Source organism: Vibrio sp. 10N.237.312.B06 (genome assembly GCF_041464685.1).
In the GTDB taxonomy this organism is placed as follows: Bacteria; Pseudomonadota; Gammaproteobacteria; order Enterobacterales; family Vibrionaceae; genus Vibrio; species Vibrio tasmaniensis_A.
Genome location: NZ_JBFSPI010000018.1, coordinates 1 through 57671, shown reverse-complemented (window position 1 = coordinate 57671; position 57671 = coordinate 1). Strand labels below are relative to the sequence as shown.

51 protein-coding genes (1 of these 51 running past the window's edge) are annotated in these 57671 nt (G+C 43.7%); 25 read left to right on the top strand and 26 right to left on the bottom strand.

The features are described from left to right. A protein-coding gene (locus AB6C75_RS07170; RefSeq protein ID WP_372107474.1) for a methyl-accepting chemotaxis protein crosses the window boundary here: on the top strand, positions 1 to 1541 show its 3' portion. 505 nt of this gene lie to the left of the window's left edge; the window shows 1541 of its 2046 coding nt (coding positions 506-2046); its start codon lies off the left edge, out of view; it ends in the stop codon at positions 1539 to 1541. 240 nt (positions 1542 to 1781) lie between these two features. Here the strand turns inward: AB6C75_RS07170 and AB6C75_RS07165 are convergent, their stop codons facing one another. Continuing rightward, positions 1782 to 2585 (bottom strand): sterol desaturase family protein, encoded by an 804-nt coding sequence (locus AB6C75_RS07165; RefSeq protein WP_372107473.1) that lies wholly within the window; start codon positions 2583 to 2585, stop codon positions 1782 to 1784. 68 nt (positions 2586 to 2653) lie between these two features. Between AB6C75_RS07165 and AB6C75_RS07160 the strand changes: the two genes are divergently transcribed. Next, positions 2654 to 3400, top strand: coding sequence for a tRNA-uridine aminocarboxypropyltransferase (locus AB6C75_RS07160; RefSeq protein WP_372107472.1), 747 nt, complete (start codon positions 2654 to 2656; stop codon positions 3398 to 3400). 163 nt (positions 3401 to 3563) lie between these two features. Beyond that, positions 3564 to 4472 (top strand): N-acetylglucosamine kinase, encoded by a 909-nt coding sequence (nagK, locus tag AB6C75_RS07155; protein ID WP_012603950.1) that lies wholly within the window; start codon positions 3564 to 3566, stop codon positions 4470 to 4472. A gap of 179 nt (positions 4473 to 4651) precedes the next feature. Here the strand turns inward: nagK and AB6C75_RS07150 are convergent, their stop codons facing one another. Beyond that, positions 4652 to 4918 carry a DUF2960 family protein gene (locus AB6C75_RS07150; RefSeq protein ID WP_004733780.1) on the bottom strand — a complete coding sequence of 89 codons (267 nt, stop codon included), beginning with the start codon at positions 4916 to 4918 and terminating at the stop codon, positions 4652 to 4654. Positions 4919 to 5089: 171 nt separating this feature from the next. Here AB6C75_RS07150 and AB6C75_RS07145 point away from each other — a divergent pair, with 171 nt between their 5' ends. Further along, a complete protein-coding gene (locus AB6C75_RS07145) occupies positions 5090 to 7237 on the top strand; it encodes a diguanylate cyclase (protein WP_372107471.1) in 2148 nt (715 codons plus the stop codon). A 122-nt stretch (positions 7238 to 7359) separates the two neighbouring features. Here the strand turns inward: AB6C75_RS07145 and AB6C75_RS07140 are convergent, their stop codons facing one another. The 5 genes from AB6C75_RS07140 to AB6C75_RS07120 all read right to left on the bottom strand — a co-directional run bounded on the left by AB6C75_RS07140 (position 7360) and on the right by AB6C75_RS07120 (position 12251). Further along, positions 7360 to 9177: a bifunctional molybdopterin-guanine dinucleotide biosynthesis adaptor protein MobB/molybdopterin molybdotransferase MoeA gene (locus AB6C75_RS07140; protein ID WP_372107470.1), complete on the bottom strand. Its 1818-nt coding sequence runs from the start codon at positions 9175 to 9177 to the stop codon at positions 7360 to 7362. Continuing rightward, a complete protein-coding gene (gene mobA, locus AB6C75_RS07135) occupies positions 9177 to 9761 on the bottom strand; it encodes a molybdenum cofactor guanylyltransferase MobA (RefSeq protein WP_004733776.1) in 585 nt (194 codons plus the stop codon). The genes AB6C75_RS07140 and mobA overlap by 1 nt, the downstream gene beginning before the upstream one ends. Beyond that, on the bottom strand, positions 9739 to 10458 hold the full coding sequence (locus AB6C75_RS07130; RefSeq protein WP_122047283.1) for an energy-coupling factor ABC transporter ATP-binding protein: 720 nt from the start codon (positions 10456 to 10458) through the stop codon (positions 9739 to 9741). The genes mobA and AB6C75_RS07130 overlap by 23 nt, the downstream gene beginning before the upstream one ends. Before the next feature lie 10 nt (positions 10459 to 10468). Continuing rightward, a complete protein-coding gene (locus tag AB6C75_RS07125; RefSeq protein WP_009846742.1) occupies positions 10469 to 11167 on the bottom strand; it encodes an ABC transporter permease in 699 nt (232 codons plus the stop codon). A 277-nt stretch (positions 11168 to 11444) separates the two neighbouring features. Continuing rightward, on the bottom strand, positions 11445 to 12251 hold the full coding sequence (locus AB6C75_RS07120) for a substrate-binding domain-containing protein (protein WP_009846741.1): 807 nt from the start codon (positions 12249 to 12251) through the stop codon (positions 11445 to 11447). Positions 12252 to 12554: 303 nt separating this feature from the next. On the opposite strand from AB6C75_RS07120, the gene AB6C75_RS07115 reads away from it, so the two are divergent. Together AB6C75_RS07115 and AB6C75_RS07110 are read left to right on the top strand one after the other, a co-directional pair. Further along, on the top strand, positions 12555 to 14018 hold the full coding sequence (locus tag AB6C75_RS07115; RefSeq protein WP_009846740.1) for a sigma-54 dependent transcriptional regulator: 1464 nt from the start codon (positions 12555 to 12557) through the stop codon (positions 14016 to 14018). Beyond that, the gene (locus AB6C75_RS07110; RefSeq protein ID WP_372107469.1) at positions 14008 to 16035 is read left to right on the top strand and encodes a cache domain-containing protein; all 2028 of its coding nucleotides are present in this window, start codon (positions 14008 to 14010) and stop codon (positions 16033 to 16035) included. The genes AB6C75_RS07115 and AB6C75_RS07110 overlap by 11 nt, the downstream gene beginning before the upstream one ends. Positions 16036 to 16179: 144 nt before the next feature. Here AB6C75_RS07110 and AB6C75_RS07105 read toward each other — a convergent pair whose 3' ends face one another. Both AB6C75_RS07105 and AB6C75_RS07100 read right to left on the bottom strand, forming a co-directional pair. Beyond that, on the bottom strand, positions 16180 to 17067 hold the full coding sequence (locus AB6C75_RS07105; RefSeq protein WP_009846738.1) for a mechanosensitive ion channel family protein: 888 nt from the start codon (positions 17065 to 17067) through the stop codon (positions 16180 to 16182). A 1-nt stretch (position 17068) separates the two neighbouring features. Continuing rightward, entirely contained in the window at positions 17069 to 19414 is a 2346-nt protein-coding gene (locus AB6C75_RS07100) for an ATP-binding protein (protein ID WP_372107468.1), read from the bottom strand. Between the two features lie 451 nt (positions 19415 to 19865). Between AB6C75_RS07100 and AB6C75_RS07095 the strand changes: the two genes are divergently transcribed. Beyond that, positions 19866 to 21449: an ABC-F family ATPase gene (locus tag AB6C75_RS07095; protein ID WP_009846736.1), complete on the top strand. Its 1584-nt coding sequence runs from the start codon at positions 19866 to 19868 to the stop codon at positions 21447 to 21449. Positions 21450 to 21692: 243 nt separating this feature from the next. Here AB6C75_RS07095 and fdhD read toward each other — a convergent pair whose 3' ends face one another. After that, on the bottom strand, positions 21693 to 22514 hold the full coding sequence (gene fdhD, locus AB6C75_RS07090; protein ID WP_009846735.1) for a formate dehydrogenase accessory sulfurtransferase FdhD: 822 nt from the start codon (positions 22512 to 22514) through the stop codon (positions 21693 to 21695). A 372-nt stretch (positions 22515 to 22886) separates the two neighbouring features. Between fdhD and AB6C75_RS07085 the strand changes: the two genes are divergently transcribed. The 11 genes from AB6C75_RS07085 to cobB all read left to right on the top strand — a co-directional run bounded on the left by AB6C75_RS07085 (position 22887) and on the right by cobB (position 34490). Continuing rightward, positions 22887 to 23351: a DUF3305 domain-containing protein gene (locus AB6C75_RS07085; RefSeq protein ID WP_009846734.1), complete on the top strand. Its 465-nt coding sequence runs from the start codon at positions 22887 to 22889 to the stop codon at positions 23349 to 23351. Beyond that, positions 23341 to 24027, top strand: coding sequence for a DUF3306 domain-containing protein (locus AB6C75_RS07080; RefSeq protein WP_372107467.1), 687 nt, complete (start codon positions 23341 to 23343; stop codon positions 24025 to 24027). Before AB6C75_RS07085 ends, AB6C75_RS07080 begins: the two co-directional genes overlap by 11 nt. A gap of 302 nt (positions 24028 to 24329) precedes the next feature. Continuing rightward, a complete protein-coding gene (locus AB6C75_RS07075) occupies positions 24330 to 25991 on the top strand; it encodes a 4Fe-4S dicluster domain-containing protein (protein WP_009846732.1) in 1662 nt (553 codons plus the stop codon). A gap of 9 nt (positions 25992 to 26000) precedes the next feature. Then, positions 26001 to 26669, top strand: a complete 669-nt coding sequence (locus AB6C75_RS07070) for a molecular chaperone (protein ID WP_372107466.1) — start codon at positions 26001 to 26003, stop codon at positions 26667 to 26669. A gap of 76 nt (positions 26670 to 26745) precedes the next feature. Beyond that, positions 26746 to 26946, top strand: a complete 201-nt coding sequence (locus tag AB6C75_RS07065; RefSeq protein WP_029222953.1) for a twin-arginine translocation signal domain-containing protein — start codon at positions 26746 to 26748, stop codon at positions 26944 to 26946. 10 nt (positions 26947 to 26956) lie between these two features. Then, on the top strand, positions 26957 to 29812 hold the full coding sequence (locus tag AB6C75_RS07060) for a formate dehydrogenase subunit alpha (RefSeq protein WP_009846730.1): 2856 nt from the start codon (positions 26957 to 26959) through the stop codon (positions 29810 to 29812). Between the two features lie 11 nt (positions 29813 to 29823). Then, positions 29824 to 30432: a formate dehydrogenase FDH3 subunit beta gene (gene fdh3B / locus AB6C75_RS07055; protein WP_010440854.1), complete on the top strand. Its 609-nt coding sequence runs from the start codon at positions 29824 to 29826 to the stop codon at positions 30430 to 30432. A gap of 13 nt (positions 30433 to 30445) precedes the next feature. Next, positions 30446 to 31519: a formate dehydrogenase subunit gamma gene (locus AB6C75_RS07050; protein ID WP_372107465.1), complete on the top strand. Its 1074-nt coding sequence runs from the start codon at positions 30446 to 30448 to the stop codon at positions 31517 to 31519. Next, complete coding sequence (locus AB6C75_RS07045; RefSeq protein WP_009846728.1) at positions 31503 to 31919, top strand: hypothetical protein; 417 nt, start codon at positions 31503 to 31505, stop codon at positions 31917 to 31919. The genes AB6C75_RS07050 and AB6C75_RS07045 overlap by 17 nt, the downstream gene beginning before the upstream one ends. A 411-nt stretch (positions 31920 to 32330) precedes the next feature. Further along, positions 32331 to 33551, top strand: a complete 1221-nt coding sequence (locus AB6C75_RS07040) for an ammonium transporter (RefSeq protein ID WP_372107464.1) — start codon at positions 32331 to 32333, stop codon at positions 33549 to 33551. 204 nt (positions 33552 to 33755) lie between these two features. Further along, positions 33756 to 34490: a Sir2 family NAD+-dependent deacetylase gene (gene cobB / locus AB6C75_RS07035; RefSeq protein ID WP_017100630.1), complete on the top strand. Its 735-nt coding sequence runs from the start codon at positions 33756 to 33758 to the stop codon at positions 34488 to 34490. Positions 34491 to 34606: 116 nt separating this feature from the next. On the opposite strand, the gene AB6C75_RS07030 is transcribed toward cobB, so the two are convergent. From AB6C75_RS07030 to potA, 6 genes are all read right to left on the bottom strand, one after another. Then, entirely contained in the window at positions 34607 to 35473 is an 867-nt protein-coding gene (locus AB6C75_RS07030; protein ID WP_017097858.1) for a GGDEF domain-containing protein, read from the bottom strand. A 102-nt stretch (positions 35474 to 35575) separates the two neighbouring features. After that, positions 35576 to 36613, bottom strand: coding sequence for an extracellular solute-binding protein (locus tag AB6C75_RS07025; protein WP_372107463.1), 1038 nt, complete (start codon positions 36611 to 36613; stop codon positions 35576 to 35578). 227 nt (positions 36614 to 36840) lie between these two features. After that, positions 36841 to 37875: an extracellular solute-binding protein gene (locus tag AB6C75_RS07020; RefSeq protein WP_372107462.1), complete on the bottom strand. Its 1035-nt coding sequence runs from the start codon at positions 37873 to 37875 to the stop codon at positions 36841 to 36843. Positions 37876 to 38012: 137 nt separating this feature from the next. Next, positions 38013 to 38783, bottom strand: a complete 771-nt coding sequence (potC, locus tag AB6C75_RS07015; protein ID WP_004733706.1) for a spermidine/putrescine ABC transporter permease PotC — start codon at positions 38781 to 38783, stop codon at positions 38013 to 38015. Next, entirely contained in the window at positions 38783 to 39640 is an 858-nt protein-coding gene (potB, locus tag AB6C75_RS07010; protein WP_012603924.1) for a spermidine/putrescine ABC transporter permease PotB, read from the bottom strand. Before potB ends, potC begins: the two co-directional genes overlap by 1 nt. After that, a complete protein-coding gene (gene potA, locus AB6C75_RS07005) occupies positions 39624 to 40739 on the bottom strand; it encodes a spermidine/putrescine ABC transporter ATP-binding protein PotA (RefSeq protein ID WP_372107461.1) in 1116 nt (371 codons plus the stop codon). Before potA ends, potB begins: the two co-directional genes overlap by 17 nt. Before the next feature lie 329 nt (positions 40740 to 41068). Between potA and AB6C75_RS07000 the strand changes: the two genes are divergently transcribed. The 4 genes from AB6C75_RS07000 to ttcA all read left to right on the top strand — a co-directional run bounded on the left by AB6C75_RS07000 (position 41069) and on the right by ttcA (position 44715). Continuing rightward, positions 41069 to 41917, top strand: a complete 849-nt coding sequence (locus tag AB6C75_RS07000) for a hypothetical protein (protein ID WP_372107460.1) — start codon at positions 41069 to 41071, stop codon at positions 41915 to 41917. Then, positions 41910 to 42758 (top strand): glucosaminidase domain-containing protein, encoded by an 849-nt coding sequence (locus AB6C75_RS06995; protein ID WP_372107459.1) that lies wholly within the window; start codon positions 41910 to 41912, stop codon positions 42756 to 42758. The genes AB6C75_RS07000 and AB6C75_RS06995 overlap by 8 nt, the downstream gene beginning before the upstream one ends. A gap of 123 nt (positions 42759 to 42881) precedes the next feature. Continuing rightward, on the top strand, positions 42882 to 43532 hold the full coding sequence (locus tag AB6C75_RS06990; RefSeq protein ID WP_017103169.1) for a DUF2987 domain-containing protein: 651 nt from the start codon (positions 42882 to 42884) through the stop codon (positions 43530 to 43532). A gap of 289 nt (positions 43533 to 43821) precedes the next feature. Then, positions 43822 to 44715, top strand: coding sequence for a tRNA 2-thiocytidine(32) synthetase TtcA (gene ttcA, locus AB6C75_RS06985; RefSeq protein WP_029222956.1), 894 nt, complete (start codon positions 43822 to 43824; stop codon positions 44713 to 44715). A gap of 109 nt (positions 44716 to 44824) precedes the next feature. Here ttcA and uspE read toward each other — a convergent pair whose 3' ends face one another. From uspE to ccoN, 10 genes are all read right to left on the bottom strand, one after another. Continuing rightward, a complete protein-coding gene (gene uspE / locus AB6C75_RS06980) occupies positions 44825 to 45775 on the bottom strand; it encodes a universal stress protein UspE (protein ID WP_017097864.1) in 951 nt (316 codons plus the stop codon). A 132-nt stretch (positions 45776 to 45907) separates the two neighbouring features. Beyond that, positions 45908 to 46654 (bottom strand): FNR family transcription factor, encoded by a 747-nt coding sequence (locus AB6C75_RS06975; RefSeq protein WP_009846714.1) that lies wholly within the window; start codon positions 46652 to 46654, stop codon positions 45908 to 45910. Between the two features lie 86 nt (positions 46655 to 46740). Then, a complete protein-coding gene (locus AB6C75_RS06970; RefSeq protein ID WP_009846713.1) occupies positions 46741 to 47415 on the bottom strand; it encodes a sulfite exporter TauE/SafE family protein in 675 nt (224 codons plus the stop codon). Further along, positions 47405 to 47641, bottom strand: coding sequence for a cbb3-type cytochrome oxidase assembly protein CcoS (gene ccoS / locus AB6C75_RS06965; protein ID WP_009846712.1), 237 nt, complete (start codon positions 47639 to 47641; stop codon positions 47405 to 47407). The genes AB6C75_RS06970 and ccoS overlap by 11 nt, the downstream gene beginning before the upstream one ends. Next, the gene (locus AB6C75_RS06960) at positions 47641 to 50013 is read right to left on the bottom strand and encodes a heavy metal translocating P-type ATPase (protein WP_372107458.1); all 2373 of its coding nucleotides are present in this window, start codon (positions 50011 to 50013) and stop codon (positions 47641 to 47643) included. The genes ccoS and AB6C75_RS06960 overlap by 1 nt, the downstream gene beginning before the upstream one ends. Positions 50014 to 50018: 5 nt before the next feature. Beyond that, positions 50019 to 50498, bottom strand: a complete 480-nt coding sequence (locus tag AB6C75_RS06955; RefSeq protein WP_009846710.1) for a FixH family protein — start codon at positions 50496 to 50498, stop codon at positions 50019 to 50021. Positions 50499 to 50583: 85 nt separating this feature from the next. Further along, complete coding sequence (ccoP, locus tag AB6C75_RS06950) at positions 50584 to 51558, bottom strand: cytochrome-c oxidase, cbb3-type subunit III (protein WP_009846709.1); 975 nt, start codon at positions 51556 to 51558, stop codon at positions 50584 to 50586. Then, entirely contained in the window at positions 51558 to 51734 is a 177-nt protein-coding gene (locus tag AB6C75_RS06945; protein WP_009846708.1) for a CcoQ/FixQ family Cbb3-type cytochrome c oxidase assembly chaperone, read from the bottom strand. Before AB6C75_RS06945 ends, ccoP begins: the two co-directional genes overlap by 1 nt. Before the next feature lie 9 nt (positions 51735 to 51743). After that, positions 51744 to 52364, bottom strand: coding sequence for a cytochrome-c oxidase, cbb3-type subunit II (ccoO, locus tag AB6C75_RS06940; RefSeq protein WP_004742292.1), 621 nt, complete (start codon positions 52362 to 52364; stop codon positions 51744 to 51746). 11 nt (positions 52365 to 52375) lie between these two features. Further along, positions 52376 to 53809, bottom strand: coding sequence for a cytochrome-c oxidase, cbb3-type subunit I (ccoN, locus tag AB6C75_RS06935; RefSeq protein ID WP_009846707.1), 1434 nt, complete (start codon positions 53807 to 53809; stop codon positions 52376 to 52378). A gap of 252 nt (positions 53810 to 54061) precedes the next feature. Between ccoN and AB6C75_RS06930 the strand changes: the two genes are divergently transcribed. The 3 genes from AB6C75_RS06930 (at position 54062) to AB6C75_RS06920 (ending at position 57451) form a co-directional block, all read left to right on the top strand. Next, positions 54062 to 54427 (top strand): hypothetical protein, encoded by a 366-nt coding sequence (locus AB6C75_RS06930; RefSeq protein ID WP_009846706.1) that lies wholly within the window; start codon positions 54062 to 54064, stop codon positions 54425 to 54427. Positions 54428 to 54542: 115 nt separating this feature from the next. Next, on the top strand, positions 54543 to 55727 hold the full coding sequence (locus tag AB6C75_RS06925; RefSeq protein WP_372107457.1) for an FIST signal transduction protein: 1185 nt from the start codon (positions 54543 to 54545) through the stop codon (positions 55725 to 55727). Further along, positions 55727 to 57451 carry an ATP-binding protein gene (locus tag AB6C75_RS06920; protein ID WP_372107456.1) on the top strand — a complete coding sequence of 575 codons (1725 nt, stop codon included), beginning with the start codon at positions 55727 to 55729 and terminating at the stop codon, positions 57449 to 57451. Before AB6C75_RS06925 ends, AB6C75_RS06920 begins: the two co-directional genes overlap by 1 nt. The last annotated feature ends 220 nt before the right edge of the window (positions 57452 to 57671 follow it).

Below are 57671 nucleotides of genomic sequence, written 5' to 3'. Positions count from 1 at the left end.
TGAGTTCCATCGGACCTGAAATGAACCGTATCAGTTCTTTCCTTGTTCAGAACAACCCAGAGGCTTCCGATGCGGCTAACCGATTCACAGCGAGTGCTTCTGCAATGGCGAACACCTTCCTAATGTTGATGATGCAATCAGACTTAGAAAAAGCGCAAGACGAATACAGAGAGCTTCGAAATCGAATTGCAGGCATTAACCTCGCGTATGATGACTTTTCTGAATGGCATCCAGACATCGTAGAGTTCGCAAGCTTAACAGCGCCTTATGAGATGGTTAAATCTGGCTTTGCAGATAACGGTGTATTAAGACAAATCCTGCAAAAGCTAGAACTTGTTGAGCAACAAGAAGCCGACTTAGCAAAAGTCATCCATCTGGCCAACACCGTGATAGGGACCTTAAATCAACTATCGAACACCGCTTCCATTTTTATTTATGAAAGCGAGTTTGTGGTCAATCAGACAATTGCGACGATAGACAAAGTACTATTTATTAGCGGATTAGTGATAACGGCCATCATTTCTATTTCATGGTTCGTATTGCGTCACTGGGTGAACAAAGGACTCAGGAACATTACTCAACAAATGAGCTTACTCGCGGAACACGATTTTTCAAAACAGAGTCAATTAGTTGGCCCATTGGAATTGCAAGTTATCGCATCAAAACTTAATTCTGTTGTCGACTCAACCGCTGATTCGGTTCGTTTGGTAACGCGCAACTGTGAGACGCTTTATCAAACGGCTGAAGTAAGCCATGACGCTGCAGAGCAAACCAATTCGAGCTTGAACGAGCAGAACGAATCACTTCAGAATATGATCACCACCATTACTGAACTAGAAGCATCGATTGGTGAGATAGCTCGTATCTCTAATGCATCGAACGACGATGCACAAATAGCAGAAGATGAGTCAGTGAATGGCAGCCAAGTTGTTGGACTTAACCAGCAGCGACTGCATGCACTAGAACACTCGTTAAGCATGAATGAAGAATCGATGGCCGACTTAGACGGGCGTGTTAAACAGATTCGCGAAATGGTCGACATGATCAGCGGCATTGCTGACAACACTAACTTACTCGCATTAAATGCAGCAATAGAAGCAGCTCGAGCAGGAGATCAAGGCCGAGGCTTTGCAGTGGTCGCCGATGAAGTAAGAAAACTAGCCAGCGGCACATCCCAGCAAACCACTAATATTCGAAATATGATGAATGAATTGGTAGCAGCAGCTGATCGCTCACGGGCTTCTGTAACAGAGTCGAGAAACGAAATGGCGAATGCACTTGAAACCAGTGGAGATGTGAAACAAGCGTTTGAAAAAATCGAGGTGGCGGTTAGCCAGATTAAAGGACGTGTTGAACAAATCATGGTGGCGACTGAGCAACAGGCACGCGCAACGGTGGATGTGACACATTCGATCACTCGTGTTTCTGAACAAGGCGAGAATACTAAGTTACAGCTTGAATCCATGATTGAGAGTTCAGAGCAAGTCGGAGAGATAGCTGGGCACCAACAAGCCATGCTTCATAAGTACGTACTGAAATAAACAAGCGTCCTCAAATAAACGAGCTTGCTGAGTTAAGCCTGACAGCATAATAGTTGAAGCACTAGCTACGCTTAAATTCCTATTGATACAGAAACGCCCTTAAGTTTTCACAAGAATCTAAGGGCGTTTTGCTTTGGTATTAAGCTTGGTTTGTTATGGAGACGAGTTTGTTATAGAAACAGGTTTGTTATTAAGATAGGTTTGGTCTCAACATAAACTGAGACTCAACTGAATTCGAACCTAGTCTTTCGTTGTCGGGAATCGTGCAAATGGCTGACGTAGCATTAAGTCTAACCGTTGCTCTTTACCATCTTGAATCTCTGGAACGCCAATCTGAACGTTATCATGGCCAAGCTTAGGTTGAGCGCGATAGGTTTTGAACCAAATGTCCCACACCGATAAGAAAAAACCAAAGTTTGAGTGCGTTTCCTTAGCAATGACCGAGTGATGAACGCGGTGCATGTCTGGTGTCACAATCACTTTTCTCAATCGCTTATCAATCCACAGTGGCAGACGCGCATTGCTGTGGTTAAACATCGCACTGGCGTTAAGAACAATTTCAAAGATGACAATAGCGATGACAGGTACACCAAGCGCGATCACTAAACTCACTTTAATCAGCATTGAAATAATCATCTCAATTGGATGAAAACGAGTTCCGGTTGTGACATCAATATCTAGATCCGCATGATGAACTCGGTGTAACTTCCATAGCCATGAAACACGGTGAAACACCAAGTGCTGCAGGTAAATAGCGCAATCTAACAGTAAAACACAGATGAGAATGGTGAGTTCTTTAGGAAGTGACAGGGTATTGAATAGACCCCATTGGCTTTCTTGTGCGATAACCGCCGCTTGAAATGCTGCGATTGGAATTAGAGTGGCTAATAGAAAGCTGTTCAAAGCAACCAACGCAAAGTTATTACCCCAACGAAACCATTTGCTTTGAGTCAGTGTTTTCCGAGGAAAGCGGTACTCCCAAAGCGCACACAATCCAAAAACGACGATAAAGCAAACAAGGCGAAGCAGGGATGGGTCTTGCATGGGAATTCCTTCTATCATTCTAGGGTCACTGTAAGTACAATCGTGCCACTTTTCTAGATTTATCGTTATTGTCCATGAGAATCCACGCTTTTCACCGTTTATATCAACATCGTTTATCCATTGCTACTAAGCCGTTTAATGCGCGCGGGTGTAAAGTAGTGCGATGTGAATTCTGTAAAATAAAACAAGACAGCTGTATCTGTGAACATCAACCAGACGTAAATACGAACGTTGCGACCATGTTGATCTTGTCAGATAACGAAATATTGAAACCAAGTAATACAGGTCGATTGATTATCGATACAGTAAAAGACAGTTACGCTTACTTATGGCATCGCACAGAGCCGAATCAGGAAATGTTGGATGTCTTAAAAGATGACAACTATCAACCTGTCGTAGTGTTCCCCGAAGACTATACAGATGACAAATCGCGCGTGGTTCAAAACCTGCCACAAATGCGTGACCCAAACAAAACACTATTGCTGATCTTTATTGATGGTAGCTGGCGCGAGGCACGTCGAATTTTTCGTCGCTCAGAATATCTGCAAGATTTACCTGTGTTATCGATTGAGCCTGAATCGGTTTCTCAATACATGATGCGCAAGTCAGACAATGAACAACATCTTTCGACAGCAGAAGTGGCGAGCTTGGTTTTGAAACAGGCTGGTGAAGAGCAGGGTGCCAAGACTTTACAGCTATGGTTTGAGACATTTCGGGAAAGTTATATGTTAAGTAAGACACGTTATAAGTCGGATCCAACCAAACCGAGCCTGAATGCTTTCATAGAGCATACTAAAAGTGAGAAGTCACTCTAACCTTTAACCGCTTTGTGCTGACTTGTTGTTCAAACAAACTCAAACACGGGATAAGTTTGTCATCTATCACGGTTTGTAGGGGGAGTGTTATGGATAATGCTCTTTAGTTGTTTATTTAGAAAAAATTATTTGCCCTAATTTAGGGAAAAATTGGAGAGATTTCATGTATTACGGCTTCGATGTTGGCGGCACAAAGATTGAGTTTGGTGCGTTCAATGAAAAACTTGAGCGAGTAGCGACAGAACGCGTACCAACGCCCACTGAAGATTATCAACTGCTACTTGATACAATTGCCGGTTTGGTAAAGAAGTACGACAACGAATTTTCTTGCGAAGGCAAAATTGGTCTTGGTCTTCCTGGAATGGAAGATGCTGACGACGGCACAATGCTGGTTGTTAACGTACCAGCTTCAACGGGGAAACCACTACGCAAAGACCTAGAAGCGCTTATTGGTCGTAGTGTGAAAATTGAAAATGATGCAAACTGTTTTGCGCTTTCAGAAGCGTGGGATGATGAACTTAAAGACGAACCATCAGTAGCAGGCCTAATTCTAGGTACTGGCTTCGGTGGCGGTTTAGTTTATGAAGGTAAAGTGTTCTCTGGTCGTAATCACGTTGCTGGTGAATTAGGTCACATGCGCCTTCCTCTAGATGCATGGTTCCACCTTGGCGACAACGCACCTCTACTGGGTTGTGGTTGTGGCAAGAAAGGTTGTTTAGACAGTTACTTATCGGGTCGCGGCTTCGAACTGATTTACGAGCACTACTTCGGTGAGAAGAAGAAAGCGATCGAGATCATTCAAGCATACAACGAAGGCGAATCAAAAGCCGCTGAGCACGTAGATCGCTTTATGGAGCTATTGGCTATCTGTTTTGCAAACCTGTTTACGGGTCTTGACCCACACGTTGTTGCACTGGGTGGCGGACTTTCAAACTTCGAACTTATCTACGAAGAGATGCCAAAGCGTATCCCTAAATACCTACTGTCTGTAGCGAAGTGTCCGAAAATCATCAAAGCGAAACACGGTGATTCAGGCGGTGTTCGTGGCGCTGCATTCCTTAACATTAAGTAATCGTTACTTACCGTTAAGCTAGCTAAGGTTAGATAGTTAAAAAGAACAAATAAAAATGCCGCAATCTCGAAAGAGGTTGCGGCATTTTTTATTGTTCAGTGTTTTCGTTTCTTCAGCTCTTAGCTCTAATTACAAACGAAAAGCTAGAAGCTACATATCAAGAAAAAGAGCCAGAGGGCTTACTTCTTCTTTTTACCAACACCAAGGTTGTCTTTTTGCTTCAATGTAAGCTTAGTAAAACCAAGCTTACGGAAATAGTTGTCTTGGTAGTTACGAACCGCTTTAGTATCAGAAATGAACTCAAGCTGCTGCTCAGTTTTTAGATACTCAGTGATGTCGATACCTTCAGCTGCTGCAACAGCTTCTTGGATCGTGCGGTGTTCTTGTTTCGAAAACAATAACTCTTTGTCTTCATCTTTATAAGTGTACAGAATGGTACGAGCCATGGTGCTCTCCAATATAATTATTACTTTGCGCGCACTCTACATAAAAACAGTACGCCACTCAAGTTAATGATAGGAAATTACCACTTATTAGCCTCATGAATGGAATGTGTAATAAGCATTTTGTGGTATACTATTCGTTATTTTTTAATCTGGCTGACTTAAACGGAACTTATGAGCAATACGCTTTACCCAAAGATCATGGGAATTATAACGCGAATCCAGAACTACCCTGGAATCAAAGGATTAAAAGAAGTCGAAGACAGAATAACGAGTCTATGCGAAGCTAATAATCAACCGATCCCGGATTCAATCGCGCTTTTCCTTAAAGGTTTCACAAGCTATCGCCACGATAACCTTTCTGACGCTGCTGAGCATTATAAAGCCTGCCTAAACGTCATTGCTCCTGAAGAAATTCAACTATATGTATTTGTCATCGGGTTACTTGCGTCTACCCATAACATTCGTGGTGATTATCAATCAGCGTATGCTTGTTACTCAGAGACACTAGAAAACTTACACCTAGTTGATGACAATTTTAAGTCACTTATATTCTGTAATCTAAGTGACTTGCACTTAAGCTTAGAAAAATACGAACAAGCGAAGCAATATGCTCGTAAAGCCATTATTTCATCTCAAAATGCGAATCGCCTGTTAGATTGTGCTGTCAGCCATTTAAACCTAGCCTATAGCTGTGCACATACAAATGAGTTTGAGCAAGCGGTTAGCGCCATTATGGAAGCGAAAAGAATAGGCACCTCGCTTTCTAGTCACAGGACGATAGCTCTTTGTCATAGTTACCTAGGGCAAACCATGCTCTTGTGGGGAGGCTTCGATGATAGTGATGTATTAGATGCATTTTATCAGGCAGAAGAGCACTTCAAAAAATCGAGAGATGAGCATAATCGAAAAGAAAATTTGGTTTACTGGTTTCAATTCTTAGAAGGCATTGGAGAGCGAGAACAAGCAAAAGTAGGGTGCGCTTTTCTCGAACAGAATTTTGATCTAAAGAGTAGTTACCGTTCTTATGCTATCTATGCCCAAACTAAGGCGAAGCTCTTTCGAGATGAAGAGGATTGGTCTGGTTTAGCGGCACTTCAAACTCAGCATGTGGATCTTTTAGAAAAACACATGAGAAGTTATGAGCGCGAACAGAACGAACGTATTCTAGAAGGGGTAGGTACCATTCAGAGTAAGAAGAAAAATGACGTTCTGACTCAAATGCAAAAATATATGGGTGCGCTCACTGATATTGGTCAATTCATAGCAACCGCTGCAGATTTAGAAAGCGTACTGCCTGAGATACTCCATAAGATAAATATGATTCTACCAACATCTGAGTTTGGGATTGCTATGTATGACGATAAATCAGACATACTCGACTACCGCTATTTTGTTGATACTCAAGGATTAATACCGAACCTAAAAGTAGTTTGCCAAGAGAACCAAACCATTGGTACGTATGTGATTCGCAAGCGAGCTACCGTTCATTTTAATAGCGCGACAGATGCGGCTCTAGAACCCTATATCGGTAAAACCACACAAGACGATAATTTCGTTACGTTTCGTGGCGAGCTTGATACTAACTCAATGATTCTAACGCCAATCATTCTTAATGAAAAATTAATCGGCTTTCTGTCAGTTCAGCATCATCTACCAAACCAATATCAGGAACACCACTGTCAGCTTATAGAACATTTAGCTAGCTTTATTGCCGTGTCGCTAGAAAATCAAAAGCAACGACAGCGTTTAGAAAGTGCGAATCAAACACTCGAAATCTTGAGTACTACTGACCCACTAACAGGTCTAGCTAATAGATATCAATTAGATAACATCACGCCAGTCTTAATACATAACGCTTACTACCAAAAACAATCTCTAGCGGTCCTTATGATCGATGTTGACGAGTATAAAGCTTATAACGATTTTCATGGGCATTTAGAGGGCGACGAAGCGCTTCGTATTATCAGTCGCTTACTTAAAAAAACATTCACAACCAAGAATGACTACCTTTTCAGATATGGCGGTGATGAGTTCATGGCGATTTGCTTCGGACAGAGTAGTAGTGATATTGAAAATAAGGTTGTCACTCTGCGAAAGATGTTAAATGAAGTCAAATTAGCAAACCCTAAAGCTCTCTATGCGGAACAATTAACACTCTCTATTGGTGGGGTTAACGTCGACTTAGCCAGTGACAATGTGGATCGAAACTTTAAAATGATTTGTGATATTGCAGACAAACAGCTCTATCAAATCAAAGAAAATGGCCGTAACAACTATAATTTGGTCGATTGCAGATTACTTAAAGTCGAGCTTGTTTAGTTCAACTCTGTATACAACCCCCCATAAAAAGAAAGCCCCTGATATCCAATATCAGGGACTTCATCTATTTAGAGTATGTATTACTCTGAATTCGCTAGCTTAAAGCTAACAATCTTGTTTATTTACACACGACCTTGCAAAGGAATGATCGTCACCGTTTCACCGGCTTTTACAGTGTCTACCGCTGGTGAAATCTCGATTAGACAGTTTGCTTCGCTCATTGAACGTAGAATACCTGAACCTTGCTTACCGGTTGTTTTTACTTCAAGCACGCCTGATTCGTTCATTGAAAACACACCACGACTGAATTCAGTACGGCCTTGGCGTGAGCGCAGTTGTTCTGTCGCTACCGCATTCGCTTTAACAGGTGTCCAGTTGGTTTGGCCTTGTAGCTTGCGGATTGCAGGTTCTACAAAGTTAATGAACGACACCATCACGGCTACTGGGTTGCCAGGTAAACCGAAGAAAGGTTTGTCTTCAATTTTGCCGTAAGCAAGAGGGCGACCTGGACGCATGTTGATACGCCAGAAGTTAATCTCACCCAACTTATCTAACGCGAGTTTGATGTAATCAGCATCACCAACAGACACGCCACCTGAAGTCAGAACCATATCGGTCTCTAACGACGCAGCATGAAGTACATCCATCATCTTTTGTTCGTCATCTTCGATAATGCCGTAATCAACGATGTCGCAACCTAGCTTTTGAAGCATGCCGATGATAGTGAAACGGTTCGAGTCGTAGATAGAGTTTGGCTTTTGCTCAACGCCCGGTGCCTGAACTTCATCACCCGTTGAGAACACACCCACCTTCACTTTACGCAGAACAGGGCAGGTACCGAAACCTAACGACGCCATCATACCCATTTCTGGTGCTTCGATGCGTGTGCCACATGTAAAGACAGGTTGGCCAATTTCTAAATCTTCACCGGCCATACGGACATTTTGTCCAACTGAGATTTTCGCATCTGGGAAGCTAACTTTATCGCCACCTTGCACGGCTTGCTCACGCATCACAACAACATCAACGCCATCTGGCATTGGTGCACCCGTCATGATCTTAACAGCTTCACCTTGTTGAACGGTTTTGTCGTAGCTGTGACCAGCCATAACTTCAGCAACAATGTTGTAGCTATCCAATTCAAGATCTTCACTACGAATCGCGTAGCCATCCATTGCAGAATTAGTATTCTGTGGGACGTTGATTGGCGAGATCACATCTTCAGCCAACACACGACCGTAGCCTTGCAGTAATTCAACACTCTCTGTGAGATCAAGCGCGTCAATGCTATCAACAATCTTTTGTTGGCCCTGAGTTACGGTTAAACCTGCTGGAGAGAACGAATCACAACACACCGCGGGCGCTGCGTCTTTTGAAGATGAGCATGACGCTGCTTTGCCTGTTGTAGAGGAAAGGTCAAAGGACTGCGCGTAATCGATGATGAAATCACGAATCGCTTCTAAGTCGCTGATCGCCATTTGTGGAAGGTCAGATTCAACGTGGCTGTCTGCAGCAATCGCAATAATGTTGTTATCGTTTGGATACAACCAAGGTTTGCCCACTTCATCTCGGTGCAGCTCGATTTTAGGGAAAGCAATGTTCTTACAGCCTTCAACCAAAATCAGATCAAGTGTGTTGGTATCAAAGCGAGTCAACAGGTAATCAAAATCGGCTTCCGCTTCTGGAGTCTCAGTCATCATCACGTGACGGTTTCGAGAAGCTATCAGCATTTGATTTGCGCCCGCTTTGCGTAAACGGTAGCTGTCTTTACCCGGCTTATCGACATCGAAATCGTGGTGGGCGTGCTTAAGAACACCGACTTTTAAACCCGCATTAGTCAGCAGAGGCAGCAACGCTTCAAGTACGGTTGTTTTGCCTGTGCCACTGTAAGCAGCAAAGCCCAATAGAGGAAGGTTAGGGCGTTGTTTCGAATCTTTCATTATTGAAGCGTTCCAAATTGGGTGAGTTCTTCTGGCGTATTGAGATTAACAAAGCAGTTAGGAGAATCGCTAAAATCGACATATTCCGTGACACACTCTTTGTACAGCAAGATAATTTTACGATCACCACGTTCCAAAAACGCTTCTAGCTTTGGCAGAACACGTTTGTGGAATAGGGTGAATACTGGTTGCTTAAATTCGCCATCATGCGCGACAAGAATGTCGCTGTCTTCTTTTACCGCAGAACAAAAACGTTCAACAAGGTCGTCACTGATCTGTGGGCTGTCGCAAGGGACAAAGCCGACCCAATCTGTGCTCGCGTTTTTAAGGCCAGCATGAATGCCGCCCAATGGGCCTGGATAGTCAGGGAAAGAATCGGAAACAACCGGTGCAAATGCTTGGTAACTGTCTAAGTTACGGTTAGCATTGATAGTGATGCTGACATCTTGTTGTGACAGCTTGTTTATAACGTATTGAATAAGCGGAGAACCGTTGAGTTCAACGAGTCCTTTATCTTTTCCGCCCATGCGGCTGGCTTGTCCGCCAGCCAAAATAACCCAACTAGTTTGCGTTGGAAGCAGCATAAATATTCTCTTGTGCTTTGTTCTTTTTAATAACTTGCAGAAGCGGTGATTCGCTCAAAGTGTTGTCCTTGATCCACCACTGCTTCTTACACAAATCGGTTAACGCGTTAGTTTGGTGACTTGTAATGACTAAACTCGCGCCTCTCTGAAGAAGATCTTCGGCCATAATCACCAATCTTTCAATAGATTCTTTGTCTAAAGAAGCACTTGGTTCATCCATAAGCAAGATTGAAGGCTTAAGAATCCAAGCACGGGCCATTGCTACGCGTTGGCGCTCACCACCAGACAACACAGAAATGTGCTCATCTGCCAAGGTTTCTAAACCTACCATTCTTAATGCATTAATTATTTGAGCTCGCTTATCTTTTTGACTCTCTTTATTAAAGCGAATGCCATAAGCGACATTTTGGTACACCGAGCCATCAAAAAGGTAAGGGGTTTGGTGGAGATAGATGATGTCTTTAAATTTTAACCGAGGAAACAGGCTATGTTGCCAGCTTTGTGTCGGAGACTGAATACGGCCAGAGCTCGGCTTGATCAATCCTGATAAGATTTTAAGTAGGGTCGTTTTGCCAACGCCATTGTCCCCTTTGAGATAAATGGCATCGTTGGGGCCGATCGACAATTCGGGGATGTGGAACAAAACACGCTCTTTGTAGCGCATTGAAATTTGCTGCGTTGTTATTTTTATACTCATGACAGCGTTCCTAAGTTCTTAAATAGCCTTTTCCTCTCACACTGGAAAGGAAAAAGTTAAGGGCTAATGCCAATGCTAATAACACCATACCGAGGGCGACGCCTTGAGCGAATGCGCCTTTGTGGCTTTCCATGGCGATAGCTGTTGGGATGTTTCTTGTCATCCCCATAATGTTGCCACCGACCATCATTGAACAACCTACTTCTGTGACGATACGAGAGAAGGCAGCAATGGTTGCAGCCAATAGAGGGAAACGAGTTTCCCAAATCAAGGTACACGCGACTCGTGTTGTTGATACGCCAAGAGTGCGCGCTGTTTCTACTGCTCGGCGGTCACTGGCCTGCAGAGCGCCATGCATCATCGCAACTAGGATAGGGAAACAGATCAGCATCTGACCTAAAATCATCGCCTTTTGCGTGAACAGTAATTGCCAATCACCTAAAGGACCAGAACGAGAGAGCATCATGTACATCAACAAGCCAATTACCACAGTCGGTATCGCTTGTAAGGTGTTGATCACCGAAAGCAGCGCCCATTTACCGGGGAATTCGGTGTAAGCCAATAAGAAAGCCATAAGGATTGCAGGAACAATCACTAATGAGATGGCGGACAAAGATACACTGAAGGATACCGCGACGATTTGCCACAATTCGTGGTCAAAACTCACCAGTAGATTCATTGCATCAATCGTTGTTTGCCATAGGGTCATGAAGTATCTCGTTTGAATCGATAATAGGCTTTTATCGGTAGTGTCTGATGTTAATCATAGCTGACACAAACTATTTGAGCCTGTATTGGTCAGCTATTGTTTCTAAGCGTGAATGCCTTTAAAGCAAGACGGTTTTTAAACGTGATTGTTTAGGTGGTCTCGTTGACTGTTTAGTTAAGCGTAGCGCTAGTTGGTTAGGGTTAAACCTTCAACGCTACGCTTTACTCACAACCCACGACTCATTTCTTACAACAAGCTATTCTGCGCTTGCAACAAACTATTCTGCGTTTGCAACAAACAGCTGTTTGCCGTGCAGTTTAAAGTCGTTGATCAGTTTCTGGCCTTTAGGGTTAACCAACCAATCACTGAATACTTTCGCTGCTTGGTAATTGATGCTTGGGTAGCGTTCTGGGTTAACAAGAATCACTTGGTAAGGGTTAAATAGGTTCTTGTCGCCTTGGAACAACACTTTAAGGTCAAGTTTGTTTTGGTAAGCCAACCAAGTACCACGGTCTGTCATGGTGTAGCCTTGCATTTCAGACGCCATGTTCAGAGTAGGACCCATTCCTTGACCAACGCTGCGATAGCCGCCAAAGTTTGGCTCCATCTTAGTTTGTGCCCAAATACCCATCTCTTTCTTATGAGTACCAGAGTCGTCCCCACGAGAAACAAACGTCACGTTGTTGTTCGCGATTGCTTTGAACACATCAGCTACTGCTTTTTGAGATTCAATCTTCGCAGGGTCGCTTTGTGGGCCAACGATAACAAAATCGTTGTACATCAGCTTACGAGGTAAAACGCCGTAACCTTTTTCAACGAAGTTCGCTTCAGCTTTTGGTGCGTGAGTCATTACCAAATCAACATCACCGTTTTCACCCATGCGAAGTGATTTACCCGTACCCGCAGCGAGAACATCAACCTTAATACCAGAATCCTTTTCGAACTCAGGCAATAAGTAGTCCAGTAAGCCTGAGTGGTAGGTACTTGTGGTTGTCGCCAATTTGATATGAGTGGTGTCTTCCGCGCTGCTAGCCGTGTAACTGACGATAGATAGAGCTGCAATAGTTAGGGGAATTGCTTTCATTATTATTATGTCCATTCTGTTATAAATGAATGACATGCCTCTATTTTTAAAGGGCTCAAAGAAGGGCATGTGCATAAGACGCTAATTGTTGTAATTAGGAATCTACACCTAATAAGCAAGCTTAATGCCAATAAATAGTGCATCAAATTTCATTAAATTGCTGTTATATCGAACAAAACTGCGTCATTTAGGCTAACAAAATGCATTAAAATATGAGCTAGGACAAAATGTCGCACATTGTCCCTGTCGCACAAAAGGTTAATTGGTACACTCTGTCCCAACTTTCCCCATCGGCTAATCATTATGTCTTTACCTAGTTCACCTGCATCGAACCTCAACCCAAACACATTGACTCAATATCAAGCGTTTTCCGTCTTGGTCGTGGACGATGAAGTAGGGATGCAGGCTATTCTAAAGAAGGCTCTGGGTAAGTTCTTTGGCAAGGTATCGAGTGCAGGATCCGTTGAAGAAGCTGAAATACTGCGTTCGAGCGAACATTTTGATCTCATTGTTCTTGATATCAACCTGCCAGGACGCTCTGGTATTGAGTGGGAAGAAGCGTTTAACGACAACGACAAACGTGCTGATGTTATTTTCATGACTGGCTATGCTGATCTAGAGATGACCATATCCGCGCTTAAGCTTGGCGCTTCAGACTTCATTCTTAAACCTTTCAATTTGGAACAAATGATACAAGCTGTACTACGTTGTATGGATAAGCGCCTTGATCAAAGAATGCAATACGCATTGAAGCGTGATGTTAGCCGTCATATCAAGACCGAGTTAATCGGTAACTCAGATAAAACCAAACAGCTTAAATTGCTGATCAGTCAATTTGCACCCTCTCGAGCATCCGTTCTTATAGAAGGTGAGTCAGGTACAGGTAAAGAGCTAGTTGCACGTGGTGTACATGAAGCGAGTAAACGCACAGGCCCATTTGTGCCAATCAACTGTGGCGCAATCGCCCCAGAACTTCTTGAAAGTGAACTATTCGGGCATACCTCTGGCGCATTTACCGGCGCGAAGAAAAACCGTGAAGGTCTATTCAGAGTCGCAAGTGGTGGCACCTTGTTCCTCGACGAAATTGGGGAAATGCCACTACCAATGCAAGCAGCGTTGTTGCGTGTGTTAGAGCAACGCACTATTCGTCCAGTCGGTAGCGAGAAAGAAATTGCCGTTGACGTACGAGTAGTGGCGGCGACTAACCGAAACCTTCAACAAGAGGTCGAAAAAGGGCACTTCCGTCGCGATCTATTCTACCGACTCAATGTCCTTAAAATCGATGTTGTGCCATTGAGAGAGCGTCCATCCGATCTAATAGAGCTTGTTCCGTATTTCACTCGTCTTTTAGCAAGTGAACTTAGTGTACCGGTTCCAAACTGGGCGCATGAAGACATCTTGGCGATGAATGAATACGAATGGCCGGGAAATATTCGCGAACTCAAGAACCTAGTCGAAAGGTGCATTCTTTTAGACAAGCCACCAGCGCACTATTGGCGCGAAATTAATGGCGATCCTGCGCCCACCAGTATTTCAGTGACGGTGTCACATGGAGCGGAAATACCAAACTTGAATAACGTAGACGCTGCAGAAGGTTACCCCAACACTTGGACACTCAAAGAAGTAGAGAAATCTCATATCGAGCAACTGGTGAGTTTTCATGATGGTAATAAATCCGCAGCTGCAAGAGACCTCGGCGTTGCACGGAAAACGCTAGAGCGTAAATATAAAGATTGGAACACAGAAGGCTCTGAATATGCCGATTAGACGTCATTGGTGGTCAAAGTGGACGTTCCGGTTCAAAACCATGGTGCGTTATCGTCTGTTATTTTTGACGTCAGCGCCGATCATTTTAACTTTATGCGCTTTGGTTGCGATCACTTTGTATTGGTCTGTTCACTATACGTGGCAGGGGGCTTTGATCGATGTTGATGAGCGTTTGGATGTTGCCGACAACAGTATCCATCTAATTCAAAATCAACAGGCCTATAACGTTCAAGCATTCGCTGAGTCTTATAACTTTCGAATCAAACTTACGAGTGATATTTCAAAGGAAGAGCTCACTCGTTGGGTTTCTGAAAACAAATCTCGCTATGAGCTCGACTTTTTGCGTTGGAGAAGTGTTGAGAGCATGGGGAAAAAGCGTGAATACCTCGATCTGACACGCAAAGAATCGTTCTTTAGTGTATTGAGCCAAAATGAACTCAACGAGTTAGACCAAAACCTTGCAAGGCAAGCCGAAGTCCCAATGCTCAATAGTCAAAATGTTGAAACTCGGGGTTTAGTTAGCCGTACCGTTGTGTCGATTCGTGACAAGAATGATCACGTGATTGGTTTTCTTGATGGCGGGATCCTACTTAATAACAGCACACAGTTGGTTGATCAGATCAGCAATCTCATTTATCCGCAACGCGAGGGCTTTAACCGCCGCATAGGTACCGTCACTGTGTTTCTTGATGACCTACGTGTCAGCACTAATGTGCCATTAAGCAGTGAAGACAGCGCAGGGCGCGCAATTGGTACTCGCGTTTCTCATGAGGTTCATTCAAAAGTATTGAATCAAGGGCAAAAGTGGTTAGACCGAGCATATGTTTACGACGCTTGGTACATCACCGCTTATCAACCAATCCACGACCAGTTTGATAACGTTATTGGCATGCTTTATACCGGCTATCTAATCTGGCCACTCGTAGAGACGTATCTGACTAACCTTGGTGAAATCAGCATCACCATCATATTACTGCTGTTAGCTTCAGGTTTGATCGTACACCGTGGTGCACGCGATCTTTTCAACCCAATTGAACGCATCCATAAAGTTGTAAAACTCGTCCAAATGGGGCAAGACAAGCGAATCGGTACGTTGGGTTTGGATGATCAACACGAACTTACGTTGCTTGCGAAACAGTTCGACAAAATGTTAGATCTGCTCCACGAGCGTAATCAAGAGATTCAACAAGCTGCGTCTGAACTCGAATGTAAGGTTCATTCTCGTACCGCCAGTTTGAAAGAGAAAACGGAAGAACTCGAACTGCATATCCAGCTTCTCAACCAAGCTAGAGATAAGCTGGTGGTCAACGAGAAATTAGCCGCATTAGGTGAGTTAACCGCAGGTATTGCCCATGAGATTAATAACCCAACGGCGGTGATTCTTGGCAATGTTGAACTAATGAAGTTTGAACTTGGCGATGAAGTGGGCCGTGTAGACGAAGAAGTCCACGCGATCATGGAGCAGATCGACCGAATCCGAAACATCACACGAAGCTTACTTCAATACAGCCGACACGGTGGTGTACAAGACGAAATCACTTGGCAACATATCAATCCAATTGTCGATGAAAGTATTACGCTCGTAAAAACAGGCGCAAAAAAGAAAGGTATTGTGTATGTCTCGCAATTGAATGCTAAAACCTCAGTCGAAGTGAACCGAAACCAATTGCTGCAAATTCTAGTGAACCTGCAAATGAACGCGATTCACGCGATGGACGGACAGGGCACGTTGACCATCTCAAGTGAAGACTGGGTTGAAAATGGTGTGTCTCATGGTGCGATTGTTCATGTTGAAGATGAGGGCTGTGGTATTAAGGAAGAACAACTGAAACGTATTTTCTCTCCTTTCTATACCACCAAAAGAGACGGCACAGGCTTAGGTTTGTCCGTTTCTCAAAGTATTTTGAGCCAAACGGGCGGCGAAATACGAGTTGAATCCGAAGTAGGTAAAGGAAGTCGCTTTAGTATCTATCTTCAGCAAAAAGCCACACCGCAGTTGTTGGTGTCTAACCTTTAATCAAAGTTTGAACCACAAAGACATAAAAAACACCTCCGCACTTAAGGCAAGTTCGGAGGTGTTTTTATTTATGGCTAATCATTTGAAATGAATACAAGCCATTTCAAACGGTTAGGAGAGTCCAAAACATGAAAAGCGTTAAGCCTAATGCGCTGCCACTGAAATTTTCGGTGGGTTGATGTTGTGCTTCTTAAACTCTTTCATCACACGCAGGGTAATGTCGGTTTCAAACAACTTCTCATACGCCGTGTCGACGACATAAGCCTTACACGTCAACTGTATCGCTAGGTAGTTGTCGGTAATCGTCTGTTTAACCAGAACCGTAACAGGCTTCGGCAAGTGGATGTAACGACTTGAAGACGCCGCTTCTTGAATCAAGTCTCGGGCTAGGGTGATGTCTTCATTCATACCGACATAAAATGGAATCACCACCTGCATATCCAGCGCGCCATAGTTACCACTGGTCGTTACTTCGTTTAAGAACTTGTTGTTCGGGATCGTGATGATGTCATCGTTCAGGGTTCTCATTCGAACAGAACGCAAACCAATGGTAATGATGTCGCCATAGTTACCTTCGAACGTGACGCGGTCACCAACCTGAAAGGGTCTGTCAATCATCACAGTGATGCCGGCGATAAACGATGCTGCCAAGTCTTTAAGCGCAAAGCCGACCGACACGGCGAGCGTACCACCAATCAAAGCTAAGATTTGGTCGTTGATTCTAAAGCTCATCATGAACACGATAAGACCGGTGCTCACGTAGATAAAGAACTGAGTAAACGATTGCAGTTTTTGTAGCAGCATTCGATATTGCACGAACTGACTACCAAAACTGGTCACTAACGAATTGATGAACTTAAGCAACAACCACATTGCGGCAATAACGATCATGGAGAAGAACACGCCGCTCCATCGCACCAAGCTCGCTATCTTAGAGATGTTTTCTACGTTGGCTAACTCTTCCGTCGCAAAGGTCGGGAAACTGACAGCACTTGCCAAGCCAACAAATAGTAGGATAAATAACTTCTTCATTTTACTTCACCAGTAGATGTTGACGATCAAGAACGTTAGTAATGTGGCGGAACCAGTGCTCGGAAATTCGAGCCTTTTCTTCATGCCAACCAATATAACCACGGCTTTCAAAGTAACGCAGAATCCCCGTTATCTCTGCCGTGCTCAGCTGTGTACATTCAGACAACACTTCCGGCGAAGCGATTTCCAGTTGCACGATAGAACGAAGTACAGCCAACATAGGTTTCGGCATATTCTCTAGTTCCTGCGCTTCAGGGACATGGAATAAACGTACTACCGCTTGATCGGTCTCTTTATTTCGGTTCAAAGAGAGTCGGAAGAAACGCAGCGCAACGGTAGGGTTGCCATCAGAGTAGTGCCACAAAATTCGATAGAAACCTTGGCGTGCACGTTCTTCTTCACTCATATCATCTTGGTCCCATTGCTTAGGGACCACTAAGCCATCAAAAGACAGCGGCTTCTCAAGCTCCGTATTGATACGGCTATTTAGAAGTTCACCCACTTGTTTCTCTGTCCAACGCGGAAGGAAGCACACCAAATCAAACAGCAGACGCTCACCACGCGCTCTATCCACAAATCGCCAACTTGATTTGGCGATCGATATCACGACACGGTGGTTCTTTTTAGAACGACGCAGAAGGTTGGTCAAACGAATCAAATCAGACAGACCGCCAACCATTGGTTTCACCAGTCGTTGAGCGTTATCTATCGCGATAAGGTAAGTGGTATTGCTCTTACGAAGGTGCGCTAATATTTGAATTTCAGTTGCTTCTTCTTCCAAGCCAATGCTCACGGCTAAATGCGCTAAGAGCTCTTGGTAACCCGCGTAAGGGCAGCTTACATATACGGGCTCAGCGTTAGATACTTTGTGCAGCAAGGTATAAAGCAGCGTTGTCGCGCCCACACCACGCTCACCTGAAACAATACAGATAGCCGGGCTGTCTGACATCAAGTAGCGAGACAGTTGCTTAACCTCGTCACCGGCATAGTCAATTAACGTGCTGTCTATATTACCTGGCAGAATGTATTCATAGGTTTGATCGCCTTTGATTCGAACCAAGTTTTGCTGATTCTTATCGAGATCTGACTGCTTAGCCACTTCGATTCTAAAGAGATACGCCAAAGCTTGGCTAAACAGCGTGTAGTTAGACAGAAGGGCCATAATTCGGTGTTGGAAGTTGTAAACGCTCAGCCACACGATACCAATGGCTGTCGCCAATATATTAAGTAACAACGTATCCTTACGGTTTACTGCCCAATTCACCCAAACCGGACGATCAGAGATGTGTTGAAGTGTATCGAAGACCTTCGCTCTCCATAATCGGAGTACTGAAACCGTAACCAATACAAACCAGAAAAACAGAGCACTATATATCCAACTATAAATCGTGCCTTTGCCTAGCGTAATACTTGATATTTGCAGAATCACACCCGCCACGATGAAGCTCCACACGTAACGGCGGATAGTCGATAGGCGCAGCGCGATCACTTCTTGATTGGATGTACGACCCAAACGGTAGGCAAATTCCAAAATAAAGCTGATGGCAATCGAACCACCTAGAATCCACCACGTGAAGATCTCCAGGAAAATCAAATGTTGCAGACTAGGGATACTAGAAAGCACTCTCAATGACAATGTGATGGCAATTAGCCAAGCAATCGCACTTTCAGCGCGGCTGATGTACCAAATGACACGAATCAGAAAAGGAGGGGTCGTTTTCGCTTCAAGAAAGTTAATTCGAAACAACTCAATTAAGCGAGTGCTGTTAGCAAGCCACCACACTAAACCGAAATAGATGAACAACACTTTTAACGACGCACCAATCACAGGCACGGGCGAAATAAAGATATCGTTAACTAACGCCTTGAAGCTTCGGATTTGGAAGTATGCAAGATACTCAATATTGAGCTTAGTTAATTCCCATTCTTGCTTAAACTGGGTAACACCATAAGGGCCAAAACCGGTTAAGCGCTCTTTGTTCGCAGAGTTCGTCTGTTCTAGAAGATGTTGTTTACTGACGTTTAAGCTATTCAAAGTGACGTAACTGGTTTGAACCTCAAACCATTGAATGACGTCGTTGTTATCTCTATAAGCTTTTATCTGTTGCTCGAAGATTTTGATTTCCTGCTTTTGAACTCGCAGAACTTCAGCTAACAAGATATTGACTTGGCGTCGGTCCGACGACTCCATAAAGAGGGGATCGGGTAACGAATCAATTCGAGCATCGAGGTCAACAGCAGAATCGGATACCTGCGGCTGAGATTGTAAGTCATATTCCAAGTTGGCATGACTAGGCCATGAGAGAATGGCTAAAGTGAGGAGTAAGAAGCGCGATAGTGAACGCATAAAAGTCTCTTAGAATTATGAGGTTAGGATTACTATAGTTAGATAATCTTACTTTGTGAAATCCAACCCCGTATCGGGGGCGAGTACTTTATTCCTGTTTCGATCGATTTTGTCATGAAATTGTCAGGGATTAGGCTAGTCTTGGCTATGTCTGTGCCTGCTTTGATCGGGTTGGTTTTACTGTAACTAATCAGCATACGATATATCCAATGGTCGGCATGATTTGGGACGTTATATCTCTCCCATTTTAGGGCGCCGTTTGATATTTTGTTTTCCCTGAAAATCAGCGGCTTTTCGTCGATAAATAGAAAATCAAAAGTGTGAGTCAGCTCAAACTATGATTTGGTTGGGTTATCACTCACTTAATAGCGGGTAATTGCAATCAAGACTTGCAGTTAAAGCCCCGAACAAGTAACGTTGCGGCGTTTTTCACATTAAAAAGGTAACGGCATTGATCTCCACAGCAAATATCACCCAACAATTCGGCGCTAAGCCACTTTTCGAAAATATTTCAGTTAAGTTCGGCGAAGGCAACCGCTACGGTTTAATCGGCGCGAATGGCTGTGGTAAATCGACGTTCATGAAGATCCTATCTGGTGAACTTGAGCCAAGTGCTGGTAACGTAAGCTATGATCCAAACGAGCGCGTAGCTAAACTAAACCAAGACCAATTTGCTTACGAAGAATTCACGGTAATCGACACGGTTATCATGGGTCACAAAGAGCTTTGGGCTATTAAGCAAGAGCGTGACCGCATTTACTCTTTGCCTGAAATGAGCGAAGAAGACGGCATGAAGGTAGCTGATCTTGAAGTTCAGTTCGCTGAAATGGACGGTTACATGGCAGAAGCGAAAGCGGGTGAGCTTCTTCTTGCGGTAGGTATTGAAGAATCTATGCACTTCGGTCTAATGAGCGAAGTAGCACCAGGTTGGAAACTTCGTGTTCTATTGTCTCAAGTACTGTTTGCAGACCCGCATATCATGCTTCTTGACGAACCAACGAACAACCTGGACATGGACACCATCAAGTGGTTGGAAGATACGCTAAACCAACGTAACTGCACAATGATCATCATTTCGCACGACCGTCACTTCCTAAACTCTGTTTGTACACACATGGCTGACCTTGATTACGGCGAACTTCGTCTATTCCCTGGTAACTACGATGAGTACATGACAGCTGCGACACAAGCTCGTGAGCGTCTACTGTCTGACAACGCTAAGAAGAAAGCACAAATTGCTGAACTTCAAACGTTCGTATCTCGTTTCTCTGCTAACGCATCTAAAGCGAAGCAAGCAACGTCTCGTGCTAAGCAGATCGATAAGATTCAACTAGACGAAGTTAAAGCATCTAGCCGTCAAAACCCATTCATCCGTTTTGAACAGTCTAAAGAGCTATTCCGTAACGCACTTGTGGTTGAAAACCTATCTCAAGGTTTTGAAGAAGACCTATACAACAAGTTCGACGGTATTTTCGAAGTAGGTGAGCGTGTTGCTATCATCGGTGAGAACGGTGTGGGTAAAACAACGCTACTTAACACACTAGCTGGCGCTCTTGAGCCACGTACTGGTGAGTACAAGTGGTCTGAAAACTCAAACATCGGTTACTACGCTCAAGATCACGCACACGATTTCGAAACAGACATGAACTTGTTTGATTGGATGAGCCAATGGCGCCAAGAAGGCGAAGACGAGCAGGTTGTTCGTGGTTTTCTAGGTCGTATGTTGTTTGGTCAAGACGACATTAAGAAATCTGTAAAGGTTATCTCTGGTGGTGAACAAGGTCGTATGCTTCTTGGTAAGATCATGATGCACAAGCCAAACATCCTGCTTATGGATGAACCAACGAACCACATGGATATGGAATCTATCGAAGCGCTTAACTTGGCTCTTGAGAACTACAAAGGCACATTGTTCTTCGTATCTCACGACCGTGTGTTCGTAGACTCGCTTGCAACTCGTATCCTTGAAATCAAAGATGGCAAGATCAACGATTTCCGCGGTACTTACGCTGAGTTCTTGAAAGCACGCGGCTAAGCTTTAAGTTAGCCTTAGTTTTCAACTCAATGCGTTGGAAACTAAGGCATAAGCTATAAACCGAAAATTAAAAATTAAAAACGCCGTCATACTGAAAAGCATGACGGCGTTTTTGTATCTTGTATCTAGCTAAGTTTCTATGTATCTATCCTTGAAGGGTCACTAACTCTTTACATCAGAACTTTACAATTAGAAGCGGTTAGTGAATCTCCAATCGAACCTACGCTTTTTTCCGACTGCTGATTATTCACCTTTCACATCAAATTCAATCTTCTCTGCGCCAGTGAACACTTGGAAACGCAGGCCTTTAGCGCGAGCAATGGTTGTGATACCAAATTGCTGAGCCAAATCTAAACCCATTTGCGTTACGCCTGAACGTGATAACAGAACAGGAATACCCATCTGCGCCACTTTGATGACCATTTCAGAAGTCAGGCGGCCAGTAGTGTAAAAAATCTTATCTTCACCAGACTCTTTGTTAAGCCACATCTCACCAGCCAACGTATCTACCGCATTGTGACGGCCAACATCTTCAACAAACGATAGAACCTTGTCGTCTTTGCAAACTGCGCAACCATGTACCGCGCCAGCTTTCTTGTAGGTGTCGTTGTAATGAGTCAGTGCTTCTAGAGCGGTGTAAATTTCAGATTGCTTAATCTTGGTCTGAGGCACTTGGTAATCTTCCAACTGCTTCATCACGTTACCAAACATGGTGCCCTGACCACAGCCAGAGGTCACCGTCTTCTTCTTAAGCGCTTGCTCAAGCTGGCTCGTATCTTCATTGGTAATGACCGCTGCAGAGCTGGTTTCCCAATCGATGATGATAGATTCAACCGCTTCAGGGTCAGAAAGGAAGCTTTGGTTCTTCAAATACCCCAAGACTAAGGATTCAGGGCGTGAGCCGAGCGTCATCAGGGTTACGATCTCTTTCCAGTTCAACATGACGGTAAGAGGGCGTTCGCAAGCGATCTGTTTGGTTAGCTTCTCACCATATTCATCAAACACTTCAACTTCGATTGTTTGAAGTGGGTTTTCACTAGTTTTTATTATGTTTGGTTTTACCACAGTCACGTCCTACTTAATGAGATAGCGATTTTAAGAGATAAGAAGTTAACAAGAGGGTCTAACGCCGATCTTGTTCATCGATTCTTTAACTCATACTTAAAGCAAATCTTATTCCAAAATAACGGGGATTGATGGAAACATGAAGCATTAGATTAAAATAGCGCAAAATATGAGAGTTCACCGAGTGGAGTTGTCTGAATTTACGTGTATCGACTACCGTTATAGATACGACTCAATAACGAAAGTCATCATGTAAGATGGTAAAAGTTAACGTGTATTGGCGTGTTTATTGCTTTATAGCGCTTATAGGATTGAGCTAAGTACAAAATGTCCTAAGCACATTCAGGCCAAAGAAAATCAATTGGGTGAAGTATGTCTGAGATAAAAGAATTCAAAGAACAATATGAAAAAACAGAAGCAGCTTGGCCAATAGGTGTCCAAAGAATAGAGAAAGAGATCAAAACAGGTATCTGGGTAACCACTCAATGGGAATTGAAGGGGTTTGAATTGTCACCAGAAGATGACGCCCCAGACGTTTGTTTACTTCAATTACATAAAGATGAACGTACAGACTATCGATTCAACCTAAGCTCTCAGCAACCTAAGCTTTTCTTAGTAATGGATAATGTCGATTCTGATGTTAAGCCCGTCATTCAGTTACTTACTGCCTCACAAACCGTTGCAGGGCAATACATGGACGGTGACAACCAAGTACTTTCCTACGACATTCCTTTGCCCGTACAGGCTTGGATGGAAGCGTTCATCGGTCGTCATGGCGAGTTATTAGAAACAAGACGTAAGAAACGCAAAGGCGCGGGAAGATCAAATGGCAACTAACTTCTTTAGCCGTTGGTCTCAACGAAAGCTTGATGAATCCACTGACGAACCTTTGGAAGTAGAGCAAACATTGGAAGTACCAGCACTCACTCCCTCTGATTCTTCAACTTCTGAGATTTCGCCTGCTGATCTTTCGTTTGAAATGGAAGCAGCAGCGCCTCAGTCTTTAGAAAGTGAAGCTTCAGAAACCAATGAAGACGTTCATGTTGCTGACGTTCAAGATCCCGCACCAGAAGCCACTGAAGACTTGTCTGTTGCTCAATTATTGGTATCAGAAGCTTCAGAAAGCGTAAAAAAAGCCGCATTGCGTAAACTATTCCTCTCAGAAGAGTTCAACGTTCGTGATGGTTTAGATGATTACGACGACGATTACAGCAATTTGAAGTCTCTGTCTGAAGGAGTTGCAGAAACTCTTCGCGATTGGGTAAAAGACAAGACAGAAGAAGACACAGTAAACGAACCTGAACAAGCCGCTGATAATGAAGAAGAAACTTTGATTGATGAGGTTGATGACTCTATTAATGAAGCCGAAGAGACCGAGTCAGAATTCAGTGAAAGTGACGAAATTGCGGGGGAAGAAAAAGGACTGTATAAAAACACAGCGTTAGATAATGACGCTACAATGTCAGACGAAGCTGACCTGACAGAGATGGGACAAAATATACCACACAAATAATAGGTACATTTTGACTAAACACTCAATGAACCGCTTGCGACAAAATGTCCCAAGCGGTTTTTTTATACGTACAATAAACGCCACAAAGCATTAAAGCACTGATATATAAGAATTATTAAATTGGCATGGCATTTGCTAAATAACGTTCATTATCAACTTTTTTGTAGATAGACGAGTTCAGGGTCTAACGAATGGCACACTAGCTAAAGAGTTAGTTGTTAACGGATTACTCAGCAAGTTCTCTATCGCTTACTACAATGAAGGTTGAACAGATTATCCATGTCCATAGATGGAACTGAGCAATGCTTAAACAATTATTAGAACAAGCAACTTCAAATAACGCTAAAGCAAGACTGTATGCATTTGAAAATACAGTAGAGTTAACAAATCTGATTCCACCTACTGTTAGCTACGAAAGCGGCGGTAATACACTTGTTATTGGTCCAACTGCGATCATTGAAAGTGCTGCGGCGCAATTACCTCAATTAACGAGCTTAACCTTGTTGTCAACAGACGGCGAAAAGGGCACAAACCCAGAACTGTACTTCGCGAATTCGGTTCAAGTATCGGGTTTCCTCGGCACGTTTGAAGTCGTGATTGAGAGTAAAGGCACATCAAGCAACTTGGCAAAAGTGGCTATTAATCACGATTGTTTCGATGTGGTTTTAGACCTTTGTCTGAATAGTTGCATGACTGAAGAAGTACCTGTTCCTGGGTATTACCCAGTAGGGCGCGGTTATCCAAAACTGGCTGAAGCACTGGAAGAGATTCCAACGCTAATGGGCACGTTCGATAAGCCTAAGTTCTTCCGTCTAGACACTGACCTTTGTGCACACAGTTCTCGTGGCGTAAAAGGCTGTGAGCGTTGTGTTGATGCTTGTCCTGCTGGCGCACTATCAAGTGAAGGCTCAGATAAGACAGGTCACAAGATCGAGATTAACCCTTACCTATGCCAGGGCGTTGGGACTTGTGCAACAAGCTGTCCTACAGAAGCGATTACCTATGCGCTTCCAAATCCTGACGATACGCAAAAGTTCATTGAACGTACGCTAGCCAACTATGAACATGCGGGCGGTCTGGATCCAATCGTACTTATCTGTAGCTCTCGTCATGAGACCTACAATGTGATGGCGTTAAAAGCATTGCCAGATAACGTGATTCCAATCGTAGTTGAAGAGCTGCCTTCTATTGGTATTGATACTTGGTTTGCAGCGCTAGTGAATGGCGCAACTCAAGTTCTGTTTGCTGCTTCTCGTTTTATGCCAGAAACCATCATTCGTGTTCTGAATAACGAAGTCGGGATTGCTCAAGAGTTGCTCGACCAAATCGGTGTTCCAAAAGAAACCATCGATATCCTGTATTTAGAATCTCTACGTGAAGGGCCTCCAACACTGTGTGTTGATTCGTTCGATCTTGCACTTGGCGATCTTCAAGGCAATAAACGCCAACGCCTATTCACAGCACTTGACGCGATGTCTTCATCTCGTATTCCTGTTGAAAACATTGTTGAGCTCCCTTCGAATGCGCCATACGGCACGGTTTCGTGTGAAAGCAAAGATTGTACTTTGTGTATGAGCTGTGTGGCTGTGTGTCCAACACGTGCGCTGCATACCGATGGTGCCTCTCCATCACTTAAGTTTGTAGAGCAAGACTGTATTCAATGTGGTCTGTGTGAAAAGGCATGTCCTGAGAATGTTCTTACTCTGACTCCTCGTATGAATTGGGTGAAAGAAGAACGTCAGAAGGCTGTTGTGATTCATGAAGAGAAAGCAGCGGAATGTTTACGTTGTCATAAACCATTCGCACCGCAGTCTATGATTGACATGTTACAGAACAAGTTACGCGGTCACTCTCATTTTTCAGATGAAACTGCGATTAATCGTATTGCGATGTGTGAAGACTGTCGTGTGGTGGACATGTTCGATTCAATGGCTCAAGACCCATTGAAACAATTGAAATACTAGGAGTTGGCCTTGGATACTAATTTGGATCAGGCACAAGAGCCTGAGCTCGTAAAAGAATTAAAGCAAGAACAGACACTAAGAACTGAAATCTATCTGGTTCTTTCTGCATTGTTTCGTAGCGCACCTTCTGAAGAGGTGATCAACTTTCTCAAGACGCTAGACATTGAAGCGTCTGAGAGTGCGATGCAAAAGGCTTGGATTGCGATTCAACAAGCCGCAACCGAATCAAACCGCGAAGCACTAGAAGATGAGTATCAGAATCTTTTCATTGGCATTGGCCGCGGAGAGATTGTTCCATTTGGCTCTTGGCATAGAACTGGCGCCATGATGGAAAAACCATTAGCAGAGATTCGTCATGACCTAGAACTTTTAGGCATTGAACGTGATGATCAAGTGAAAGAACCAGAAGATCATATTGCTGCATTGTGTGAAGTAATGGCGATGCTAACCGGCGAAGAAGAAGCGCTTCAACAAGCCGTTTTCAATAAGCACCTTGGTCCTTGGTTTAACTCTTTTACGCGTCAGCTTGAAAGTGCAGAAAGTACGAACTTCTACAAATCAGCAGCACAGCTATGTGAAGCATTCTTAACGTTGGAGCAGGTTCGTTTCAGCGTGAATACAAAAAGCAGTAAACACAAATTAAAGATTGATGTGAAAAACGTCACTGATTACGAGTAATCGAGCAGTACGCGATTATATCGATAGAGGGGCATGAAGCCTCCAAAAAGATCTACCGCAAGGTAAGGAAGCAATGATGAAAGATAACAAAGAAATAGATACAAGCCGTAGAGACTTACTCAAAGGTTTAACGACTGCAGCCGTTGCTGGTGCCGTTGTCGCTGGTACAACGAAAGTGGCAACTGCTTCAGAAACGGTTGAAATGCCGAAAGAAGATGTGAAGAAGACGGGCTATCGTGAAACGCAACATATTCGCGATTACTACGACACACTTTAGGAGATAACGGATGAAACTTGTCAAACGCTCCGATAGTGTGAGCAAAGAAACCAATCAGCTAGGCGTGTCTAGACGTGCCTTCATGAAAAATACTTCATTGGCTGCTGGTGGCGCAGTAGTAGGCGCAAGTCTATTCGCACCGGGCATGATGAAGAAAGCACAGGCTAAATCTGTCGATCCAGAAGCGAAAACAGAAGTGAAACGTACTATCTGTTCTCACTGTTCTGTGGGTTGTGGTATCTACGCTGAAGTTCAAAATGGCGTATGGACAGGTCAAGAACCTGCATTCGATCACCCATTTAATGCTGGTGGACACTGTGCGAAAGGTGCAGCACTGCGTGAGCATGGCCACGGTGAACGTCGTCTTAAGTACCCAATGAAATTGGAAGGCGGTAAGTGGAAGAAGCTTTCTTGGGAACAAGCGATTGAAGAGATCGGTAACAAGGCGCTAGAACTTCGTAAGGAATCTGGCCCTGATTCAGTTTACTTCCTAGGTAGTGCAAAACACAGTAACGAGCAAGCTTACGCATTCCGTAAAATGGCGTCGCTTTGGGGCACGAACAACGTTGACCACCAAGCGCGCATTTGTCACTCAACCACAGTAGCCGGTGTTGCAAACACTTGGGGTTACGGTGCGATGACAAACTCGTTCAATGACATGCACAACTGTAAATCGATGCTGTTCATTGGTTCAAACCCTGCAGAAGCTCACCCAGTAGCAATGCAGCACATCCTAATCGCGAAAGAGAAGAACAACTGTAAGATCGTTGTAGCGGATCCTCGTCGTACGCGTACTGCTGCGAAATCTGACCACTATGTTTCTCTACGCCCGGGTTCAGACGTTGCGTTTATCTGGGGTGTGCTATGGCATGTCTTTGCTAATAAGTGGGAAGACAAAGAATTCATCCGCCAACGTGTATTTGGCATGGACGAGATCCGTGAAGAAGTCGCGAAGTGGAGCCCAGCAGAAGTTGAACGCGTGACAGGCGTAAGCGAAGAAGACGTTTACCACACAGCAAAACTTCTTTCTGAGAACCGTCCAGGTTGTATCGTTTGGTGTATGGGTGGTACTCAACACACGACGGGTAACAACAACACACGAGCTTACTGTGTACTTGAGCTTGCGCTAGGTAACATCGGTAAATCAGGCGGCGGTGCAAACATCTTCCGTGGTCACGATAATGTACAAGGCGCAACTGACCTTGGCGTACTGTCTGACACACTTCCAGGTTACTACGGCTTGTCTGAAGGTTCTTGGCGCCACTGGTCTAAAGTTTGGGACATCGACTTTGACTGGGTGAAAGGACGTTTCGACGACAACGCATACGGCGGTCAAAAACCAATGAACAGTGCAGGTATTCCTGTATCTCGTTGGGTTGATGGCGTACTTGAAGACAAAGACAAGATCCGTCAGCGCGAAAACATCCGTGCCATGTTCTACTGGGGTCACGCGGTGAACTCTCAGACTCGTGGTCCAGAGATGAAGAAGGCGATGCAGAAGCTGGATATGATGGTTATCGTTGACCCATATCCAACAGTTGCAGCAGTGATGAACGATCGCACAGATGGCGTTTACTTGCTTCCAGCAACCACTCAATTTGAAACCTACGGCAGCGTAACGGCATCAAACCGTTCTCTACAGTGGCGTGACAAGGTGGTTGATCCTCTGTTCGAATCTAAGCCTGACCACGAAATCATGTACCTTCTTTCTAAGAAGCTTGGTTTCTCTGATCAGCTGTTCAAAAACATCCGTGTTGAGAACAACCAACCATTGATTGAAGACATCACACGTGAATTCAACAAAGGTATGTGGACGATCGGCTATACAGGTCAAAGCCCAGAACGTTTGAAAGAACACCAACAAAACTGGCACACGTTCCACAAAACAACGCTTGCTGCAGAAGGCGGCCCAGCGAATGGCGAGACTTACGGTCTTCCTTGGCCATGCTGGGGCAACCCAGAGATGAAACACCCAGGTACGCATATCCTTTACGATACGTCTAAACCTGTTGCTGAGGGCGGCGGTAACTTCCGTACTCGTTTCGGTGTCGAATTTGAAGGTCAAAGTCTATTGGCTGAAGACAGCTACTCAAAAGGCAGCGAAATCAAAGACGGTTACCCAGAATTCAGTGACAAACTGCTGAAACAACTGGGTTGGTGGGACGATCTAACCGCAGAAGAGAAAGCTTCAGCGGAAGGTAAGAACTGGAAGACTGACGTTTCTGGTGGTATCCAGCGTGTGGCTATCAAACACGGTTGTATCCCGTTTGGTAATGCGAAAGCGCGTGCGATTGTTTGGACATTCCCAGACCGCGTACCACTGCACCGTGAACCACTTTACACGCCACGTCGTGATCTTGTTGCAGACTACCCAACATGGGATGACAAGGAAGCAATCTTCCGTGTTCCTACGTTGTACAAATCAATTCAAGACCAAGACAAGTCTGCTGAATACCCAATCATTCTGACTTCTGGTCGTCTGGTTGAGTACGAAGGTGGTGGTGAAGAAACACGTTCAAACCCATGGCTAGCTGAACTTCAACAAGAGATGTTTGTTGAAGTGAACCCGAAAGACGCAAACGACATTGGCTTCAAAGATGGCGATGATGTTTGGGTTGAAGGTGCTGAGAAAGGCCGCATCAAGGTGAAAGCGATGGTTACTCGTCGTGTTAAACCGGGTTTAGCGTTCTTGCCGTTCCACTTCGGTGGTAAGTTTGAAGGTGAAGACTTACGTTCTAAATACCCAGAAGGCTCTGATCCTTACGTTATTGGCGAAGCTGCCAATACAGCAACCACATATGGTTACGACCCTGTCACGTTGATGCAGGAAACGAAAGTAACCCTTTGTAATATTCGTAAAGCGTAAGGAGTCTTAAAATGGCTAGAATGAAATTTCTTTGTGACACCAAACGTTGTATCGAATGTAACGGTTGTGTCACTGCATGTAAGAACGAAAATGATGATGCTCTGGAATGGGGTATTCAACGTCGCCGCGTTGTGACACTGAACGATGGTGAACCGGGTGAAAACTCTATCTCAGTCGCATGTATGCACTGTACTGATGCCCCTTGTATGGCAGTTTGCCCAGCAGACTGTTTTGAACATACAGAAGACGGCATCGTACTTCACAATAAAGATCTGTGTATCGGTTGTGGTTACTGCTTGTTTGCTTGTCCGTTTGGCGCACCTCAATTCCCTAAACAGGAAGCCTTTGGTGAGCGCGGTAAAATGGACAAATGTACCTTCTGTGCTGGCGGCCCTGAAACAGAACCTGGTTCTGTGGAAGAGCGTCAGAAGTACGGTGCGAACCGTATTGCTGAAGGCAAGCTACCAATGTGTGCTTCGCTTTGTTCAACAAAAGCGCTGCTTGCAGGTGATGCTGAGCAAGTCTCTGATATCTTCCGTCAGCGTGTTGTAGAACGCGGAGCGAAAGGTGCTGGTTGGACAGACGGCAACGACCTTTCTTACGATGCGATGAAGAGCTAGTTAGGAGAGACATATGCTTACAATGTTTAAGCGTCTCTTCCTTGTTGTGCTGCCGATGTTGGCAGCACTAGCAATGCTGTCTCCTTTGAGTCATGCATCTGAGACGAACTCATCACAAACTCAATCGAGCTCTGCTGAAAGAGAAATCACACAACTTGCTGGCGCTGATTTTTGGCGACAAGTAAGAAACGGTGAGGAAGGTTACACCACATCTCAATCTGCTGAGCACGGTGTGTTAATCAGTACGCCCGGGCAAACGTGGTACATATTGAAAGAGAAGTGGATGTCGCCAGCCGGTGCCGTCGCTATCTTTGGCAGTATTGCTTTCGTTACTCTAATGTACGTTGTGATTGGCCCATTAATGCTGAGTGCGCCAAGAACTGGCCGTAAGATCAAGCGTTGGTCTCGACTGGATCGTGCGTTGCACTGGAGCATGGCGTTTACTTTCTTAACGCTCGCGTTCAGTGGTTTGATGTTGGTTTACGGCAAGCACTTTTTGAAGCCGTATATTCCAACTGACCTTTGGGGCTTTATCGTTCTATTGGCGAAGCAATACCACAACTACATCGGCCCGATTTTCTATGTGCTATTGATGGCTGTTCTTATCAAGTGGTGGCGCAAGTCGATCTTCAAAATGGTCGATATTCAGTGGTTCATCAAACTAGGCGGCATGGTAGGGAAACACAAAGGTTCTCATCCATCGGCAGAGTTTTCGAACGCGGGTGAAAAAGCGCTATTTTGGCTGCTTATCATTATGGGTAGTGTCGCAGCGATCAGTGGCTTGGTGTTAGATTTCCCAATCTTTGGCCAAACACGACGTGATATGGAGCTTTCGAACTTAGTTCACATGCTTGCTGCTCTGATCCTTATCTGTGGTTTTGTGTTCCACATCTATATTGGCTTGTTCGGTATGGAAGGCGCACTAGAAGGTATGGTAACAGGCGAAGTCGATGAAACCTGGGCTAAAGAACACCATGACCTTTGGTACAAAGAAGTTATGGAACAAGAGAAAAACGGCGTTGAACAAAGCGCTAACGTAGCAACAGAGAAAATGGAAGGGGTGAATAAGAATGAACAAACCTCATAAGGGTATTTGGGTTGCTTACATCCTAAGCTGCTTTACACCATTTACTTGTCTTCTCTCTGGTGTGATTGCCATTATCTACGCGGGCTATCGTTTAGATAAAGGCGAAGACGGCGAAGTAGTGGATACCCATTACTACGGCTTGATTCGCTCGTTCTTCTTGAACCTGACGTTTTTTGTTGTGCTTATCGTTACGGTAGCGACCTCTAACGGCGTGTTGATCGGTGTGAACGATTACTGGTATCAAAACCATATTATCGATGACATCGCTTACTACATTCCATATGTGGGCATGGTATTTGGTGGTGTGGCGATTGTGGTGTGGTTTATTCGTATGTATCAAGGCATGCAGCGTTTAAGTCAAAACCTACCGCAAAACCCGACAACAGGTCCAAACCTTTAAGCGTTTATATGTAAGCCGTTCGGGTTACCAAACTCGATAATAGCTCCTTTGCGATGAGTTAACTGTAATCAGCGAAAGACCTTAAAAGCCCTGTGATTCATTTCACTGGGCTTTTTGTCGTTTGGGCGCTAGGTAACTGATCTAATGCCTTATATTGACCGCATCAATATGGTGCAATTCCCACAATTGGTGCAATCAGTTATCGAATGTTTTCTCTCTCTGAGAACCAATAAAGTGCACCTAAGAAATTAACCACAAAGAATCAATAACTTAAAACCAAACTCTGTTGCACGTTTTTTGCGTAACCAAGTTGGAACGCATCTTGCGTTTACTGTTGAGTCTTTAATTAATTACGACATCAATTCGCACGGTTCTAGTGCAATTGAGACAAAGCTAAGGGAGAGAGCTTTAATGAGTCAAACGGTTAACCAAGTTCATAGCACAGTACAGAGCTTGACGCAGAGTTCGGATACTCTGTTTTTATTATTAGGCGCCATCATGGTCTTCTTAATGCACGCAGGCTTTGCATTTTTGGAAGTAGGTACAGTTAGAAAGAAGAACCAAGTTAATGCGTTGGTTAAGATCCTCTCGGACTTTGGAGTCTCCGCCATTGCTTACTTCTTTATCGGTTATTGGGTCGCTTACGGCGCGCACTTTTTTGCCGACGCAGAAACGCTATCGCAAGGGAATGGATACGAGCTAGTTAAGTTTTTCTTCCTAATGACCTTTGCCGCAGCAATCCCTGCGATTGTATCCGGTGGTATTGCAGAACGTGCACGTTTCTATCCAATACTCATCGCAACACTGTTCACCGTAGGCTTTGTTTATCCATTCTTTGAAGGCATCATCTGGAACGGTAATTTTGGTTTCCAAGATTGGCTTGAGGCGCAATTCGGTTATGGCTTCCATGACTTCGCGGGCTCTGTTGTTGTTCATGGTGTTGGCGGCTGGATTGCATTGGTCGCGGTTTACTTCCTTGGCATGCGCAAAGGCCGTGTCCGCGCCGGCAAACACACTAACTTCGCACCATCAAACATCCCATTCTTAGCACTAGGTTCTTGGATCTTATGTGTGGGTTGGTTTGGCTTTAACGTGATGTCAGCTCAAGCTATCAATGGTATCAGCGGTCTCGTGGCAATGAACTCACTCATGGCAATGGTTGGCGGTATTCTTGCGGCTCTGATTGCAGGTAAAAATGACCCAGGCTTCATCCACAATGGTCCTTTAGCTGGTCTCGTCGCTATTTGCGCAGGCTCAGATTTAATGCACCCACTCGGCGCACTGGTAACAGGCGGCGTAGCTGGCGCATTGTTCGTTTACTTGTTTACTTACATGCAAAACAAAACACAGATAGATGATGTGCTAGGTGTGTGGCCTCTGCACGGTGTATGTGGTGCATGGGGTGGCATTGCAGCGGGTATCTTCGGTCAGCAAGCATTCTGGGGGCTAGGGGGCGTAAGCTTTACTGCTCAGATGGTAGGTACACTAGCGGGCATTACGGTAGCTTTAATCGGTGCATTGGTTGTCTACGGTGTGTTGAGCAAAGTAACTGGCCTAAGGTTAAGTGAAGAAGATGAGTTTAATGGCGCGGATCTTTCTATCCATAAGATCTCATCAATCAACGAAGACTGATCACGGTTCAATAGATAAACATCAAGCGGCTTCGGCCGCTTTTTTTGTGCCTATTTCATTTCTGAATAGCAGAGATCAAGCGAGTTATGTCACAAATAGCCAATGAATTCAGTTGGCTAAGACTATGGTCTAATCCCTAAAACTATTGTTGGAATTTGAACAGTGCTAAGCTGTTACCAAGTGACATATTGAAAAGGACGTTATATGCATTTCCCATATCGAAATATCGTAATTCTTACTGGCGCCGGTATCTCTGCAGAGTCGGGGATACAAACATTCCGAGCACAAGACGGATTATGGGAAAACCATAAAATCGAGGATGTTGCGACACCTGAAGGTTTTGCAAAAGATCCTGACCTTGTACAAGCGTTTTACAACAAGCGTCGTCATGGATTACAGAGTGAAAATATCTTTCCAAATTCAGCCCACAAGGCGCTAGGAGAGCTTGAAGATAAGCTCGATGGCAAAGTAACTATCATCACTCAGAACATCGACAACCTGCACGAGAGAGGCGGTAGCAACAACATTATCCACATGCACGGTGAGCTTCTTAAGGCACGTTGTAGCGAGTCAAACCAAGTTCTAGAGCACAAAGACGACATTCATACTGGTGAATTGTGCCATTGTTGCCAGATACCAGCTCAAATGCGCCCTCATATTGTGTGGTTTGGCGAAATGCCATTGAGGATGGGCGACATTTATTCAGCGTTAGAAGAAGCTGATTTGTTCATCTCGATCGGCACGTCAGGTGTGGTTTATCCAGCCGCAGGTTTTGTACATGATGCTAAAATGCATGGAGCACATACGATCGAGATAAACCTCGAACCCAGTGCGGTAGAGAGTGAATTTGAAGAGAAACGTTACGGTAAGGCGAGTATCGAGGTACCTAAGCTAGTCGGTGAGCTATTGCTGTCAGAGAAGGGGTCTCTAACGGCCTGACCTTGTGCCAATAAATTGATTGACCCGCTTAAGGTTGGAACTTGAGAGCTCGTTATCAGCAACAGTTATCATTTATCATTTATCAGTGGCAAACTGACATTTATTCAGATGAGGCTCTAGTCATCGGTTTGCCTTGTTGTTTCTATATTCAGGCAATTTGTCTCTAGATTAGGACAAGACGTGCACCAAGAATTTTGAACAGGTCGTTGAGCTTTTTTCATTTCGTACATCGCCTTATCGGATTCAACCAATGCCTGTTTAAAATTATCTCGGCTGGTCACTTCGATACCGTAAGAAAAACTGATGTTCTCACCATGCAGTAAGTTATTGACTTGGCTGACAAACTCACCACCACGACCGAGTTGAGCCGTTGCAACAAACTCATCACCACCCACTCTAAACACCATTTCATCTTCCAAAGCCGTTTGCCTCAGAGCCTGAGAGAAACGAACAATCATTAAATCTCCAACTTTGTGGCCTTTAAGGTCGTTTGCCTCTTTTAGTCCATCTAAGTCGAAGTAAATGAGCTCAAACTCTGCAAGTTTGATCGCGTCAAACTTCTTGCGATTATACAAACCAGTAAGCTCGTCGCGTTTACCTTGGTCTTTGATTTTTCCAGTTAATTCTGTAATGCCGTAAGCGATCAATAGAAATGCGATTTGTAGCAACCCGTCTTCCAAGAAGGTATCTATTAGTTCATTTTGGTCAGCCCACTCATCAAGATGTTTAAGCTCGGTTGATACGTCATAAAATAGGTTAAAAATGAGTAATAGAGCGCCGTAGCGAAGAACTTTGTGGGGACGAATTGAATGACGCGCAACATAATAGATGTACATAGTGATCACGAGGGTATTTGTTTCGAAAAACAAATCATAGTTTGAATCAATATGAATAAATGAACTCAAGCCAAGCATCAACAGTGATGCTAACAGCATAAAAGTCACAACTAACAGGATAGGGTTTGCTTGCATATGTAATCGCACTTCGTATTGTTTGCTCAATCCTATATAAATTCTGAATAAAAATAAAGCGGCTTACGCCGCTTTATTTAACTTACTAGCAACAATTAAATTTTTGCTAACAAATTAGTTGTCTACTTTAAGTTTTTGAAAGTACTCGTCATAAATAACGCTCGCTTCGCCAACTTCGTCTTGCCAAACACCATTATCCATCACTGATTGTGTCGGGAAAACGTTCTTATCTTCAGAAAATTCTTTCGGAAGAAGAGGGTAAGCAGTTTTAACGGGTGTTGGGTAACCGATCTCTAGAGCAATTTTCGCAGCGTTCTCTGGGCGAAGTAGGAAGTCGATCATCTTATGTGCCGCTTCAGTGTTCTTAGCACCTGCTGGAATCGCTAGGCTGTCCATCCAGAAGATAGCGCCTTTCTCTGGCCAGATAATGTCAATCGTTGCGCCTTCTTGACGTGCCATGTAAGCAGAGCCATTCCAAAGCATACCAAGAGACACTTCACCCGCTAGGTAAGGGTTCGCAGGGAAATCTGAGTTAAATACCAATACGTTTGGCATCAGCTTACGAAGTTCTTCGTACGCTTCTTTGATTTCTTCAGGATTAGTCGTGTTTGGGGAGTAACCCAGTTTAGACAGTGCGATATGGAAAACTTCACGAGAGTCATCCATCATCATCAGTTGACCTTCCCACTGTGTATCCCACAGATCGCCCCAGTTTTTAACTGAAGACTTGTCTAGCATATCTGAGTTGATACCAATACCCGTTGCGCCCCAGATGTATGGGATCGAGTAGTTGTTGTTTGGGTCAAATGGCTTATCTAAATAATTTGGATCCAAATCTGCAAAGTGGCTTAGCTTAGTTTTATCAAGCTCTTGAAGCATGCCTTCTTTACGCATCTTAGAAACGAAGTAAGTAGAAGGAACGACCAAGTCGTAACCCGTACCTTGAGTTTTTAACTTAGCGTACATGCTTTCGTTAGACTCATAAGTTGAGTAATAGACTTTAATGCCAGTCTCTTCGGTGAAGTCTTCTAGTACTTCATTTGGAATATATTCAGACCAGTTGTAAAAATACAGTTCTTGGTCAGCTGCGAAAGAGGGTGTAGAAAGTAAAGTAGCAGCACACAATGCGCCGGTATACAGTGTTTTTTTCATTACTGTTCCGTTCATTTGTTTGATTTGGAGCTGGGTATTGAACCCAAAGTAAATGGATTTCTAAAAATCGCGCTAAATTATAGCAGTGATATAACAAAATAGGCAGCCTAAGCTGCCTATTCATTGATATTCTTATTTTTAGTTTGTTGATTACCTAACTAGGCTTGTTAAGTAAACCAGTTACTTATTAGCCTCTTTTGACCGGAGCAATTAGATAACAAACTCGCTTACTGACCTGCTTTAAGTTTCATGAAGTAATCTTCGTACTTCACCGTCTTATCACCAACCGCAGCTTGCCATTCCACACGATCAAGGTCTTCTTGAGATGGGAACAGCGCAGGGCTGTCTTTAAACTTCTCGTTAGACGCTTTAACTGCCGTTAGGTAGCCTGTGTCACGAGAGATTTGCTCTGCAATTTCTGGGCGAAGTAGGAAGTCGATCATCTTATGAGCTGCATCTACGTTTACCGCACCAGAGCTAATCGCAAAGTTATCAACCCAACCGATACCGCCTTCTTTAGGGAAAACCAGTTTGATTGGTAGACCTTCGTTTTGCGCAGCAGCAGCAGAACCATTCCAAAGCATACCAAGACCCACTTCACCAGACATGTATGGCGCACCAGGGTTATCTGAGTTAAATACTAGAACGTTCGGCATTAGCTTTTGTAGTTCAGCGTAAGCTTCGTCGATCTCTTTCTCGTTGGTTGTGTTACCAGAGTAACCTAACTTACGCAGTGCGATGTGGAACACTTCACGCGTGTCGTCCATCATCATCAGTTGGCCTTCAAGCTCTGGCTTCCATAGATCAGCCCAGCTTTGGAAGTCTTCCGGATCGTATATTTCAGTGTTAACAGCAAGACCTGTAATCGCAACTACGTGTGGAATAGAGTAGTCGTTGCTTGGGTCGTACGGCTTATCTAAGTAGTTAGTATCTAGGTTCTTGAAGTTGTACAGCTTAGTTTTGTCGATTTTTTGTAGCATACCTTCGTCACGCATCTTAGAAACGAAGTAAGTCGACGGCACAACTAGGTCGTAGCCTTTGTTGTGTGTTTTTAGCTTTGCGTACAAGGTTTCATTCGACTCGTAAGTTGAGTAGATAACCTTGATTCCAGTTTCATCAGTGAACTGTTCTAGAATCCCACTATTGATGTAAGGTCCCCAGTTCATGAATACCAATTCTTTGTTATCTTTTGCAAATGATGGTGCAGATAACATTGAAAGCGCACATGCACTACCAGCTAATAGAGTAGCCCATTTTTTCATTGACGTTAGCTCCAAACTAAACGTTGCCTAAAGGCAGTAGATAGAAAAACAGAATGGCAATTTACCATTCTGTTTATGAATAACACTTTTGTTAAACTTGAATCTTATCAAGTCCGTCTCAGTAAAGAGTAGGAGACTTACTTGATTTTCTCTCTCGCTAACAACTGAGAAATAATCACCAGTATTAACGACACCACTAACATCACTGTTGCTAAGGCGTTGACCTCTGGAGATATACCGACTTTAACCATCGAGTAAATCTTCAGGGGCAAGATTTCGTAAGTTGGACCTGTTACGAAAGAGCTGATGATCACGTCGTCCAAAGACAGAGTGAAGCTCAATAACCAACCCGCAGCAACCGCTGGCTTAGCAAGAGGCAGAATGATCTGTTTTAGAATCGTCCATTCACTTGCACCTAAGTCTTTTGCGGCTTCTAGCATCTTCACATCAAAGCCATTCAAGCGGCTGTAGACCGTGACAACAACGAACGGTAAACAGAAAGTAATGTGCGCTGCAAGTAGGGTAAAGAACCCAAGTTGCACACCCATAACCAAGAATAGCGCAAGAAGCGAAATCGCCATTACGATATCTGGTGACATCATCACGATGAACAACATGCCATTGACGATACCTTTACCTTTAAATTGGTAACGGAATAGGGCAACGGCAGTCAGGCTTCCGACAATCGTTGCGGCAGTCGCTGAGAACACCGCTACGTTGATCGAATGCCACGCAGCCTGCATTAGGCTGTCGTTGTTAATCAGCGCGTCATACCACTTGGTGGTAAAGCCCCCCCATTTCATGCCGAATTTATTGGCATTAAATGAGTTTGCAATCAATACGATAATAGGTAGGTATAGAAAAGCGTATACCAGCGCCATAAAGCTGAACTTAACTGTGCGACCCATTAGTCTAGCTCCACTTTCTTATTCAATAACTTGCCTGCACGGTAGTAGGCATAAAGCATCACAGCCATTGCCACGGTCAGTGCAATACTCGTCGCAGCGCCAAACGGCCAGTCCCGAGCATTGAGTACTTGGCTCTTAATCACGTTACCAATCAGCAGGTTCTTTGCTCCGCCTAATAGGTCAGAGATGTAGAACATACCTAATGCAGGTAATAACACCAATAAACAACCGCCGACAATACCTGGCATAGTCAGTGGTAACACGACTTTCAATAGCGTTTGCAGTTTGTTCGCACCTAAATCTTTAGCCGCTTCTAGGTACGTATCGTCCAGTTTTTCAATCGCTGAATACAGCGGCAGAATCATGAATGGAAGTAGGATATACACCAAACCAATCATTACTGCGGTTTCTGAGTACATGATGCGTAGCGGCTTGTCGATAATATCTAACGCTAACAAACCTTTGTTCAGAACCCCCTGAGTACCCAAAACCACTTTTAATCCGTAAGTACGAATCAATGAGTTAGTCCAAAATGGTACAATCACGAGGAACAACATGATTGGACGCCACTTCGCTGGCATTTTTGCCACGATATAGGCGAACGGGTAACCAATGATTAAACAAAGCAGGGTAGCAACGATTGCCATATAGAAAGAGTGCATCAGCACTTTAAAATACAGCGGATCAGCCAAACGCACATAGTTATCGAGAGTAAAGGTCATCTCAATCAAGTTAGCTTCGTCACGAGTTAAGAAGCTAGTACCGATGATCATGATGTTTGGAATCATCACGAACAGCACTAACCAACCTGTGATTAAAGCAACAATTGCGTTTTGTAAATTAAACTTCTTGCTCATCTTCTAATACCACTTCCCAGCTCTCAACCCAAGTTACTGCAACTTTTTGGCCCAGTGAGTGATCAACATCAGGGTCATCTTCGTTGAAGAATTCGCTAACCATGACACGCATACCTGACTCAAGTTCTACGACTGAATCTAATGTCATGCCTTTATAGGTTCGCTCGACAATGTGGCCAACAATACCGCGTTGCTCAGACTCTTTGATTTCTTCGATACGAAGATCTTCAGGGCGAAGCAATACTTGCAGTTTTTGACCCGGTTTTACGTCTTTATCGTGATAGATAATGGACTCTTCACCTTCGATTGTCGCAACAATGCGCTTTTCATCTTGACGAGATTTAGCTGTCGCTTCGAATACGTTAATTTCACCAATGAAACGCGCTACAAATAGGTTCTTAGGCTCTTCGTAGATCTCTCTTGGTGTTCCGTCTTGTTCAATCACGCCATCACGCATAACAATGATACGGTCGGACATAGAGAGTGCTTCTTCTTGGTCATGCGTTACAAAAATGAACGTAATACCAAGTTGGCGTTGCAGTTGTTTGAGCTCGATTTGCATCTGTTTACGTAGTTTGTAATCCAGAGCAGATAGAGATTCATCCAACAAGAGAACTTTAGGCTTATTAACGACAGCACGAGCGATTGCGATACGTTGCTGTTGGCCGCCAGATAGCTGGTGTGGCTTACGTTGTGCCATTTGCTCTAAGCGCACCATTTTCAAAGCATCCATTACACGAGGTTCAATCTCGCTGCTTGGAACTTTCTGCATGCGTAAGCCAAATGCCACATTATCGAAAACGGTCATATGCGGGAATAGGGCATAGCTTTGGAAAACAGTGTTTACATGCCTTTGTTCAGCAGGAACTTGGGTTACGTTCTGTCCAGCTAATAGTATTTCACCACTATCCGCCGTTTCAAAACCCGCAATCATTCTTAGCACGGTTGTTTTACCACAACCTGATGGGCCTAAAATCGTGAGAAACTCACCATGATTTACGTTTAAATCCAGATTGCCGATGACTTCCTTACCATCGAAACTTTTACTGATGCCAGTTAGCTGTACTACTGGCTTCCCTACTGATTTTTTAGCGTTCAACGTCTGTTTTTCTCCACCTTGGTTCTATTTGAGACCTGTTGCTATACACCTCTAAGGCGCGCATCATAATCACCAAAAACGTGAATTCAAAGCATTTTTTATCTTTCGAAGACAAAAAAATTCGCAGGTAAAAGTAAACATCCTTTACCATACTGTTATTTGTTGGGTTCACATCCTAACAAGTGTCTAATTATTAACCATTAAGACGTAAAAGCAAGCCTTGTTACAGATTCATATTTTAGTTTGCATCCGACATATGGGTATAATGAAGGTAATTTTTTATCAATAAGTTAGGTGCCTTCGTTTAGTTGGCGCACCTAGGTATCAATATGAACAACGACATCGAAAAAGATTTTAATTTGGGCGGTAGTATCGACCGTGCACTTTCCGGCGATTATGAGCTCAAAGCAACGGCTGTATTCCAAGAGGCTTGGAAACATACGATAAGTCACTTTCTTTCGTTTTCCCCTGCGATTGTTGCGCTGATGTTCGTACAATTGGCTATCTTTTATATCGCACTAAAACTGCAACTTGGTGACCCAGCAGTGATCTTAGATGCGGTAATCGACCCTGAGGCCTTTACACCCCAGATCGTTGAATCGATTTTCATTGCGAATTTTAGCTATGAAGTCGTCAGTGCACCTATCTATGCCGGCATCTGTTTAATGGCAATGAGCCACGCTGCAGGTCTTCAAACTAAAGTGCGCCACATAGGCAAAGGTTTACAGTTTACGATCCCCGTTATTCTAGTGACTTTGTTCAGCCTAATGCTTCAAGGCATCGCTGGTATGATTCTGCCATTTCTGTCTATCTACTTCTCACTTGCGTTCAGCAACTCAATTCTGCTGATTTGTGATAAAAAAGTTCCACCGATGCAATCGCTGTTACTTTCTCTAAGAGCAGTAAATAAGAAGATCTTCGTAGTCGCGTCTATATACCTAATGGTTATGCTGATGTTCATCGTTGCTGCGATGATGTACGGCATTGGCTTGATCTTCGTTCTTCCATTCTTCTTCCACGTGAAAGGTATCGTTTACCGTGAGATGTTTGGCATCAAGCTGAAGATAATTGCATCAGACCGCCCAATGAGCGATGACGATAGCGATGACGGTAACAATAACGGCAACAACAGTAGCCATGGTAACAAGAACAAAAACCCGCAGGTCTTCGATGCGTAATAACGACAAAGGCAGCGCGAGTAAATCTCTTGCGCTCAAAGTAACAACACTAGCAATCGTGGGTTCTATCTCACTGATTGGCCCATACCTTTACCAAGAAGAAGAACGCCGACGTACGACAGAACAGAGCTCTAATTCAGCAGACCAATTTGATGACTTGACTGTTGCTTCAAGCGCACCAAATTTTGCGGCTATTAAGGATGTAAACGAGAAAAAAGACGCGTTTTTCTCGTTCCTACGCCCAAGCATCAAGATTGAAAACAAACGTATCACCAAAGAGCGTGCGTTTTTAACTAAGCTCTCTGAATCTGGTTTAAGTAATATTGATTCTGAAGACATTTCTTATGCGAAAAGGTTAGGGAAGTTGTACAGCTTACCGGTACCTAGCACAGGTATAGAGCTGACATGGTTGGCGGAAATGCTTAACCGAGTCAACGTACTGCCAGAGGCGCTGGTACTGACACAGGCTGCTAATGAATCAGCTTGGGGGACATCACGTTTCGCCACCAAAGCAAACAACTATTTCGGACATTGGTGTTACAGCAAAGGTTGTGGCCTTGTTCCGCTACAACGTAACGAAGGCAGCTCGCATGAAGTAGCAACATTTTCTTCAAGCCAAGAATCCGTACACCGTTACTTCATGAACCTTAATCGTAACCGTGCCTATGCAGATTTAAGAGCCATTCGTGCGCAACTGGCAGCAAATGGTAATGATCTGTTAACCAAAGAAACGGCGACCGAATTGACCAATGGCTTGTTAAAATATTCTGAGCGAGGTTCAGACTATGTGACTGATTTACAAGCTATGATCCGTCACAACAAGGTATACTGGGAAAAGTAACTCATTTGGATATCCGTTTGATTGACTTCTTTAGTCAATTTGACACCAAGCAATATCGCAAAAGAGCAGCTCATTGGCTGCTCTTTCTATTTATAAACGCTCAACTTCAACAAGATTATAATAATGAAAAAGACAGCTATCGCTTTATTAGCCACTTTAAGTTTTGGGGTTTCTCTTCCAGCTTCGGCGCAAGAATACATGTTCACGTATTCTAAACTCTATACTCAGCTGAAAAACAACACCAAAGAAGGGCACGATGATGTCAAAGTTGCGGTGTTCTTTGTTGACCAACAAGCACAGAAAACCTGTCACATCAGCAAAGCTTGGATGGAGAAAGAAGAGCACTACGAAGAGCTAAAAGTATCTCCTGCGAATGAGCTGCTTCTACCTGTAGATCAAAACCTGCGCTCAGCAAATCCTCTTATCTTTGTACAAACCCAAGAGCAAGAGTGTGCATATTCGCTCGTTGTAATGACTCAAGAGCCTTTAGCTGGCGATGTTGAAGTTGCACAGCTAGAAAGCCTGTTACCACAGATGCAGGCAATGCTAGAAGACGTCAGCGGCATGTTCTCTAGCTGGTTCACACCTGATATCCAAGGGTTAACGTTGGAGTTCAATGACAAGCTTGAAGGCAACATTGCTCTATCTAACGGTAAACAGATCCCAATTAAAGAAGGCCGTGTTAAATTCACCTTAGAAGAGCTCAATGGAAGTGACAGCATCACTTTACCAGAGCCAACGGTTCGCGTATTACCGTACATTCCCGCGCAATAAGTCTAGCTAAAAGCACTCCCTACGCTTTGAGGAAGTAGTTCTTAAGCAGCCTGGTCTTTTAGAGAAGGCTGCTTTTCTTTGTCTACTATACAAACCTCGAATTTGTTAAGACGCGTTTATCTAACCGTTTAGAGAGCTTAAAGCTCAAAAGAAGCGGAATCTTTCCAATACTCAGCTTGTTAATCCTGCCGTTACTATTTCAACATCAAATAAAAATCCGTATAATCCACGCCCTAAAACAGTCCCACTAGCAATCTACAGTCGGTAATACGACGGTGTGAGAGTCGCAATGAACCAAAACGAAAATAAAAAAGAAACACTTGAATTCAACAAGCTTCAGAAACGTCTGAGACGAAATGTTGGAAATGCCATCGTTGACTACAACATGATCGAAGAGAATGACGTAGTAATGGCATGCATTAGTGGCGGTAAAGATTCATTTGCGATGCTAGATATTTTGCTACGTTTACGTGAAGCTGCACCTATCAAATTCGATGTTGTTGCCGTAAACCTAGACCAAAAACAACCTGGCTTTCCTGAGCATATTCTTCCTGAGTACTTCGAAACTCTGAACATTCCTTACTACATCGTAGATAAAGATACGTACTCCGTAGTTAAAGAGAAAGTGCCAGAGGGTAAAACAACCTGTGGTCTATGTTCTCGTCTTCGTCGTGGTACTTTGTACTCGTTTGCAGAGAAAATTGGGGCGACTAAGATTGCTCTTGGCCACCACCTAGACGATATTGTTGAGACGATGTTCCTGAACATGTTCCACGGTGCACGCTTGAAAGCAATGCCGCCAAAATTGCGTTCTGATGATGGCCGTAACGTTGTTATTCGTCCACTGACTTATTGTCGTGAAACGGACTTAATCCAATACGCAGAGCACCTAGATTTCCCAATCATTCCTTGTAACCTGTGTGGCTCTCAAGAGAACCTACAGCGTCAGAACATTAAAGCGATGTTGATTGATTGGGATAAGCAAACGCCAGGTCGTGTTGAGAAGATTTTCAAGTCAATTCAGAACGTAAGTCCAAGCCAACTGGCTGACCGAGAATTGTTTGATTTCGTAAACCTTCCACTAGACCGTAGTGAAGATCGCAAGGCCTACGAATTCGAAGAAGCTGAAATTTCCTCTTCAAATATTGATGAGTCAATGTTCATCGACGTGACTAACGTATAACGAGATATTCGCGATTCTGTATTTGGAATGGCGGAAGCTCTAGATAAATAAAAACGCCTCAAGCAGTGCTTGAGGCGTTTTTTTATGATTTTGAATCAGCTATAAGGTATTAACCTATAGACAAATTGGGATCAAGTGGACTTACATAACCCGACGGTTTAAGTGCAAGTACGTCACAGTTAATCTTGTCGATTACATGTTCCGCAGTATTACCAATAAACACAGCAGACAATCCAGTACGGCCGGTGGTACCAAGAATCACCATAGCAGCGTTGTTTTCAGACGCGACACGAGGAATAACATCTTCTGGCAAGCCTTGCTCAACAACAGTTTGCTCTTCACTCATACCGTGTTTCTGGCGCAACGCTTTCATCGCTGTTAAGTGATGACCACGAACCGCGTCAGTATAAGAGGTTGGGTCAAACTCTGGCAGCTCGATTGTGATATTAGCAGGTGTCACCGGGTAGGCGTTTACCAATAGCGGCTCAGCATCTAAACGACCTGTGATTTCAAGTAACCTGTCGACCATCGTATCATTGAGCTCTAAGTGAGCTTCGGTTTCAGAGCCTACATGAACTGAAGCGTAAATCTTCGCGTGTTCTGGCCAGAAATCATTTTTAACCAATAGCACTGGGCTAGGGCATTTTCTCAATAAGTGCCAGTCGGTAGGAGTAAAGATGACAGATTCTAAGGTATCGTGCTTACGCGTACCTTTGATTAGAATGTCATGCTCGCCACTGTAAACCTCTGCAATGATCGCTTCATACGGGCGGTTATGCCAAACCACTTGCACGTTAAATTCAATGGAATCATCTAGGTAAGGAGCCGCCACTTTATTCATCCAAATTTCACGTTGATGAATTACGCCTTTACGCATTGCGTCTCTTTCATCGACAGAGAGCATAGATGTCATGTCATACGAGAAATCGTAGATCGATAAAAAGAAAGTGATGTGGCTTGTTGATGTGCTTTTCTTGGCAAGTTGGATAGCACGAACTAGAGCAGGTTGCTCATCGTGATTAATGTCTGCGACAACTAAAATTTTGTTATAGATACTCATAACTAAGCCTACTTTTCAGACCGAACATATAAATAATGTAGCGTAGTTATGGAGAGAATAAGAGAAATATAAGAGGTTTTAAGAGAGAAACATGATGTAGCTCATTATTGAACTACATCATTGATATCTAGACTATTCTTTTGAAACGCCAGCAAGTTCCATCAACGCATCGTGATCTTCGATAGTGATATATTTGCCTTTAACGCTCAAGATGTCTGCTTTTTGGAAGCGACCTAAAAGACGGCTAATTGTTTCAACAGTCAAACCAAGGTAGTTACCAATATCGCCACGAGTCATCGTTAGGCGAAACTCACGTGGGCTGAAGCCACGTTGAGAGAAACGAGTAGAAAGGTTGTAAAGGAATGCAGCAAGACGCTCTTCCGCATTCTTCTTAGAAAGAAGCAGAATCATTTCTTGGTCACCTTTAATCTCATTACTCATCAAACGCATAATTTGCTGACGCAATTTAGGCATTTTTCCTGATAGGTCGTCTAGAATTTCGTATGGGATTTCACATACCATAGAAGTTTCTAACGCTTGTGCGAAACTAGGGTGCATGTCACCAGTAATCGCATCGAAGCCAACAAGATCGCCCGCTAGGTGGAATGCAGTAATCTGCTCATCACCTTGCTCAGTAATCGTGTAGCTCTTGATCGTTCCAGAGCGAATAGCGTATAGAGATTTAAGCTCGTCACCGGCTTTAAATAACTCTTGGCCTTTTTGAATAGGCTTTTTTCTCTCAATGATCTGATCAAGTTGATCGAGTTCAGATTCATTCAAAGTAAACGGAATACAGAGCTGGCTAATACTACAATCCTGGCAATGGATCGCACAGCCACCAGACTGAACACGTTTCGTCACAGGCTTTTCAGAAATCATAACAATCTTTCACTATTTGATATACGTCAATATTTTAGCATTCCTTAATCCTAAAGGGTAGTAAAAAAACCGGATTAAAGACGTCGCTATACGGTATAAATAATAAGCTGTAGCGCCATATAACCGGTATAGAAGCCGTAAATAAGGATTAAAATTGCACCAAACTGACGAAATAAGTCAGCTTGTTGCAGTTTTTTGAGGAAATTTGCACCCATTCCAACCGTGAGCATCGCAGGGAGGGTTCCTAAACCGAAAGCAAGCATGATACCTGCTCCGTTATACCAACTTCCTGATACGGCCGCCCATGTAAGCATAGAATAAACAAGGCCACATGGTAACCACCCCCAAATGAAACCAAATGGTAGAGCGTGACTAGGATGCTTCAATGGTAGAAATGATTTACCGACAGGAGAGATATAGCGCCATAGTTTTTGTCCGACTTTTTCAAAAAACAACAAGCCGAACCACCATTTGCCAATATACAAACCTAAGACGATCATAAAGCCAGCAGCAAATAATCGCAGCCAACCTAGCAGAGCGTTAAAATCGCTTAGCTGACCTATAGAAGAAATTGCACCGCCAATCACACCGCCAATCACGGCATAGCTTAGCAAGCGTCCTAGGTTATAAAGCAGGGGAATGACAGGGGAAGGTTTACTGTTTCCAATTGAAAGAAGCGACGCAATGCCACCACACATTCCCATGCAGTGACCTGCGCCGATCAACCCAACAACAAAGGCTCCGATCCAATCAGGCGTCATCGTTCTTTTTGTCTAAGTTAGTTTGGCTTTCTACGTTAGCTTTCTCGTTCTTAACAGGTTTACTATCAGAATGGTGAAGAGCATTAGTGTCTTCATCAAACAGAATGTTGTGGCCTTGACGCTCAAGGTCTTCAAACTGCTCACTCTTAACTGCCCACAGAAATATACCGACAGCGATGCACACAAGTACGATCGCAATTGGAATAAGTATGTATAAACTTTCCATTATTTACCTTGCTCTTTTAAAAGCCTTAACGAGTTAGACACAACAATAATAGAGCTAGCAGACATGCCAACAACGGCAATGTATGGAGCAACCAAACCAGCAACAGCCAATGGAAGAATAAGTAAGTTATACCCCAACGACCACGCTAAGTTTTCACGGATTATCTTACGCGTTTTAAGCGCTAATGTTCGTGATTTAAGTAATCTATCGAGTTTGTCACCCAATAACACCATATCCGCTGAGGCTTTCGCCACGTCGGTACCGCCGCCCATTGCGACAGAAAGGTGAGCACCCGCCAGAATAGGCGCATCGTTAATACCGTCACCAACCATCATGGTGATGTCACTAGCGTCTCTAGAGTTTAAATAAGCCAGTTTATCTTCCGGCTTCGCGTTAGCAACAATGTCAGTAATGCCGATCTCTTCAGCAACAGGTTTCGCGTTAATCAAAGAATCGCCAGTCAGCAGCGTGGTTTTGATTCCCGCTTCTTTGAATTGCTTAATGAACTCAATACTTTCTTTACGAATCGGGTCTTCATAAGTGAATGTTGCGGTATGTCGACCAGACATCGACAAGTAAATACCATTGCTTTCCGATGTTTGTGCATCACCAAGAATGAATTCACTGCTGCCGATAGCGACTTCTTGTCCATTCCACTCACCAGTGATACCAGAGCCAATTACGTTATTGACAGACTCTACTTCGATATCATCAGAAAGATGAGTCTTGAACGCTTTCGCGATAGGGTGGTTAGCATGTTGCTCTAGGCTCGCCGCTACTTTCAAACAGGTGTCTTTATCAAGTTCTGCGAAGGTTTCAACTTGGCTGATACGAATATCACCCTCGGTCAACGTGCCTGTTTTATCTATGATCAAGTGATTCACTTTGCACAAAGTTTCAAACACATGGCCTTTGCGCAGCAAGATACCGAAATTACCCATACGAGAAGTTGAGCAGGTGATGGCTGTCGGTGTTGCAAGCGATAGAGCACAAGGACATGTCGCAACAAGTACCGAGAGCATGATCCAGAAAGCATCTTCTGGACGTGTTTGGTGCCAGTAAAACCAAGTGCCGAACGAGATAACCAGAATCACAGCAACAAAGTATCGAGCAACCACATCGGCAATCTCTGCGATGCGAGGCTTAGACAGTTGCGCTTCATCCTGAAGGCGAACGATATTGGAAATCACGGAATCCGCTTTAGACGTCATCACTTCCAATTCAAACGATTCATCACCATTCAATGTACCAGCAAAGACGGTATCGCCTTCATTCTTAACCACATGAATCGATTCGCCAGTCAGCATCGATTCATCAATATGAACTCTACCAGACAGTACTTTACCATCCGCAGGGATATGCTCACCGGGTAGAACCCGAATCTGATCGCCAACCTTCAAGGTTTTTACCGGAACTTGCTCACCGTCTAAAGTTGTCGCCATCGCGGGAACCAACTTAAGCAGGTTACCACTCGCGGCTGCTGCTTTACGACGCGCGCGCATCTCAAGGAAACGACCAAGCAACAAGAAGAAGGTGAACATCGAGATAGATTCAAAGAACACTTCGCCTTGCTCTGTCACCGTTGCCACTAAACTCGCAACATAGGCAAACAATAGAGCGATCGACACAGGAACATCCATGCCCAAGGTTCGGCCTTTAATACTACGCCAAGCGTTAATATAGAACGGTAATGCAGAGTAGAGCAGTACAGGCGTTGCGAAGATCAAACTCACCCAACGAAAGTAGCTTTTGAATTCCGGCTCAAGGCTGCCAAAAACTTCGAGATAAAGCGCCACCGCTAGCATCATAACTTGCATAGTCGCTAAACCCGCGACACCAAGACGATAAAGGTAGTTTTTCATCGAACGATGATAAGCGGCTTCTTGTTGGTCAGCCTCGAATGGTGCAGCTTTGTAGCCCAACCTATGAATCGCGGATAGCAACTCGCTTAGTTTAGCCTGAGTCTTGTCCCAGCTAAGCAGGGCACGGTTAGTCGTGGTATTAACACGAATACTCAAAACGCCAAGCTTTGAAGAAACTTGCTTCTCAATAAGCCAAGCACAAGCCGCACAAGAGACACCATCTAGTGACAATGTCACCTCAGAGATATTTTCGGAGTTACGGACGAACTCCAATTGAACATCTTCATTGTCGTAATGACTCAGTGCCAGAAGCTGCTCTGGCACCAGATCGGCTTTTTCAGCAGGAGCAGTACGGTATTGGTAATAAGAGACCAAACCGCTATCTATGATTGTCTGGGCTACGGTTTCGCAACCCGGACAACACATCGGTCGAACCGACCCTAAGATTTCTACTTTAAAATCCGTTTCCGCTGGTACATCTTCACCGCAGTGATAACAGGATTCACACATAAGCTTTAATTCGTTAGTTGAGTAGGAGTATCAATAGGGAAGTTCATGCGACCTTGCACTAACCATTCAGAATCATGCGGAGAAAGCTCAATAAACCATGGTCCTTGCATTTCGTGATCCAAAGTCATGGTGTAGTTGCCTTTCGCATCCGCTGTCAGTAGTTGAGTAAAATCGCGGTCAGGCAGTGTTCTGTGAACAAACATTGCGTTAATCGCAGGGAAGTGATCGAGTTTACCTTTCTCAAGAGTAATGATAACGGAGTTACCTTTCTCGTTAACTGAAGCTGAAAGGCCGAGTTCCTTTGCAATATTTACTTTTGAAATGTCGACATTAATGCCTTTTCCTTTTTTATAGTAATCCTCAGTCACTAGGTCTACAGAGTTCTGTGTGAACACAATAACCGTCATGATGGTCCAAATAACTACTGTCGCTGGCAACGCGATTAAGAACCACGGCCAAAACTGTTTATACCAAGGCTTTACCATAAAAAAGATCTCAAAAAAGAATAAAAAGAAGGGGTTATAAAATAAAGGAAAGACAGCCTCTTAGAAAGAGGCTGTTATTGAAATGTTACTTATTATCCGAGTTGCTTAAGCTCCACACGTATGATGAAATCAGTTGTACTTTATCCTCGCCTAGAATGTCTTTCCAAGCAGGCATCACGCCAGAGCGTCCGTACATTACTGTTTCCGTCACAGCAGCGCGAGAGTCGCCAAACAACCAGTCGCGGTCGGTCAGGTCAGGTGCACCTACAGCAGGGTTACCCTTACCATCTGTACCGTGACATGCAGCACATACAACAAAGCGTGCTTTACCAGCTTCAGCTTCACGAGCATTCACACTACGTCCAGAAAGGCTAAGCGTGTAGCTAACCACTTCTTTAACGCCTTGCTCACCAAGTGCATCTTTCCAGCCAGGCATTTGGCCAACACGACCATGCATGATTGTTGTCACGATAGCTTGTGGTTCACCACCATATAGCCATGCGTCATCAGTTAGGTTAGGAAAACCCTTTTGACCACGAGCATCAGAGCCGTGACACTGAGAACAGTTTTGCAAGAATAAACGTTGGCCCACTTTAATTGCGTCAGCATCTGATGCAATGTCAGGGACAGAACGTAAACCATTTTCGTCGTGAGCTAGCTTTTTGAATGCTTCACCAAAATAGGTGTTGGCGTCATCAAGCTCTTTCGCGTACTCGTCTAACTGCTTGTTCGCTTGAGCTGCAGCAATTGAAGAGCGAGACTCTTCAATACTACGAACTTCTTGGTTTGAACTTGTCCAACCTAGTAGACCTTTAAAATTGCCAAGGCCAGGGTAAAGAGCAAGGTAAACCGCTGCAAACACAATCGTACTGATGAAAAGGTATGTCCACCATTTTGGCAGTGGGTTATTAAGCTCACGAATACCATCGTATTCATGGCCCATATCATGACCTTCTTCTACGCCAGTTCGATCTTTAAAACACCAACGAAGCAAGACAGCACAACCAATTAGGGTACCAATCGTAATCGCACTAACCCAGATACTCCAGAATGTACTCATTACTTTGTCACTCCTTGATTTTTAGAACTTGTTGCCGGCTCGTCGTCTGCAAACACTAGGTTCGCATCTTCGTCGAAACGTGATTTACGATTCTTGCCGTATGCCCACCAAACGATGCCGATGAAGCAAGCAAAAACAGTAACAGTCCAAACACTTTGAAATGTAATAATGTCCATAATTATTCCTTATTTCATTGCGTGGCCAAGCGATTGAAGGTAAGCGATGATTGCATCCATCTCTGTTTTTCCTTCAACATCTTGTTTAGCGTTAGCAATTTGTTCGTCTGTGTAAGGAACACCAAATTGATTACGGAAGAGTTCAAGCTTCTGTTGAGTCAATTTGCCATCAAGTACATTCTCAGCAAGCCATGGGAAACCAGGCATGTTTGATTCAGGAACAAGTTCACGAGGGTCGATAAGGTGAACACGGTGCCACTCATCAGAGTAACGATCACCAACACGCGCTAGATCTGGACCAGTACGCTTAGAACCCCATAGGAATGGGTGTTCCCAAACGCTTTCGCCCGCTACAGAGTAGTGACCGTAACGTTCAGTTTCAGAGCGGAAAGGGCGAATCATTTGGCTGTGACATACGTTACAACCTTCGCGGATATAAATATCACGACCTTCCATTTCCAGAGCAGAGTAGACGCGTAGGTTTTCTACAGGTTCAGTCGTCTGCTTTTGAAAAATAAGAGGGGTAATTTCTACTAAAGCACCAAAACTGATAGCAATAACGATCAAGATCGCCAGTAGGCCAACGTTCTTCTCTACCAACTCATGGCGATTATTTGAATTTGAGCTCATTCTAAATCTCCTTAAGCCGGTTGAGGGATAGCTTTAAGGCTATCTTTAGGTGCAGAAACAGTTTTGTACGTGTTGTATGCCATTAAGAACATACCAGATAGGAAGATGAAGCCCCCTAAGAAACGTACAAAGTAGAACGGGTAAGATGCTTCTACAGATTCAACGAAGCTGTAAGTTAATGTACCGTCAGAGTTAACTGCACGCCACATCAGACCTTGCATCACACCAGAGATCCACATCGCAACGATGTAGAAAACCGTACCAATCGTTGCTAACCAGAAGTGAACATTGATTAGAGATACAGAGTACATACGCTCTTGACCAAATAGTTTAGGAACTAAGTGGTAAACCGAACCGATAGAAACCATCGCAACCCAACCTAGCGCACCAGAGTGAACGTGACCGATAGTCCAGTCCGTGTAGTGAGATAGTGCGTTAACCGTTTTGATTGCCATCATAGGGCCTTCGAAAGTCGACATGCCGTAGAATGATAGAGAAACGATTAGGAAACGTAGGATAGGGTCGTAGCGTAGCTTATGCCATGCACCAGATAGAGTCATAATACCGTTGATCATGCCACCCCAAGATGGAGCAAACAGAACCAAAGACATAACCATACCTAGAGACTGAGTCCAGTCTGGAAGTGCTGTGTAGTGTAGGTGGTGAGGACCAGCCCAAATATACAGAGACACAAGAGCCCAGAAGTGAACAATCGACAAACGGTAAGAGTAAACAGGGCGACCAGCTTGTTTAGGAACGAAGTAATACATCATACCTAGGAAACCAGCTGTCAATAGGAAGCCTACCGCATTGTGTCCGTACCACCATTGCACCATTGCATCGATCGCTCCGGAATAAATCGAGTACGATTTAAACGCAGATACAGGAACAGCCAGGCTGTTAACGATGTGCAACACGGCAACCGTGATGATGAAGGCTCCGAAGAACCAGTTAGCTACATAAATGTGCGATGTCTTACGTTTAATCATGGTTCCGAAGAACACGACCGCATAAGCTACCCACACAAGAGTAATAGCAATATCGATTGGCCATTCAAGTTCTGCGTATTCTTTACCAGAGGTTAAACCTAGCGGTAAAGTAATTGCAGCGGACAGGATAATCGCTTGCCAACCCCAAAAGGTAAAGGCTACGAGAGGGCCACCAAAGAGACGCGTCTGACAGGTACGTTGCACAACATAATATGATGTTGCAAACAGCGCACTTGTACCGAACGCAAAAATAACCGCATTAGTATGCAGGGGACGTAAACGACTGTACGTCAGCCACGGCGTATCAAAGTTTAGCTGTGGCCAAACTAATTGAGCGGCAATCAAAACACCAACGCCCATACCGACAATACCCCACAAAATTGTAACGAGGGTAAATTGACGGACGACCGTATAGTTGTAGTTTTGTTCAAGCTGCTTTTCTTGGCTCATTTGCATGCTTCCAATTTCTTATTTACTACACTTTACTTCCAACACGACTCACGTCGTAATGCCACCCAAATTAGAAAAGGAAATTCAGCCTATTCAGAGCTTTATTTCCACTTGCTGATTTTAAAAAAAAGTGGCATTTTCAACGCGACACTATACTTGAATTAACAAATCAATGACAGAGTAGTAACCTTACGCTTGGTCTGGAATTGGATTTTTATTTAAAAACTTTGAACTTTGTAACAAGGAGTAAAGATTATAATGGCGGCACAAAAGCTAACAAAGGGCAGGCTTGTTCAAATTATCGTCATGTTGGTTATTTTAATAGCTGCATTTACTTGGAGAACAGTGACATACGACAATGACGAAACAGTAAACTGTATAATTTCTAAACCTTGCCAAATTACTATTGATAAACATAATGTTTTAATTTCGGGTGATAACCTAGGGTATTCGATCGAAACATCTAAAACTGGTAAATTTATCATTAACTATAACGAGAGCGGAACTCTAGAAGAAAAAGGGGCATCAATTTGGCTGTTACGAACGAACGCTCAGAACTCCTCAATAACGGTTACATTTCCACAACAGATAGCCACACTTTCTGTAAACCTTTCTAAGGAATAACACAGTAACAAGTTAGTCTCGCCTCAATTCTTTTGATAGAAATATGTACTAAGTCAGTGAAATAGATTGTGTAAAAGTGTTATAAAGAGAGCATTAATAAAATCTTCCGAGATCTATGAAATTTCTATCAAAAGTCTCTTATTCCCTAGACGATAAAATCGCAGTAGATGAGCTGCTCAGTGGGGTGGCAAACCCTGACGATATTGCCTGTCTTATCTGCTACTGCACCGAAGAGTACTCCACACTTGCTGTGCAGAGATATTTCGTAGATGCGCTCCCGAATACACCAATACATGGCTGCACCACTTGTCACGGTATTATGACCGAAACAGGGTTCCATTCAGGCCCTGTGATTGGGATACTCATCATCTATGATTCCGGGATCAATGCCTACGGTACCGGCATCAGTCACTTTGGCGATTCCATAGATCGTAGTACGTTCAGCGCCATCGATAAAGCATTAAAGAACGCCAACCGAGAAGGTGAAATACCCGATCTTATCTTGCTCCATTCCACCCCAGGAAATGAAGAGAAGGTGATGGCGGCCATCGATAACAAATTTGGCACAGAGGTGCCGATTATTGGTGGAAGCGCAGCAGACAATCAAGTGTCTGGAAATTGGAGTATCTTTACCGAAGAAGCTCTTGCTATTAATGGCGTCTCTTTAACGGTGTTTTTTGCGTCACAATCCATCTATTCATCTTTTAGCGCCGGTCATACACCCACTCAGTATTCAGGCACCGTCACCAAAGTAAGAAATCGAATATTGTTAGAGATCGACCATAAGCCTGCGACCACCGTTTATAATGAATGGACTGATTTTCATTTAGGTAGCAGTGATGATGGGTATATTTTTGAAAAGTCGACAGTTTATCCATTAGGCCGAAAGGTCGGCTCTTCTTACGACTACCCATATTTCAAGTTATCGCATTCGATCAGAGAAACTGAGTGTAACGGTATCGAGTTGTTCACTGATATAAATGAAGGTGACACCATCTATTTGATGCAAGGCTCTAAGCAACAACTTATAAGTCGTGCCGCTAACATCATTCATTCGTCTTACTATAATGATATGGATCTCGAAGAAAAATTAGGGGCGATCAACATATTCTGTGCAGGACCAATGCTGCACCTAAAACAAGATATGGATGAGGTTTGTGACCAAATCAATCACGCACTTGGTGGGCTTCCATACATATGTCCATTTACGTTTGGTGAGCAAGGCAGACTCTCTGGTGGTGAGAATGCGCACGGAAATTTGATGGTATCGTCTGCAACGTTTTATAGGCTGAAAAAGTAATGGATACTGAAGACCAAGAAGCGCTGCAAGAAGCTCGTATTGAACTCCAAAAACTAAAGGTCCGTGAACGTAAATTAGCTGAAGAGAATAGGGTGATCCTATCGACTATCTCTGCGATCAGTAAGGCGAGTAACATATCTGAAATATTTTCTAGTCTCGAATTCGCACTCAAAAAATACATTAAGTTTGATGATTTTATTGTGGTATCAAGAATAGGGAATGAAGGTAGTTTCAAAACCCTGTTAACCAATAACAAAGTATTCGAACAAATGAATTGGACAGATTGTGGCAAGCTATCGCGAGTCATTAATGGAGAATGTGCCATTCTTTTTGAACCCAAATCTCTGGGTGAATTCAGCACTTTGCATCCCATTATCCTAGACCAAATTAACTCTGTACTGATTACTGGTATTGATAGCGGTCTAACACAATCCGTTATCATCTTTATCCATTCCAATACCAAACACTTTAGTATTGAAACCAAAGCCACTCTAAACCGATTTCGACCGCTGATTGAGCGTGCTGTTTTCGATATTGAAAACAAAGAAAAACTTGAAGCGACAGTCCGAGAACGTACAGCAGAACTCGTAGCAGCAAGAAAAGACGCAGAAAGAGCCAACAAAGCCAAATCTGAATTCTTAGCAATGATGAGTCATGAGTTAAGAACGCCGCTAAACGCTACCATAGGCTTAATCGACACGCTAAAGTCCACACCGCTGAATGATGAACAACAGTCTATATTGTTAAATATGAGTACATCATCTGAACTCTTATTGGCGATCATCAGTGATGTGTTGGACTTTTCAAAGATTGAATCTGGATGCTTCTCGTTGGCACCTCAATGGAGTAACGCAAGAGACACTGTAACTTTTGTTTTGTCTGAACAAAAGAAGATAGCAGACGATAAAGGGTTGTCGTTAACCCTAACTAGCGACATTCCAGAAGGTGAACTACATTACATCGACCCAAGTCGCTTAGCACAGATCCTTTTTAATCTCATTGGTAACGCAATAAAGTTCACTGAACACGGGTATGTACATGTTTCTATTACATACCAGCACCGTTCATTCCGTATTAGCGTAGAAGACACCGGAATTGGCATCAGCTCACAGCAACTTTCGTCATTATTCAGTCCGTTTGTGCAAGCCGATAGCACAATCACACGTAGGTTTGGTGGCACCGGCTTAGGTTTAGCAATAACAAAACGACTAGTAGAACTGATGCGCGGGCGTATATCGGTCGAGAGTGAGCCAGGAAAAGGCTCGAAATTTGAAGTGCGGTTACCAGTTCTAACGAGAGTGACGAACAATCAAGATCATGCTGTAGAAGATAAATACTCGCAAGTTCCCAGAACCCGTTATTCAGTGTTGGTTGTTGAAGACAACCCAACCAATCAGATGGTGATTCAATTGATCCTTGCGCGACAAGGCCACGAAGTTTTCATCGCAAGCAACGGTGAAGAAGCCATTGGCTTTGTAGAAAGAGGTAATGATCCGATAGACATTATCTTGATGGATGTGTCGATGCCAGTCATGGACGGAATAACCACAACCAAATACATGAGAGACGCAAACATCAAAACACCAATCGTCGCGCTAACGGCACACACATCAGTAGAAGATAAATTTTCTTGTTTAGATGTCGGTATGAATGATTTCATTACCAAACCTGTAAGAACCAAAGAGATCATTGAAGCAATTGATAGGTTAATGCTTGAAGTCTAATAAACGTATTCTTAATCGAAGATTAGGAAATATGTTTATTAGGTATTTTATGGTAAATAGACTTACTGTTAAATAGAACGTCAGTTTGGTAGTTAAACAATAGGCAGGGGCATTACACAAAGATACCTGCCTTATAAACACCAAACCAAATTTAACATAATATACATAATACGCACTGTTAGCTTTTAGAAAGCCAAACAATACAAACTTCGTTTGTTGC

Bases quoted from the DNA above. Each gene is read 5' to 3' on its own strand.
- AB6C75_RS07000 (WP_372107460.1), top strand. From the start codon at position 41,069: ATGAACAACGACATCGAAAAAGATTTTAATTTGGGCGGTAGTATCGAC.
- potB (WP_012603924.1), bottom strand. From the start codon at position 39,640: ATGAGCAAGAAGTTTAATTTACAAAACGCAATTGTTGCTTTAATCACA.
- ccoP (WP_009846709.1), bottom strand. From the start codon at position 51,558: ATGAGTACATTCTGGAGTATCTGGGTTAGTGCGATTACGATTGGTACC.
- AB6C75_RS07025 (WP_372107463.1), bottom strand. From the start codon at position 36,613: ATGAAAAAAACACTGTATACCGGCGCATTGTGTGCTGCTACTTTACTT.
- ccoS (WP_009846712.1), bottom strand. From the start codon at position 47,641: ATGGAAAGTTTATACATACTTATTCCAATTGCGATCGTACTTGTGTGC.
- AB6C75_RS07045 (WP_009846728.1), top strand. From the start codon at position 31,503: ATGAACAAACCTCATAAGGGTATTTGGGTTGCTTACATCCTAAGCTGC.
- ccoN (WP_009846707.1), bottom strand. From the start codon at position 53,809: ATGCAAATGAGCCAAGAAAAGCAGCTTGAACAAAACTACAACTATACG.
- AB6C75_RS07150 (WP_004733780.1), bottom strand. From the start codon at position 4,918: ATGGCTCGTACCATTCTGTACACTTATAAAGATGAAGACAAAGAGTTA.
- AB6C75_RS07145 (WP_372107471.1), top strand. From the start codon at position 5,090: ATGAGCAATACGCTTTACCCAAAGATCATGGGAATTATAACGCGAATC.
- AB6C75_RS07020 (WP_372107462.1), bottom strand. From the start codon at position 37,875: ATGAAAAAATGGGCTACTCTATTAGCTGGTAGTGCATGTGCGCTTTCA.
- AB6C75_RS06955 (WP_009846710.1), bottom strand. From the start codon at position 50,498: ATGGTAAAGCCTTGGTATAAACAGTTTTGGCCGTGGTTCTTAATCGCG.
- AB6C75_RS07110 (WP_372107469.1), top strand. From the start codon at position 14,008: ATGCCGATTAGACGTCATTGGTGGTCAAAGTGGACGTTCCGGTTCAAA.
- AB6C75_RS06960 (WP_372107458.1), bottom strand. From the start codon at position 50,013: ATGTGTGAATCCTGTTATCACTGCGGTGAAGATGTACCAGCGGAAACG.
- AB6C75_RS06925 (WP_372107457.1), top strand. From the start codon at position 54,543: ATGAAATTTCTATCAAAAGTCTCTTATTCCCTAGACGATAAAATCGCA.
- AB6C75_RS07085 (WP_009846734.1), top strand. From the start codon at position 22,887: ATGTCTGAGATAAAAGAATTCAAAGAACAATATGAAAAAACAGAAGCA.
- AB6C75_RS07125 (WP_009846742.1), bottom strand. From the start codon at position 11,167: ATGACCCTATGGCAAACAACGATTGATGCAATGAATCTACTGGTGAGT.
- AB6C75_RS06970 (WP_009846713.1), bottom strand. From the start codon at position 47,415: ATGACGCCTGATTGGATCGGAGCCTTTGTTGTTGGGTTGATCGGCGCA.
- AB6C75_RS07105 (WP_009846738.1), bottom strand. From the start codon at position 17,067: ATGAAGAAGTTATTTATCCTACTATTTGTTGGCTTGGCAAGTGCTGTC.
- AB6C75_RS06990 (WP_017103169.1), top strand. From the start codon at position 42,882: ATGAAAAAGACAGCTATCGCTTTATTAGCCACTTTAAGTTTTGGGGTT.
- AB6C75_RS07075 (WP_009846732.1), top strand. From the start codon at position 24,330: ATGCTTAAACAATTATTAGAACAAGCAACTTCAAATAACGCTAAAGCA.
- ttcA (WP_029222956.1), top strand. From the start codon at position 43,822: ATGAACCAAAACGAAAATAAAAAAGAAACACTTGAATTCAACAAGCTT.
- AB6C75_RS07100 (WP_372107468.1), bottom strand. From the start codon at position 19,414: ATGCGTTCACTATCGCGCTTCTTACTCCTCACTTTAGCCATTCTCTCA.
- AB6C75_RS06920 (WP_372107456.1), top strand. From the start codon at position 55,727: ATGGATACTGAAGACCAAGAAGCGCTGCAAGAAGCTCGTATTGAACTC.
- ccoO (WP_004742292.1), bottom strand. From the start codon at position 52,364: ATGAGCTCAAATTCAAATAATCGCCATGAGTTGGTAGAGAAGAACGTT.
- AB6C75_RS07080 (WP_372107467.1), top strand. From the start codon at position 23,341: ATGGCAACTAACTTCTTTAGCCGTTGGTCTCAACGAAAGCTTGATGAA.
- AB6C75_RS07060 (WP_009846730.1), top strand. From the start codon at position 26,957: ATGAAACTTGTCAAACGCTCCGATAGTGTGAGCAAAGAAACCAATCAG.
- AB6C75_RS07130 (WP_122047283.1), bottom strand. From the start codon at position 10,458: ATGAGTATAAAAATAACAACGCAGCAAATTTCAATGCGCTACAAAGAG.
- AB6C75_RS06995 (WP_372107459.1), top strand. From the start codon at position 41,910: ATGCGTAATAACGACAAAGGCAGCGCGAGTAAATCTCTTGCGCTCAAA.
- cobB (WP_017100630.1), top strand. From the start codon at position 33,756: ATGCATTTCCCATATCGAAATATCGTAATTCTTACTGGCGCCGGTATC.
- fdh3B (WP_010440854.1), top strand. From the start codon at position 29,824: ATGGCTAGAATGAAATTTCTTTGTGACACCAAACGTTGTATCGAATGT.
- AB6C75_RS07165 (WP_372107473.1), bottom strand. From the start codon at position 2,585: ATGCAAGACCCATCCCTGCTTCGCCTTGTTTGCTTTATCGTCGTTTTT.
- AB6C75_RS07050 (WP_372107465.1), top strand. From the start codon at position 30,446: ATGCTTACAATGTTTAAGCGTCTCTTCCTTGTTGTGCTGCCGATGTTG.
- AB6C75_RS06930 (WP_009846706.1), top strand. From the start codon at position 54,062: ATGGCGGCACAAAAGCTAACAAAGGGCAGGCTTGTTCAAATTATCGTC.
- potC (WP_004733706.1), bottom strand. From the start codon at position 38,783: ATGGGTCGCACAGTTAAGTTCAGCTTTATGGCGCTGGTATACGCTTTT.
- AB6C75_RS07120 (WP_009846741.1), bottom strand. From the start codon at position 12,251: ATGAAAGCAATTCCCCTAACTATTGCAGCTCTATCTATCGTCAGTTAC.
- AB6C75_RS07065 (WP_029222953.1), top strand. From the start codon at position 26,746: ATGAAAGATAACAAAGAAATAGATACAAGCCGTAGAGACTTACTCAAA.
- nagK (WP_012603950.1), top strand. From the start codon at position 3,564: ATGTATTACGGCTTCGATGTTGGCGGCACAAAGATTGAGTTTGGTGCG.
- AB6C75_RS06975 (WP_009846714.1), bottom strand. From the start codon at position 46,654: ATGATTTCTGAAAAGCCTGTGACGAAACGTGTTCAGTCTGGTGGCTGT.
- uspE (WP_017097864.1), bottom strand. From the start codon at position 45,775: ATGAGTATCTATAACAAAATTTTAGTTGTCGCAGACATTAATCACGAT.
- mobA (WP_004733776.1), bottom strand. From the start codon at position 9,761: ATGCTGCTTCCAACGCAAACTAGTTGGGTTATTTTGGCTGGCGGACAA.
- AB6C75_RS07040 (WP_372107464.1), top strand. From the start codon at position 32,331: ATGAGTCAAACGGTTAACCAAGTTCATAGCACAGTACAGAGCTTGACG.
- AB6C75_RS06945 (WP_009846708.1), bottom strand. From the start codon at position 51,734: ATGGACATTATTACATTTCAAAGTGTTTGGACTGTTACTGTTTTTGCT.
- AB6C75_RS07140 (WP_372107470.1), bottom strand. From the start codon at position 9,177: ATGAAAGATTCGAAACAACGCCCTAACCTTCCTCTATTGGGCTTTGCT.
- AB6C75_RS07115 (WP_009846740.1), top strand. From the start codon at position 12,555: ATGTCTTTACCTAGTTCACCTGCATCGAACCTCAACCCAAACACATTG.